The sequence below is a fragment of the Tibeticola sediminis genome (assembly GCF_003843835.1).
Taxonomy (GTDB): domain Bacteria; phylum Pseudomonadota; class Gammaproteobacteria; order Burkholderiales; family Burkholderiaceae_C; genus Tibeticola; species Tibeticola sediminis.
The window spans coordinates 337,391-393,561 of sequence record NZ_RKQL01000002.1 but is presented as its reverse complement, the minus strand read 5'-3'; the positions used below and the strand labels follow the sequence as shown (position 1 = coordinate 393,561).

Sequence of the window (56,171 nt, the reverse complement as noted above, 5' to 3'; positions counted from 1 at the left end):
GCGTATGCCGAGGGCATCAATGCCTACCATGCGCAGCCGGGGGTGCCGCTGCAACCCGAGTTCCGCGTGCTTGGCGTGGCGCCCGGACGCTGGACGCCCGAGGACAGCGTGGGCTGGGCCTTGATGATGGCGCTGGACCTGGGCGGAAACTGGGGCAACGAATTCGCGCGCCTGTCGCTGCTCGAAAGACTGCCCACGCAGCGGCTGTGGGAGCTCATGCCCGCCTACGAGGGCGAAAAGCCTGCCACGGTGGTCGACCTCGCGGCGCTGTACCAGCGGCTCGGGGTCTACCGGAAGTCGCAAGAAACTCCTGAAAAAGTAGCAAAAAAAGGCCATTTCACGCCGGCATCGGCGGGTTTTTCTTCAAAAATGGGCGCAGCCGAGCCCGCAGGGGAGGCTGCGTCGCTCGCCGCCTGGGCGCAGGCCTTTGTGCGCGACGCCGGCACGCTCGAGGGCAAGGGCAGCAACAACTGGGTGGTTGCGGGCAGCCACAGCGCCAGCGGCAAGCCGCTGCTCGCGAACGACCCGCACTTGGGACTCTCGGCGCCAGCCATCTGGTACTTCGCGCATCTGCGCGCCCCCGAAAGCCGCCGCCCCGATGGCTCGGTCATTGCCGGGGTCGATGCGATCGGCGCCACCTTTCCGGGGCTGCCTTTCGTCGTCATTGGGCGCACGGCCGGCGTGGCCTGGGGGGTGACCAACACGGGCCCCGACGTGCAAGACCTCTACCTCGAGCAGATCAACCCCGACAACCCGCATCAATACCGCACGCCCAGCGGCTGGGCCGACTTCACCGAGCGGCGCGAGGTGTTCAAGGTCAAGGGCAAGCCCGATGTCGTCGTGACGCTGCGCGAAACCCGCCACGGCCCGGTGCTGAGCGACGCTCAGGACGCGTATGAGCGCCTGATCGACCGCAGTCGCTACGCGGTGGCGCTGCGCTGGAGCGCGCTCGATGCCGACAACCACACCGTCGTCGCGGGCCTCGCATCCAACCGGGCACGCAACGTGCCCGAACTGCTGCAGGCGTTCTCGAACTGGCATTCGCCGATGCAAAACGCGGTGTTCGCCGACACCGAGGGCCGGATCGGCTACAAGGCCATCGGTCGCGCGCCGCTGCGCCGGCCCGACAACGACATCCGCGGCGTCGCCCCCAGCCCGGGTTGGGAAGCGCGGTACGACTGGTCGGGCTGGATCGGTTTTGCCCAAACGCCCCAGGACAACCCCGCGCAGACCGCCGCGCGCGGCTGGATCGCCACCGCCAACGAGCGCATCACCCCCGAGGGCTATCCCTACTTCATGGGGCAGGACTGGCACGAGCCCTATCGCGCCAAACGCATCGCCGAGTTGCTCTCGGCGCGCCCCAAGCACGACCTCGAAAGCCTGCGCGCGATCCAGGCCGACCAGCACTCGGCCGCAGCGATCAAGATCTTTCCTTGGCTCGAGCGCGCCGCCGCCGCTTCCAAGCACCCCTTGGCCGCAGCCGCGCGCCGCGCCCTTGAAGGCTTTGACGGCGTCATGGCCGCCGATCGCGCCGCGCCAGCCATACACGCGGTGTGGGCCGACGAACTCACCCGCGCGTTGATCGAGCCGCGCATCGGCACCGACAAGCTCGAGGCGCTGTACGGCAAGCGGCATTTCCGCAGCGGCGTGGAGGGGATGCTTGTCCGCAAGGATGCGTATTGGTGTGGTGCCAGCGGCTGCGACGCGGTGGCGCTCGCAGCCTTCGATCGGGCGCTCGAGCGCTTGCGCTCGATGCTCGGCGACGAGGTTGCGCAGTGGCAATGGGGCCGCATCCACGAAGCGCTGAGCGTGCACCGGCCTTTGGGCAACGTGCCGGCGCTGGCGCGCTTCTTCGACGTGCGCGTGCCGACCGGGGGCGATAACTTCACAGTCAACGTGGGTCAATACTGGCCCAACGACGCTCAGAACCCGTTCGCCAACCGGCACGCGGCCTCGCTGCGGCTGCTGCATGACCTTTCCGACCCGGAGCAGTCGCGCTTCATCTATCAGACCGGCCAGAGCGGGCTGGTGTTCTCCGACCGGTACCGCGACATGCGGGAGGAATGGGCTGCCGTGCAATACCGTCCGCTGCAGCGCGACGCCACGCGCAAGGCCCACACGCTGACCCTCGAGCCGTAGGGCACCGCTGAGAGGCTGAGAGGGAATTGGTCATGCCCGCTTTGACGCCCCAAAACACGCCAGAGGGCGTTGCAAATGCGCGCCGTAGCCCGAGCTACGGCTGTGCTTTGCGCCTACTCGGGCGCGTTTTGGGGCGCCCCTTCGGGCACGCCCAATTCCCTCCCAGCCTCTGAGCCAGCCCCGCGAAGCGGCTGCTCGCGCGGGACGAGCAAGCCCCCGCATGAGCAGAGTGTGGCGTGCTCCGCGTACACTGTCAGGTTGCCCTAAAGCCCGCGCCATGAACGCCTACGCCGACGTCTCCTTTTTCCCGCGCGCTGCCAAGCCGCTCACCAGCTACCGCAAATATTGGGCGGCGCGCTTTGGCACGGCGCCGTTTTTGCCCATGAGCCGCGAGGAGATGGACCGTCTGGGCTGGGACAGTTGCGACGTCATCCTGGTCACCGGCGACGCCTATGTGGACCACCCGAGCTTCGGCATGGCCGTGATCGGCCGTGTGCTCGAGGCGCAGGGGTTTCGGGTCGGCATCATCGCCCAGCCCGATTGGACCAGCGCCGAACCCTTCAAGGCGCTGGGCAAGCCTAATCTGTTTTGGGGCGTGACGGCGGGCAACATGGATTCGATGATCAACCGCTACACGGCGGATCGGAAAATCCGCAGCGACGACGCTTATACCCCCGGCGACGTCGGCGGCAAGCGCCCCGACCGCGCGGCCATCGTCTACAGCCAGCGCTGCCGCGAGGCCTATCCCGACGTGCCCATCGTGCTCGGCGGCATCGAGGGCAGTCTGCGGCGTATCGCGCATTACGACTATTGGAGCGACAAGGTGCGCCGCTCCATTGTGGTGGACAGCAAATGCGACATCCTGCTCTATGGCAATGCCGAGCGCGCGTTGGTGGAGGTCGCGCACCGCATTGCCGCGCGCGTGCCGGTGCATGAAATCACCGACGTGCGCGGCACCGCCTTCGTGCGCCGCACGAGCCCCGAGGGCTGGCTCGAAATCGACTCCACCGAGGTCGACACCCCCGGCCCGGTCGACGCCCACCTCAACCCGTACCAAACCACCGCCGAGCAGGCCGCGAGCCAGGGCGCCGGCTGCAGCCGCGACGATGCAAAAACCATAGCAGTCGACTCCCGAAACACGCCGGCAAACGTCGAAAAAAATCCACAAACATCTGGCCAGACCCTGCATTTCGTGCCGCCGAGCCGTGCGTCGGGCCGTGCGCGCATCCCGCGCGAGCGCACCGTCATCCGCCTGCCGAGTTACGAGCAGGTCAAGGCCGACCCCGTGCTCTATGCCCATGCCAACCGCGTGCTGCATCTGGAGACCAACCCCGGCAATGCCCGCGCGCTGGTACAGGCACACGGCGAAGGCACCACCGCGCGCGACGTCTGGATCAACCCGCCGCCGATTCCGCTCACCACTGCCGAGATGGACTGGGTGTTTGGCCTGCCGTATGCGCGCAGCCCTCACCCCGCGTATGCCGACGAGCACGGCCGCCATGACGGCCGTACCAAGATTCCGGCCTGGGAGATGATCCGCTTCTCGGTCAACATCATGCGCGGCTGTTTCGGCGGCTGCACCTTTTGCTCCATCACCGAGCATGAAGGCCGCATCATCCAAAGCCGCAGCGAAGACTCCATCCTGGCCGAAATCGAGGACATCCGCGACAAGGTTCAGGGCTACACCGGCACCATCTCCGACCTCGGCGGCCCCACCGCCAACATGTACCGCCTTGGTTGCAAGAGCCCCGAGATCGAGGCCGCCTGCCGCAAGCCCAGCTGCGTCTACCCCGGCATCTGCCCGAACCTCACCACCGACCACAGCGCGCTCATCCGCCTCTACCGCCGCGCCCGCGCCTTGAAGGGCGTGAAGAAGATCCTCATCGGCTCGGGTCTGCGCTACGACCTGGCGGTGCAAAGCCCCGAGTACGTCAAGGAACTCGTCACCCACCATGTCGGCGGCTACCTCAAGATCGCGCCTGAGCACACCGAGGCCGGGCCGCTGTCGAAGATGATGAAGCCCGGCATCGGCACCTATGACCGCTTCAAGGCGATGTTCGAGAAAGCCAGCGCCGAGGCGGGCAAGAAGCAGTACCTCATCCCGTACTTCATCGCCGCGCACCCCGGCACCCGCGACGAGGACATGATGAACCTCGCGCTCTGGCTCAAGAAAAACGGTTTTCGCGCCGACCAGGTGCAGACCTTCTACCCCAGCCCCATGGCCACCGCCACCGCGATGTACCACACCGGGCGCAACACCTTGCGCAAGATCCACCGCGAGGTCGAACAGCCTGACGAGGCGGTGGACGTGGTCCGCGGCGAGCGCCGCCGCCGGCTACACAAAGCCTTTCTGCGCTACCACGACCCGGCCAACTGGCCGCTGCTGCGCGAAGCGCTCAAAGCCATGGGTCGCGCCGACCTCATCGGCAACGGCAAGCATCACCTCGTGCCGACCTGGCAGCCGCTGGACGTGCCTGGCAAGGCGGGCGCCTCGGGCAAGCGATCGCCAGGCGGTGCGGCCGTCCCGTCGGCTGAGCGCGCCAAAGCCAGCGCTGCCCAACGCCCCCCGCGCGGGCGGCTGCTCACCCAACACACGGGTCTGCCGCCGCGCGAGCACGGTGCAGCGCGCCCGCCGAGCCCCTCCGCACCGCGCCAGGCCCCCCGTGCAACGGCGCGTCGGGGTCGATGAGCATCGAGGCGACCTTTCCGCGGACATCGGGCGTGCCCGCGCCCACCCCGGTCGAACGCGAAACCGCGCCACGGTATGTGGACGTGGCCGTCGTCGGCGCCGGGCCGGCTGGGCTCATGGCCGCCGAGGTGCTCGGTGCGGCGGGCACCGCGGCGCATGTGTTCGATGCAATGCCCTCGGTCGGGCGCAAGTTTTTGCTCGCTGGCAAAGGCGGCCTCAACCTCACCCATGCCGAGCCGATCGAGGCGTTCCTGGGTCGATACGGCACGCGCCGCGCGGCGCTCGAACCGCTGCTGCGCGCATTTGGGCCCGAGGCTTTGCGCGACTGGGCGCGCGGCCTGGGGGTGGAGACCTTCGTTGGCAGTTCACAGCGTGTGTTTCCGGTGGACTTCAAGGCCGCGCCGCTGCTGCGCGCGTGGCTGCATCGGCTGCGGCACCCCGGGCCGGGCGGCGTGCCGGTGCAGTTTCACATGCGACGCCGTTGGCTCGGCGGGCTCACACCCGCGCCGCTCGGGGGCTGGAGGCTCGAATTCGATGGCCCGCAGGGCCTCGAGTCGGTGCGCGCCGCGCAGGTGGTACTGGCGCTCGGCGGGGCAAGCTGGCCGCGCCTGGGCTCGGACGGCGCATGGGTGGCGTGGCTGCAGGCGCACGGCGTGCCCGTGGCGCCGCTGCGCAGCGCCAATTGCGGCTTCGACGCCGCCGGCCGCGACGGCCAGGGCTGGTCAGCCCATCTGCGCGAGCGCTTTGCGGGCGCACCGCTCAAGTCGGTGGCGCTGCGCTTGGCTGCGCCGGACGGCGCGGTGTTCGAGCGCAAGGGCGAGTTCGTGCTGACTGCGCACGGCGTGGAGGGCAGCCTGGTCTACGCAGCGTCCGCCTGGTTGCGCGACACCATCGAAACCCAGGGCCAGGTCACGTTCCACCTGAACCTGCTGCCCGATTGGCCGCCTGAGCGCGTGCGTGCCGAAGTGGCTCACCCGCGCGGCTCGCGCAGCCTCTCCAGCCACCTCAAAAGCCGGCTTGGTCTCGACGGCGTGAAGACCGCTTTGCTCTACGAGCTCTGCACGCCATCGGTCCTACACGACCCGGACGCGCTCGCGCAGGCGATCCAGGCCCTGCCTGTGATTCTCAATGCGCCGCGGCCGATCGAAGAAGCCATCAGCACCGCCGGCGGCGTGCGCTTCGAGGCCCTCGACGACGCTCTGATGCTGCGCAGCCACCCCGGCGTGTTCTGCGCCGGCGAAATGCTCGACTGGGAAGCGCCCACCGGCGGCTACCTGCTCACCGCTTGCTTTGCCACCGGCCGCGCGGCGGGGCAGGGCGTGCGCGCACTGCGCGCGCGAGGCGGCCGCGCCGCGGGCTGAACGACAATTACGCCATGTCCGAGCCGAGTCCTGATTGCGCGCCGTCGGCGCCCCCGCCATCTCTATTCGCTGGCGCCGCATCCTTGGCGGCCGCGCCATACAACCCCTGGCGCCTCAGTGTGGCGCCCATGCTCGACTGGACGGACCGGCACTGCCGCTATTTCCACCGCCTGCTCACCCGCCACACCCGGTTGTACACCGAGATGGTGACCACTGGCGCGCTGATGCATGGGAGCCACCGCCGGCATTTGCGCTTTCACGCCGAGGAACACCCGGTGGCCCTGCAGCTCGGGGGCAGCGAGCCGGCCGAGCTTGCGGCTGCGGCCAAGCTCGGGCAGGACTGGGGCTATGACGAAATCAACCTCAACTGCGGCTGCCCCAGCGAGCGGGTGCAGCGCGGGGCCTTCGGCGCCTGCCTCATGGCCGAGCCGGCGCTCGTGGCCGACGGGGTCAAGGCCATGTGCGATGCCGTGGACATCCCGGTCACGGTGAAGCATCGCATCGGCATCGATCGCATCGAAGACTACGGCTTCGTGCGCGATTTCGTTGGACAGGTCAGTGAGGCCGGCTGCCGCGTGTTCATCGTTCACGCGCGCAACGCCTGGCTGCAGGGTTTGAGCCCCAAGGAAAACCGCGAGGTGCCGCCGCTGCGTTACGAGGCGGTGTACCGGCTCAAGCGCGACTTTCCCGCGCTCACCATCGTGCTCAACGGCGGCGTCACCACCAACGCGCAGATCGCCGCCCACCTCGCGCAGGTGGACGGTGTCATGGTCGGCCGTGAGGCCTACCACAACCCCTGGCTGCTCAGCACCTGGGACGAGGCGTTTTTCGGTGATTCGCCGTTCGCCCTTAGCCGCGAGGACGTGGAAGCGGCCATGGTGGCCTACATGGAGCGCGAAGCGCAGGACGATGCCTGTCCCTGGTACCCGATTGCCCGCCACATCCTGGGTCTGCGCCACGGCCTGCGCGGCGCGCGTCGCTGGCGCCAGATCTGGAGTGACCACCGGCTCAAGCCCGAGCCGCCGCGCGCAGTGTTCGCGCTGGCGCGCAGCGCCTGGGTGGCGGCGGCCGACGTTCCGGCAACAGAATTTGGATGATTCTGCGGCGAACCCAGCGCCAAATGGTGGGCTTCCGCTATCAAAAAAAGGGTGTTCGGTGGCTGCTGTCGCTCACCACAGCTTCCACCAAGGCCCATCTTTGCCCTTGAAGCCCTGACTCGGGTACGCGCTGTTGGGAAAGTTTTTGTCCAGCACGCGCTTGGCATCGTCGCGCAGCTCCGCGAGGCCCAGAGCGTCATAGGCACGCACGAGGATATAGAGGGCTTCCTCGTTGGCCGGGGCATCGCGATAGTCGGCGATTGCCGCCTGCGCGCGGTTGACCGCTGCCACATAGGCGCCGCGCTGCAGGTAGTAGCGCGCGACATGCACTTCATACTGCGCCAGCGAATTGATGATGTAGCGCATCCGCGCTGCAGCGTCCGCGGCGTACTTGGAATTTGGAAAGCGTTGCACCAGCTCACGGAACGCTTCGAAAGACTCCTTGGCCGCTTTTTGGTCGCGCTCCGACAGATCCTGCTGCGTGATGGACGACAAAAACCCGAGGTTGTCGTTGAAGTTCACGAGGCCCTTGAGGTAGAGCGCGTAGTCGACGGCTTCGCTCGTCGGGTGCAGCTTCATGAAGCGGTCGAGCGTGGCAATGGCCTGCGCCTTGTCGCCGTTCTTGTACTGCGCATAAGCCTTCTCGAGCTGTGCCTGCTGCGCCAGCACCGTGCCCGCAGCGCGCCCTTCAAGCTTTTCGAACAAAGCGATCGCCTTGTCGTACGAAGCCGAGTTGGCCTCGTCCCGGGCCTCTTCGTAAATCCGGTTGGGGCTCCAGTTGGCGGTTGGGTCCACCTCTTTGGACGCGCAACCGGCCAAAACAACCGCGATGGCAAGGGCAGCCCCGGCGGGGCGCACCGATAATTTGGCACGAGGCATCAGAGGTAGCTTTCTTGAAACAGGCATCGGAAATTATATCGGTGGGGGTCGATGGCGAGGGCGAGGCCCATGGCGAGGTCGAGGTCCGTTCGTTCACGGTGCCCGCGGCCAGCCACGGCCAGCGGCTCGACCGGGTGCTCGCCGAGCAGGTGCCTGAACTGTCCCGCAGCTACCTGCAGCAACTGATCGAAGCCGGGCATGTGCGCCTGGCGTCTCGGGTCGTGACCAAGGCCGCACAACGGGTACGGGCCGGCGAAGCCGTCTCGGTCGAGCTGCTGCCGACGGCCCAGGCTCAGGCGTTTCGGCCGGAACCGGTGGCGTTTCCCGTGCTCTACGAGGACGACGACATCCTTGTCATCGACAAGCCCGCAGGGCTCGTCGTCCACCCCGCGGCCGGGAACTGGACAGGCACACTGCTCAACGGCTTGCTGGCACGTGATGCGCGCTGCGCGCTGCTGCCGCGGGCCGGCATCGTGCACCGGCTCGACAAAGACACCAGCGGTTTGATGGTCGTTGCGCGCTCCCGAGTTGCCATGGATCGGCTCGTCGAGCGCATCGCCGCGCGCGAAGTCGAGCGTCAGTATCTCGCCATCGCCCACCGCCCTTGGATCGGACCCGAACGGCGCATCGTCGAGGGCTTCATCGGCCGCGACCCACGCAACCGCCTGCGCATGGCGGCCGTCGGCGAGGGCAGCGGCAAGCCGGCCTGGACGGCCATCGACTGCCTGTGGAGTGGTGAGCGGCATTGCGTCGTGCACTGCACGCTGGGCACCGGGCGTACCCACCAAATCCGCGTGCACATGGCCACGCTCGGTCATCCGCTCGTCGGCGATCGGCTGTACGGTGGCACGGCCGATCTGGGTCTGGACCGGCAGGCTTTGCATGCCTATCGGCTCGCGTTTCGGCACCCGATCAGCAACCTAGCCCTGGAGTTTCGCGCCGCCCTGGCGCCCGACTTGGCCGACGCCGCACAGAGGCTGGGCTACAATCCGCCACTCTGAAACTGCGCTGGATCAACGGCCAACCCGTCATACCGCCAAGAGCGGCGCAAAGAGGTCGTTCCGCGTCGTTTCCTGTCCCCGGTTTCGGACCCCGATGGAACCGGCTCTGCCGCAGACCGTGGCCGCTTGAGTCCTCCGGCATGGTTTTCCGTCGCCGCACGGCGCGTCCGACTGCCCGGGTTGCCGCTTTTCGATTGAACGCCCGCACCGGGCACCGTCCCCAAATGGACCAGCCATGAATATGGCGGAAGCCAAGCGTATCCTCGAGGCCGCCTTGATGTGTAGCGCCGAGCCCTTGTCGCTGCAGGACATGCGCCGCCTGTTCGACGAGGCCATCGGCGCCGACACGCTGCGCCGCCTGCTCGACGAGCTGCGGGATGATTGGGCCCATCGGGGCGTCGAACTCACCCGGCTGGCCAGCGGCTGGCGCTTTCAGAGTCGGCCCGAAATGCGTCCCTATCTGGATCGGCTGCATCCGGAAAAGCCGCCGCGTTACAGCCGGGCGACGCTCGAGACGCTTGCCATCATTGCGTATCGGCAGCCGGTCACCCGTGGCGATATCGAAGACATTCGTGGCGTGACGATCAATTCCGCAATCATCAAACAGCTCGAAGACCGCGGCTGGATCGAAGTCATCGGGCACAAGGAGGCGCCAGGCCGACCGGCCTTGTTTGCGACCACGTCCAAGTTTCTCGATGACCTCGGCTTGAGCTCGCTCGACGAATTGCCCGCCATCGGCACGGCTGCCGACCCAGCGAGCCGCCAGGCGCTCGAAGCGCTCGAGGCCCTGGATGCGATGACTCCGGCCAACGATCCGCTCGCCATGACCACCCATCCTGAAGCGTCGGCCTCCCTGCATACCGACCTCGCTGAGACCGACTCCGTCGACACTGAGCTCGACCCTCTTTCCACCGATCGCCCTGAGACTGCCTCATGAATCCGACCAATGAAGAAGCCCTGCCTGGCGCGATGAAGCTCGCGACCGAAGAAGCCCACCCGTCTGCGCTGGCGTCCGTCGACAGCCGTGAACGCCCGGAGGGCGCGGGGCCGGTGGCGGACTCCGCTGAGGCTCCGGCTGGATCGGCAGCGGCTGCAGCGCGTGGGACAGAGGGGCGCCCAGCGAAGCCGCGTGCCCCACGCTCGGGCCGCAAGGACAAGCGTCCCAACGATCGGCCGGCGCGTGGAGGCCGGCCTGCTGAGCCCACGCCGGAACTCGCACCGTTGCGCTTCGAGGACGTCATCTCGGGCGAATACGACAGCGTCGCCGAAGGCCCGGCCGAAGTGCCTGCCAAACGGGTGCTGCAGCCGCAGATCGAATTCCCCAAACTGCACAAGGTGCTCGCCCAGGCGGGGCTCGGCTCCCGACTCGAGATGGAACAGCTCATCACCGAGGGCCGGATCACGGTCAACAACCAGCCGGCACACATCGGCCAGCGCATTCAGTTTGGCGATCAGGTCAAGGTCAACGGCAAACCGGTGCGCGTGCGCATCGAACCGCCGCCGCCGCGGGTGTTGGCCTATCACAAGCCCGCGGGCGAAGTCGTCACCCACGACGACCCGCAGAATCGTCCCACCGTCTTCCGGCGTTTGCCCCGGCTGCAGCAGGGCAAGTGGCAATCGGTCGGGCGGCTCGATCTCAACACCGAGGGCTTGCTGTTGTTCACCAATTCGGGGGAACTGGCCAACCGCCTCATGCATCCGCGCTTTGGCCTCGAGCGCGAATACGCTGTTCGGGTCTTGGGCGCCCTGAGCAACGAAGAAAAGCAAAAGCTGCTCGAAGGGGTGCAGCTCGACGATGGCATGGCGCAGTTCCGCTCGATCGAGGACGGGGGCGGGGAGGGGGCCAACTGCTGGTATCGCGTCACGATCGCCGAAGGCCGAAACCGGGAGGTCCGCCGCATGTTCGAAGCGGTCGGCCATGCGGTCAGTCGCCTGATCCGCATCCGCTATGGTGCCATGGTCTTGCCGCGCGGCCTCAAGCGCGGGGCCTGGGTCGAACTCGACGAGCGCGACGTTGCGGCCTTGACCGAAGCCGCAGGCGGCACCCAGGGCGCCGCGGGTCGCGGTGCACCGCGCTCGAGCGCCAAGCCTTCGACCGGTCGAAAGCCGGGGCGTGCAGTAGCCGCGCCGGCTCGACGCTCCGGTGCCAACAACGCGGCGGCGCCGCGCGGCAACGCGCAGCCCGATCCCCTCAAAACGTCACTGGGCTACATCGGCGCCGACAGCCTGGGGCGACAGCGACGCGAGGCCGTTCCGGGCCGCGGGCGGCGTCGACGCTGAACGCCTCGGCGCCGGTTGGGCAAAGCGCTACCGCTTTTGCGAGGGCGCGCACCCGGTGTCGGCTGCACGGCACGCGGGGGAAGGGGTCGGCCTTGTCCTAGAATGTGGGGTTTTCGCTTTCGGGCGAACGACCCCATTTTTTAACGCTAAAACCTGGAAATCCAACCATGGCTATCGAACGCACGCTTTCCATCATCAAACCCGACGCGGTGGCAAAAAACGTCATCGGACAAATTTACGCTCGTTTCGAGGCCGCCGGCCTCAAGATCGTGGCTGCCCGTATGGCCCACCTGTCGCGTCGCGAGGCTGAGGCCTTTTATGCGGTGCACAAAGAGCGCCCGTTCTTCAAAGACTTGGTCGATTTCATGGTTTCCGGCCCGGTGATGATCCAGGTTCTCGAAGGCGAGGGTGCCATTCTCAAGAACCGGGACCTGATGGGCGCGACCGATCCCAAGAAGGCCGCTCCCGGCACGATACGCGCAGACTTTGCCGACAGCATCGACGCCAACGCCGTGCACGGTTCCGACGGTCCGGAGACGGCGGCCGCGGAGATCGCCTTCTTCTTTGCCGGCATGAACGTCTACAGCCGCTGAAGCGGCCCGACGCCCCTGCTGCGATGGCCGATAACCTGCTCGACTTCGATCTGCCGGGCCTTGCCGCTTGGTGTGAGGCCCGCGGGGAGAAGCGCTTTCGCGCCACGCAGCTGTTTCGCTGGATCCATCAGCGGGGCGAGAGCGACTTCGACCAGATGTCGGATCTCGCCCGTCCCTTTCGCGAAAAGCTCAAACGAGACGCGGTCGTCGAGGGCTTGCCCGTGCTCTCCCGCCACGATTCGGCGGACGGCACGATCAAGTGGCTGTTCGACGTGGGAAACGGCGAAGCCGTCGAGACGGTCTTCATTCCCGAGGATGACCGTGGCACGCTGTGCGTGTCGTCCCAGGCAGGCTGCGCGGTCGGCTGTCGGTTTTGCTCGACCGGGCACCAGGGTTTCAGTCGCAATCTCGCCACCCACGAGATCGTCGCCCAGCTCTGGTATGCCGAGCGCTTCCTGCGCGCGCACCTCGGCCGTAGCGACCGGGTCATCACGAACGTCGTGATGATGGGCATGGGCGAGCCGCTGCAGAACTACGGCGCGCTGGTGCCGGCGATGCGGATCATGCTGGATGACCATGGCTACGGGCTGTCTCGACGGCGGTTGACCGTCTCGACATCCGGGGTCGTTCCCATGATGGACCGGCTCGCCACCGACTGCCCCGTGGCCTTGGCGGTTTCGCTCCATGCCCCCGACGATGCCTTGCGCGACGAACTCGTTCCGCTCAACCGCAAGTACCCGCTGGCCGAGTTGTTGGATGCCTGCAACCGCTACCTGCCCCATGCGCCGCGCGACTTCATCACCTTTGAGTACTGCCTGCTCGACGGTGTCAACGATCAGCCCGTGCACGCCCAGCGCCTGATCGAACTCGTCCGGCAACATCGGCGGGGCGGCGGTGTTTGGTGCAAGTTCAACCTGATTCCTTTCAACCCGTTTGTGGGCTCGGGTCTGCGGCGGTCGACTCCGGAAGCGGTCAGCGCCTTTGCACGTGCGCTCAACGACGCCGGCATCGTGACCACGGTTCGCAAGACCCGTGGCGATGACATCGACGCAGCCTGCGGGCAACTGGCCGGGGATGTCCGGGACCGCACCCGCGTTCACGAGCGCCTGTCGAAGCGCCGTGTGATTCCGCTGGTTTCGGCAGATCTTCCAACATCGGGCAACCCAACATCGGGAGGCACGCCTTATGCGACCCGTTGACGCGGCCTATGTCAGGAGGCTCTTGGTGCTGTGCGCGCTGTTCTCCGCGTTCGCGCAGTTGCAGGGCTGTGCCGCGTCGGGTGCGAACGCGGGAGCCTCAGCGAGTGGCCCCGACATCGTGACCGAGTCCGACGAGCCTGAAGCGCGGCGGCGCGCACGTTTGCGCCTGGCCTTGGCGGTCGGCTATTTCGAGCAAGGTCAAACCACCGTCGCCCTCGACGAGGTCAAGCAGGTTCTGGCGATCGATCCCTCGTTTGCCGATGCCTACAACCTGCGCGGGCTCATTTACATGAAGCTCAACAACCCGGGACTGGCCGAGGAAAGCTTCAAACGGGCCTTGTCCATTAATCCCCGGGATGGGGGATCGCTGCACAACTATGCTTGGTTCTTGTGCCAGCAGCAGCGCTACCCCGAATCGTTCGAAGTGTTCGAGCGTGCCTTGGCCAACCCAATTTATCTCGACAAGGCCAAGACCTATTTGGGTTACGGCCTGTGCCAGGCGCGGGCCGGCAAGCTGGCCGAGGCCGAGCGCAACCTCGCGCATGCCTATGAACTCGATGCAGCCAACCCCGTCACTGGGTACAACCTGGCGCTGCTGTTGTATCAACGCGGTGAATTCGAGCGTGCGCAGTTCTATATCCGTCGCATCAACAATTCGGAATATGCGAACGCGGAATCGCTTTGGCTGGGGATCAAAGTGGAGCGCCGTTTGAACAATCGCGACGCGATGCGTCAGCTGGCCGAGCAGCTTCGTCGGCGCTACCCGCAATCGAAGGAGCTGGCCGCCTACGAACGGGGAGCTTTTGATGAATGAGCCGATGAGCCCTGTGCAAGCGGAGACGCCGTTCACCCCGGTCTCGGCGGGTGCGATGCTGCGCTCGGCACGGGAGCGCGCGGGCATCTCGATTTCGGTACTCGCCGCGTCGCTCAAGGTCCCTGAGCGCCGGCTGGAAGCGCTCGAAGCGGAGCAATGGGAGGCGTTCCCGGACATCGTTTTCGTTCGTGCGCTGGCTTCGAGCGTATGCCGTCAGTTGGGCATCGATCGCTCGCCGATTCTGGCGGCTTTGCCCGTGCCCGAGGCCGTTGAACTGCAGCCCGACGACAGTCGGCTTGGGGCCTTCCACGAAAGTGGACATGGGTTTCGCCGCTCGGCCTCGGGTCTATCGCTGCCACAGCGAAGTCGACCGCTGTTGGTGGCTGCGGCACTCCTGCTGTTGGCGGGCGTCGTTCTGTGGTTTTGGCCCTACTGGGTGAAGGCCCCGCAGCTCAACGCTGAGCGCCAGGCGGTGAGCGCGGGCAGCGCGTCCTCGACGCTCGCTGCGTCGGTTGCGCCTGCCGCCGCAGCCCCCCCGATGCGGTCCTCAACCGTCCCGGCTTCGGTTCCCGCGCCGGTAGCCCCCAGCAGCAGCGGGCCGGGGCTTGCGCCGCCTCCGGTCGCCGTTTCGAGCCAACCGCAAGCTGCAGTTCCCCAGGTGGCTGAGTCCGGTTGGCTGCGGTTTGCCGCCAGCGGCGAGAGTTGGGTGGAGGTCAGCGATGCGAGCGGCACCGTCGTTTTTCGCAAGCTGCTGCAGGCCGGTGAATCGGTGGCGCTCGATGCGCCGGGTCCTTTGAACGTGCTGATCGGCCGCGCGGATGCGACGCAGGTGTCGGTGCGCGGCAAGCCCATGGACCTCGCGCCCATCGCCCGCAACAACGTCGCCCGCTTCGAGGTGCGGTGAAATGAGTGAGGACACGATGATGGAGGCGGGGCCTACTTTCTCTACCCCTCGGCGTCATCCAACCGGACAGGCGCAGATCCGGTGGGGCAGCCGGGTCGTTGCGGTGGGGGGCGACGCTCCGGTGCGCATTCAGTCGATGACCAACACCGATACGGTCGACGTCATCGGCACCGCCATTCAGATCCGGGAACTCGCCGAAGCAGGTTCGGAACTGGTTCGAATCACGGTGAACACGCCCGAGGCGGCCGAAGCCGTCCCGGCCATCCGCGACCAGTTGGATCGCATGGGGGTCGATGTTCCGCTGATCGGCGATTTCCACTACAACGGCCACCGGCTGTTGACGGACTTCCCGAGTTGCGCGCAAGCGCTCTCGAAATACCGCATCAACCCCGGCAACGTGGGTAAGGGCGACAAGAAAGACCTGCAGTTCGGGCAGATGATCGACGCGGCGCTGCGCTGGGACAAGCCGGTGCGCATCGGCGTGAACTGGGGCAGTCTCGACCAGGAACTGCTGGCGCATATGATGGATGAGAACAGCCGGCGCCCGGTGCCCCTCGACGGTCGGCTGGTCATGTACGAGGCGCTCATTTCATCGGCACTCAGCTCTGCGGAGCGGGCCGTGGAACTCGGGATGGCTCCGAACCAGATCTTGCTCTCCTGCAAGGTCAGTGGGGTGCAGGATTTGATTGCCGTCTATCGGGAACTGGCACGCCGATGCACCTATCCGCTCCATCTCGGATTGACCGAGGCTGGTATGGGGGTGCGGGGTATCGTCGCGTCGACGGCGGCCTTGTCGGTGCTCTTGCAGGAAGGGATCGGCGACACGATCCGGGTCTCGCTCACGCCTTTGCCGGGCGAAGCGCGCACGCAGGAGGTGCTGGTCGCCCAGGAACTGCTGCAGGCTTTGGGCTTGCGGCGATTCGTTCCGTCGGTCACGGCCTGCCCCGGCTGCGGCCGCACGACGAGCACCACCTTCCAAGAGCTCGCCAAGCAGATCGACGATTTTCTCCGCGCCCAGATGCCGGTTTGGCGCGAGCGTTATCCCGGTGCCGAACGGCTCAAGGTGGCGGTGATGGGCTGCATCGTCAATGGTCCCGGCGAAAGCAAACATGCCGACATCGGTATCAGTCTGCCCGGAACCGGCGAGGCTCCGGCAGCCCCCGTCTTCATCGATGGCGAGAAGCGCTTGACTCTGCGGGGTGAGCGCATCGCCGAGGAATTCCAGGAAATCGTCACCCGATACGTGGAAGCCCGCTTCGGCCAATCCGTGATCGCCTCTTCGTCCTAAGCATGCAAGAACAGAACGACGCGCCCCAGCGCGCGCCCAGGGCCCCGACCCGGCTGGTTGCCGTCAAGGGCATGAATGACATCCTGCCGCCCGAATCCGCGCAGTGGGAGTGGTTGGAGGAGACGGTGCGGCGCCTGATGGCGCGCTACGCCTACCGTAACATCCGCACGCCCATCGTCGAGCCCACGCCGCTGTTCGTTCGCAGCCTCGGTGAAGTGACCGACATCGTCGAGAAGGAAATGTATTCCTTCGTCGATCACCTCAACGGCGAGGCCTTGACGCTGCGCCCCGAGGCGACCGCAGGGGTCGTCCGGGCGGCGGTCGAACATTCCTTGCTGTATGAGGGGGGGCGCCGTCTCTATTACATGGGCCCGATGTTTCGGCATGAACGGCCCCAGCGCGGACGCTACCGTCAGTTTCATCAGATCGGCGCCGAGGTGCTGGGGTTTTCAGGGCCCGAGATCGACGCCGAAGTGATTCTGCTCGCGACGGCGCTGTGGCGGGAACTGGGCTTGGAGGGCATACGCCTGGAAATCAACACGCTCGGGCAGCCGGCCGAGCGCGTCGCCCACCGCAAAGCCTTGATCGAGTATTTCGAGGCCCATCAGGATCTGCTGGACGCCGATGCGCGCCGTCGTCTGCACAGCAATCCGCTGCGCATACTCGACACCAAAAATCCCGACATGCAGGCCCTGGTCGAGAACGCCCCCAAACTGACCGACTTTCTGGGCGACGCCTCGCAACGGTATTTCGAAACGCTGCAACAGCTGTTGGACTCGGTTGGGGTGAGCTATCGTCTCAATCCCCGGCTCGTGCGCGGCATGGACTACTACAACCTGACGGTGTTCGAATTCGTGACCGACCGCCTTGGTGCGCAGGGAACGGTCTGTGGCGGGGGGCGTTATGACGGCTTGATCGAGCAAATCGGTGGCAAGCCTGCACCCGCAGTGGGCTGGGCGCTGGGTGTCGAACGCATCTTGGAACTGCTCCGTGAATGCGACCGCACGCCGCCGCCACCGTCACCCGACGCCTACGCGATCATTCCCGATGGGGACGACATTCCCATGGGGCCTGTTCTGGGCTTCCTCGAGGGTTTGCGGGGTTCTGGAGTCGCCGTCCAAATGCATGCCGCATCCGGCGCGCAACGCGGCAGCATGAAATCGCAATTCCGCCGCGCCGACGCGAGCGGCGCGCTGTACGCCCTCATTTTTGGGCCCGAGGAATTGGCGCGAGGTGAGGTGAGTGTCAAGACGCTGCGCGGCGAAGGAGCCGGCAGCCAGTTTTTGCTCCCACTCAGTGACGTCGCCAGTGCAGCCGTGCGCCTAAAATCGCGGACCCTTTCTGAGTAAAACCCATGGCCCGACATCTCGATCTCGAAGAACAGGAACAACTAGCCGAGCTGCGGCATTTCTGGAAGACCTACGGCGACCTCATCACCTGGGTGCTGATCGTCGCACTGGGTGGCTACGCCGCGTGGAACGGGTACCAATACTGGCAACGCCGCCAAGCCGTCCAGGCCGCCGCGCTGTTCGATGCCTTCGACCGGGCTGCGCGCTCCGGGGATGTCGAACGGGCTTCGACGGCATGGAGCGACTTGAAGCAGCAATTCGGGTCCAGCGTGTTTGCCAAGCAGGCCGGGCTGATGGCGGCAAAGCTCTATCACGAAAGTGGCAAAGCGGCCGAAGCGAAAGAGGCCTTGCGCTGGGTTGCGACGGACGCGGGTGACGGGGCTTATGCGCCGGTGGCGCGACTGCGACTTGCGGGCCTACTCGCTGGAGAAAAGGCTTACGGCGAGGCACTCCAGGTCTTGGCCGAGGCCATGCCGAAGGACTATGAAGCGCTCGTCGCCGACCGCAAGGGCGACATCCTGAGCCTGCAAGGGCGCGCCCCAGAGGCTGCCACCGAGTACCGTAAGGCGCTCGATGGCCTGCCCGAATCGGTGACGTATCGACGCTTCGTGGACGTCAAACTCGCTTCGCTTGGGGTCGAGGACGGTTCGGCGCCTGCGGCGGGTTCTTCGAAGCCGGCCGCGTCGGGAGCGCGTCCATGATGGCTCGAAAGACGATGGCGCGGATCGCGCGCCGCTCGTGCTTGTTCGTCTGTATCGGTGCGACCGTGCTCTTTGCGGCTTGCGCCAGCTCGGATCGTCCGAAGCCCGCTGAGTTGCCGGCCAACCCGGGATTGATCGGAGTCGCGACGGCGTGGACGGCACGACAGGGTCCGGTAAGTTTCCCGCTCCAGCTCGCGGTGGCTGGCGAGACGCTCGTGACGGCCTCCGACGATGGTACGGTGCGCGCGATCGAGGCCACCAACGGGCGCGAGCGCTGGCTTGGATCGGTGGGAGAGTCCATCGCCGCCGGTGTCGGCAGTGACGGCCAGTTCGCTGCCGTGGTCACACGCAGCCATCAACTCGTCGTGCTGCGCGAGGGCCGTGAGCTCTGGCGTCAGCGCCTTCAAACCGGTGTGTGGACGGCTCCGCTCGTGGCGGGTGCCCGTGTGTTCGTGCTGGGTGCAGATCGGTCGGTTTTGGCGTTCGATGCGGCGAGTGGGCGGCGACTGTGGGCCCGCCCGCGGGCCAGTGAGGCTTTGGTGCTCAAGCAGGCGGGGGTGCTCTTGCCGGTGGGGGATACGCTGCTTGCTGGAATCTCCAGTCGATTGACGGCCATCAATCCGACAAATGGCAGTGAGCGCTGGCTGGTCGCGCTCGCAAGCCCCCGGGGCACGAACGAAGTGGAGCGGCTGGCGGATCTGGTTGCAGGCGTCGCACGCGATGGGACGACCGTCTGTCTGCGAGCCTACCAATCGGCCGTGGGCTGTGTCGATACGGTGCGTGGCACGCTGTTGTGGACCCAGCCGGCCAACGGGCATCAGGGCGTGAGCGGTGATGGTCGCAAAGTCTATGGCGTCGAATCCGACGACGTCGTGGTGGCATGGGATGCAGCCACCGGCGAGCGCCGGTGGAGCTCGGAGCGTTTGAAATACCGCGCGCTCAGCACGCCGCGGGTGGCGGGGCGATCGGTGGTCCTGGGCGACAGTTTCGGCTTCGTGCATTTTCTCTCCACCGAGGACGGGGCGGTCGTCGATCGCGTCGCGACCGATGGCTCACCCATCGTGGCCCAGCCGACGCTCGTCGGGAAGACGCTGGTGGTCGCCACTCGGCAAGGGGGGCTGTATGCGTACCGGCCTCGCTGAGGGTTCGCGACGAGAGGTGGTGCGATGAAGCCGGTCGTCGCATTGGTCGGGCGACCGAACGTCGGTAAATCGACGCTGTTCAACCGTCTGACCAAGTCCCGCGATGCGATCGTTGCGGACTACGCGGGTCTGACGCGCGATCGGCACTACGGGCAAGGACGCCTGGGTCGGCGCGAATTCATCGTCGTGGACACCGGCGGTTTCGAGCCGACGGCCGAGACCGGGATCTACCACGAGATGGCCAAGCAGACGCGGCAGGCGGTCGCCGAAGCGGATGTCGTCTTGTTCGTCGTGGATGCGCGCGCGGGCATTTCCGCGCAGGACCACGAAATCGCGAGTTACCTGCGGCGCTTGGGCAAGCCCTGCCTGCTGGTGGCCAACAAGGCTGAGGGCATGCACGACGGCTTGCAGCTTGCTGATTTTTACGAGTTGGGCCTGGGAGAGGTCCATGCGGTGTCGGCCGCGCATGGCCAGGGGGTTCGAAGCGTGATCGAAGCCGCTTTGGACCAAATCCCCGGTGCGGACGTCGAGCCCGACGACGAAGAGGCCGGGGAAGTCGAAGCCAACGCGCCGATACGCCTGGCGGTGGCGGGGCGACCCAATGTGGGCAAGTCGACATTGATCAACGCCTGGCTCGGTGAAGAGCGGCTCGTCGCCTTCGACCTTCCCGGCACGACCCGAGATGCGATTTCGGTGCCGCTGGAGCGCGAAGGGCGCCGTTTCGAGCTCATCGACACGGCTGGACTGCGGCGCAAGGGCCGGGTTTTCGAAGCGATCGAAAAATTCTCCGTCGTCAAGACACTGCAGGCGATCGAGTCGGCCAACGTCGTCTTGTTGCTGCTCGACGCGACCCAGGGCATCACCGACCAAGATGCCCACATCGCGGGGTTCATTTTGGAGAGCGGTCGCTCGGTCGTCATTGCGGTCAATAAATGGGATGCGGTTGACGAGTATCAGCGCGAACTGGTCAAGCGCGCGGTCGAGCTTCGGCTGGCGTTTCTGAAATTTGCACCGATCCACTTCATCTCGGCGCGGACCCGTCAAGGCCTCGCGCCGGTGTGGCGATCGATCATCGAGGCCTATGAATCCGCACATCGCAAGATGCCGACCCCGCAGTTGACACGGGTTTTGCTGGAGTCCGTCCAACTCCAGCCGCCGCAACGCTCGGGCATGTACCGGCCCAAACCGCGGTATGCCCACCAAGGGGGGATGAATCCGCCCGTGATCGTCATTCACGGGAATTCGCTCGAGCATGTCACGCCTGCCTATAAACGCTATCTCGAAGGTCGTTTTCGCAAGGCTTTTGCGTTGGTGGGGACGCCGCTGCGGATCGAATTCAAAACCGCGGACAACCCTTACGCCAACCGCGAGCGGCGGGCGAACTAAGGCAACGCTGAATGAGTTTCCGCGATGGCGCGCGAGCGGCCGCGGGATGGGATGCGAGGCGCAAACCGCAGCCATAGCCGCAGCTATGGCGAGGATTTGCAACGACGCAGACCGCCCGCAGCCGGGATGCGCGACGCGCGAGGGACTTGTTCAGCGTTGCCCTAAAGGATTGCCCGTGCGGGCGGGCGGACTTTCGGGCTTTGAGCCCGGCTGGGTGTAGGGCTATGGTAAGGTTCAAGCCCATTCAAACTTCCGAACACGGAGCATATCGTGACCAATAAAGGCCAAGTCTTGCAAGATCCATTTCTCAACACGCTGCGTCGGGAACACGTCCCCGTCTCGATTTATCTGGTCAACGGCATCAAGCTGCAGGGACAGATCGAGTCGTTCGACCAGTATGTCGTCCTGCTGCGCAACACGGTGACGCAGATGGTCTACAAACACGCCATCTCCACCATCGTCCCGGGCCGCGCCGTGCATTTTTCGCTGAACGCGGAAGAGCAGGCTCCGTCCGCATGAGCTCCACTTCGCGCGCTTTCCAAGCCAGTTCATCTGGCCATGCGCGACGCGCAGCCCCCCTCCCGCGCGCGCGCGTCTATCCCGCGGTCTCAGAGCGGCTGGTCCGTTGAGCGCATCTTCGTCTGCAAGCCCATACACGCCAGCTCCGGTCATCCTGGTCGGGGTCGATTTCGGGCGTGGATTTTTCGACCCCCGACTCGAAGAGCTTGGGCTCCTGGCGCAAACCGCCGGGTTTGAGCCCGTCGGGCGCGTCGCATGCAAGCGCAGCGTGCCCGATGCTGCGCTCTTCATCGGGCGGGGAAAAGCCGACGAGATCAAGGCGCTTGCGGCCGAACTGGGGGCCCAGGAAGTCCTGTTCGACTCGTCGTTGAGCCCAGCCCAGCAGCGCAATCTGGAGCGGCATCTGGGCCTGCCGGTCAACGACCGCACCTTGCTGATTCTGGAAATTTTTGCGCAGCGTGCGCGCAGCCATGAAGGCAAGCTGCAAGTCGAACTGGCGCGGCTACAGTACCTCAGCACGAGGCTCGTCCGCCGATGGACCCACCTCGAGCGGCAGCGCGGCGGGATCGGCGCGCGCGGCGGCCCGGGGGAAACCCAAATCGAACTCGACCGCCGCATGATCGGCGAGGCGATCAAGCGCACGCGGGAGCGGCTCGAGCGGGTGAAGCGGCAGCGCAAGACCCAGCGGCGTCAGCGTCAGCGGCGCGACACGTTCTCGGTTTCGCTCGTTGGCTATACGAACGCCGGCAAGTCGACGCTCTTCAACGCGCTCGTCAAGGCCAACACTTATGCGGCCGATCAGTTGTTTGCGACGCTGGATACGACCACGCGCCAGCTCTACCTGGGGGAAATCGGCCGCAAGGTATCGTTGTCTGACACGGTCGGATTCATTCGTGATCTTCCCCACGGTCTCATCGACGCCTTCGAGGCCACGCTGGAGGAGGCCGCGGATGCGGATTTGCTGCTGCATGTGGTGGATGCCTCGAGCCCTGAGGCGGTCGAGCAGATGGAGCAGGTGCAAAAGGTCCTCGCTGAGATCGGCGCGGAACAGGTGCCGCAAATCGTCGTGTTCAACAAGATCGACCGCCTGGAGGAGACGAAGCGTCCGCTGAAGGTCGTCGATACGATGGAAGTCGCAGGCGTGCAGACCCCTCGAGTGTTTCTGAGCGCTCAGACTGGCAGTGGCTTGACCCAATTGCGTGAACAGATCGCCCTCAAGGCCGCCTCGGCACTGAGGACGAACGACGACCGTTCCACCGCGGGGGAATTGCCCGACGGCAACCCGGATCGGGTGTGAGGATTGGGCACAATCGCCCCAGAGAACAACAGGACCACGGGAATGAACTTGAGAACTGGGCTGCTGCGCAGCCGTTTGGCTCCGGCGCGTTGGAACGAAATTTTCAACCTCAATGATCCGCGCTGGGGGCGAGGGCCCAACGGCTCGCCCCCCGAAGGCGACGGGTCTGGGCCGAAGGGGCCGAATGAACCACGCGAACCGAAGCGGGGGGCTGGGCCCTCAGAGGGTCCGCCGGACCTCGATGAACTGTGGCGTGACTTCAACCGCAAACTCAGCGGCCTGTTTGGCGGCGGTGGTGGACGCAAAGGCGGGGGAGCGGGTCTACCGCCGCCGGATATGAAGGGTGCCGGGATCGGCATTGGCCTGTTGCTCGGCGTCGCCTTGCTGCTCTGGCTCGGGACGGGTTTTTTCATCGTCCAGGAAGGGCAGCAGGCGGTCATCACCCAATTTGGGCGCTACAAAACCACGGTGGGCGCCGGTTTCAACTGGCGTCTGCCGTACCCGATCCAGCGCCATGAAGTGGTGTTCGTCACCCAAATCCGCTCGGTCGACGTGGGCCGAGACAATGTGATTCGTGCCACGGGGCTGCGCGATTCCGCGATGCTGACCGAGGACGAGAACATCGTCGAAATCAAGTTTGCGGTTCAGTATCGTCTCAACGATGCGCGCGCCTTTCTATTCGAGAGCAAGAACCCGACCGAGGCCGTGGTTCAGGCGGCCGAGACCGCGGTCCGTGAGGTCGTCGGGAAGATGAAAATGGATTCCGCCCTGGCCGAAGAGCGCGACCAGATCGCGCCGCGGGTTCGGTCGCTGATGCAGTCCATCCTCGACCGCTACAAGGTGGGCATCGAGGTGGTCGGGGTCAACTTGCAGCAGGGCGGCGTTCGCCCGCCCGAACAGGTTCAGGCTGCGTTCGACGACGTGCTCAAGGCCGGCCAGGAGCGTGAGCGTGCGAAAAATGAGGCGGAGGCCTATGCCAACGACGTCGTGCCGCGCGCCGTGGGTGCGGCTTCGCGCCTGAAAGAGGAGGCGGATGCCTACCGCGCACGCATCGTGGCCCAGGCGCAAGGCGATGCCCAGCGGTTCCGCTCGGTGCTGACCGAGTACCAGAAGGCGCCACAAGTCACACGCGACCGGATGTATGTCGACACCATGCAGCAGATCTACAGCAATGTGACCAAGGTTTTGGTCGACTCGCGTCAGGGATCGAACCTGCTGTATTTGCCGCTCGACAAGATCATGCAACAGGTCGCCGCCGAGGCGCAGTCGGCCGCAGGCTCCGCAACGCCGGTGACGGGCGCTGCCGCGACATCGGGGTCGACCGGCGCGCCGCAGAGCGCCGCCGGTACCCCGTCGTCCAACGATGCCCGCACCCGGGATGCCGGCCGTACCCGCGACCGCGACAGCCGCTGAGGAGTTTTCAGAATGAATATCAACCGTATCGGGATGGTCGCTTCGTCCATCTTGGTTTTGCTGGCGCTTTTGAGTTCCACGATGTTCGTGGTCGATCAGCGGCAATTCGGCGTGGTTTATGCGCTGGGGCAGATTCGGGAAGTCATCACCGAGCCGGGCCTCAATTTCAAGCTGCCGCCGCCGTTCCAGAACGTGTCGTATCTGGACAAGCGACTGCTCAATCTCGAGAGCACCGAATCCGAGCCCTTGCTGACGGCGGAAAAACAGCGCATGGTGGTCGACTGGTATGTGCGCTGGCGCATCAGTGACCCGCAGGCCTACATTCGCAACGTCGGGCTCGATGAGAACGCCGGAGCGGTGCAACTCAACCGGGTCGTGCGCAATGCATTGCAGGAAGAGGTGAACCGCGCCACCGTCAAGGAGATTCTCTCGACCAAGCGCGATGCCTTGATGGCCAACGTCAAGCGCGAGGTGCTCAAGGTCGTCAAGGGTGAGAAACCGTGGGGTGTGGACATTGTCGATGTGCGCATCACGCGCGCCGACTATGTCGAAGCGATCACCGAGTCGGTCTATCGCCGTATGGAAGCCGAGCGCAAGCGCGTGGCCAATGAACTGCGCTCGACTGGCGCGGCCGAAGGCGAGAAGATCCGCGCCGATGCGGACCGCCAACGTGAAGTGACGCTCGCCAACGCGTACCGCGAGGCCCAGAAGGTCAAGGGCGAAGGCGACGCCGAGGCGGCGCGAATTTACGCCGAGGCGTTTGGGAAGGATCCGCAGTTTGCGCAGTTCTACCGCAGCCTCGAAGCCTACAAGTCCACGTTTGCCAAGAAAAGCGATGTCCTGGTGTTGGATCCGGCCTCGTCGGAATTCTTCAAGGTGATGCGAGGGGGCAATTCTGGGGCAGCGGCTGCGGCTCCGAAAAAGTGACGCGCCACTGAGCAGCCGATGTCGTTTTGGGCGGTTTTGGCTTGGGTGTTGATCGTCGAGGGCGCTTTGCCTCTGATCGCACCCTCTTTTTGGCGACAGGTCGTGGACCAGATTCGACAGCTGCGCGACGGCCAGTTGCGTTTTTACGGGCTGTGCTCGGTGGCCGCCGGGGGCTTGCTGCTGCTTTTGCTGGCCTGATGCAGCGTTGCACGCGCGGGGTGCTTCGCCCCTGGGGCTGAGAGGCTGAGAGGGAATGGGTCATGCCCGCTTTGACGCCCCAAAACACGCCAGAGGGCGTTGCAAATGCGCGCCGTAGCTGGAGCTACGGCTGTGCTTTGCGCCTACTCGGGCGCGTTTTGGGGCGCCCCTTCGGGCACGCCCAATTCCCTCTCAGCCCCTGATCGCAGCCCGGTAAAATCGCGCGTTTCACACTCTGACGCATTTTCATGACTGCTTGGGTCCTTCCGGATCACATTGCCGATGTGCTGCCTGCCGAGGCGCGCCACATCGAAGACCTGCGTCGACGCATGCTCGATACGGCCAACGCCTATGGCTATGAATTGGTCATACCGCCGCTCATCGAACACCTCGAATCGTTGCTGACGGGTACGGGCGAAGCCCTGGACCTGCAGACGTTCAAGCTCGTCGACCAATTGTCCGGGCGCATGCTCGGGGTACGTGCCGACACGACGCCGCAGGTGGCGCGGATCGATGCGCACCTGCTCAATCGTGCGGGGGTTACCCGGCTCTGCTACTGCGGGCCGGTGTTGCGCACCCGTCCCGACCGCCCACATGCCAGCCGTGAACCGCTGCAGTTCGGCGCCGAACTCTATGGGCACGCGGGGCTCGAGGCCGACCTCGAGGTCGTCTCGCTCGCGCTCGACGGGCTGACCCAGGCTCGGGTCGGCTCGCTGACCTTGGACTTGGGTGACGCGCGGATCCTGCGCTCGATTCTGGCGGGATCTGCGCTCGACCCGATCGAACAGACTGCCCTCAATGCCGCCCTAGCCGCCAAAGACGGGCAAGAGGTGGCCGGCCTCGCGCGGGGCCTCGGAGTGGAGGTGCAGCAGGCGCTGCGCGCCTTGGTGGATCTGTACGGGGACGCCTCGGTGCTCGAAGAGGCGCAGCGATGCCTCGCAGGCTTCCCCGGCGTGGCCGCGGCGCTCGATGCGCTGCGCTGGATGGCGCAGCATGTCGACGGGGCCACGGTGACCTTCGATCTGGCCGACGCGAGCGGCTACGCCTACTACAGCGGCGTGCGCTTCACGGTCTATGCGGAACCGGCGGGCGAGGCGCTGGTTCGGGGCGGTCGCTACGATGGGGTGGGTGCTGTGTTTGCCCGGCGAGCCACGGCTGCGGTGCGTCCCGCCGTGGGTTTCAGCCTGGATTTGAAAGCGGTCGTGGCGGCGGCGCAGCAGCGGGGACCCAAGCCCGCCATCCGTGCGCCTTGGGGGCAGGGAGAGCATCTGCGCGCAGCGATCGCCTCGTTGCGCGGTCGGGGTGAGACCGTGGTTTGCATGTTGCCCGGCCACGAGAGCGAAATCGATGAATTTTTCTGCGACCGGGAACTGGTGGAAGTCGCGGGCCACTGGATCGTTCGCGCCATTTGACCATCGGACCTGAATGAACATGACCAAAGGAAGAAACGTCGTCGTCGTCGGCACCCAGTGGGGCGACGAGGGCAAGGGCAAACTCGTCGACTGGCTGACCGAAAGCGCGCAGGGTGTCGTGCGCTTTCAAGGCGGCCACAACGCGGGCCACACGCTCGTCATCAACGGCGTGAAGACCGCTTTGCACCTGATTCCGAGCGGCATCATGCGCGAGGGCGTCAAGTGCTACATCGGCAACGGCGTGGTGCTGTCGGTCGGCAAACTGCTCGAGGAAATCGAGGGGCTCGAACGCGCGGGGGTGGAGGTGCGTTCGCGCTTGCGCGTGAGCGAGGCCTGCCCGCTGATTCTGCCTTTCCATGTCGCGCTCGACGTGGCTCGGGAGGCTGCGCGCGAGCAGGGCGGCTCGGAAAAAATCGGCACCACGGGACGCGGCATCGGGCCAGCGTATGAGGACAAGATCGCGCGGCGTGCGCTGCGGGTGCAGGACCTGCGCCACCCCGAGCGCTTCGCGGCGCGTCTGCGCGAGCTGCTGCGCTTGCACAATCATGTGCTGACCACCTTTCTGGGCTCACGCTCCTTTTCGTTTGGCGAAGCGTTGGCACCGTATATGGCCGATGGCGAGGTGCAGTTCGAGCCGGTCTATGAGGAGGCAATGCGCCAGGCGCAGGCGCTCGCGCCCATGATTGCCGACGTTTCGCGCGAGCTCAACGACGCGCACCTGCAGGGCGCAAACCTGCTGTTCGAAGGCGCTCAGGGCACCTTGCTCGACGTCGACCACGGCACCTACCCGTATGTCACTTCGAGCAATTGCGTGGCGGGCAACGCCGCGGCGGGCGCAGGGGTCGGGCCCGGCATGCTGCACTACGTGCTCGGCATCACCAAGGCCTATTGCACCCGCGTGGGCGGCGGGCCGTTCCCGACCGAACTCGACTGGCAAACCCCGGGCACACCGGGCTACCACATGGCGACTGTCGGTGCCGAAAAGGGCACGACGACCGGACGCAGCCGCCGCTGCGGCTGGTTCGATGCGGCTTTGCTCAAACGCAGCGCGCAGGTCAACGGGCTCTCGGGCCTATGCATCACCAAGCTCGACGTGCTCGACGGCTTGAGCGAGCTGAAACTGTGCGTGGGCTACGAGCTCGACGGCCAGACGACCGACATCCTGCCGCTCGGCGCCGACGAAATCGCCCGCTGCACCCCGATATACGAGACGCTCGACGGCTGGAGCGAGTCCACCGTGGGCGTGACCCGGCTCGAGGACCTGCCCGTGAACGCGCGGCTGTATTTGCAGCGCATCGCGCATGCGACGGGTGTGCCGATCCACATCGTCTCGACCAGCCCGGACCGCGACCACACGATCATGGTCCGCCACCCCTTCCTGCCGGACTGATTTTCAAGCAAAAACCCCGGTAGCCCGGCATAAAACGGTCAATGGGCGCTACAGATTCAGGAGTAAATACGATGTTGACGGAAGACGGCAAGCACCTCTATGTGAGCTACGACGAGTACCACAACCTCATCGAAAAGCTCGCGATCAAGATTCACCAATCGGGCTGGCCGTTCGACACCATTCTGTGCCTGGCGCGGGGCGGTATGCGGCCCGGCGACATCCTCTCAAGGATCTTCGACAAGCCGCTGGCCATCATGTCGACCAGTTCCTACCGTGCCGAGGCCGGGACGGTGCAGGGGCATCTCGACATTGCGCGCTACATCACCACGCCCAAAGGCGAAATCGCCGGACGGGTGTTGCTGGTCGACGACCTCGCTGACTCGGGCCATACGCTCAAGGCCGTGGTCGATATGCTGCGCACCAACTACAAGCCCATCACCGAGTTGCGCACGGCGGTGATCTGGACCAAAGGCGTCTCGTCTTTTGCGCCCGATTATTCCGTCGAGTTCCTCCCGACCAACCCCTGGATCCATCAGCCCTTCGAGTACTACGACTCGATGACGCCGGAGAAGCTGCTCGAAAAGTGGAAGGTCTGAGAGGCTGAGAGGGAATCGGTCATGCCCGCTTTGACGTCCCAAAACACGCCCGAGGGCGTTGCAAATGCGCGCCGTAGCCCGAGCTACGGCTGTGCTTTGCGCCTACTCGGACGCGCTTTATGGCGCCTCTTCGGGCACGCCCAATTCCCTCTCAGCCTCTGAGGCCTTGGCGCGGGAGCTGCGGGCATGGTCGATCCACGCGATGAACGGACGGGTTCCGCGCCGCCGGACCGGGGCTGGTCGCTCGCGACGGCGTTGATCCACCATCCCTACCGTCCTCCGGCCGGGTTCGATGCGCCGCAGCCGGGGGTATTCAAAGCCTCCACGGTGTTCTTTCCGTCGGTGGCCGCGATGCGCGCGCGGCACTGGAGCGACCGGCGTGGCTACACCTACGGCCTGCACGGCACGCCGACCAGCTTCACGCTGCAGGAGCGACTGGCGACCCTCGAAGGGGGGAGCCATTGCACGCTGGCGCCCAGCGGTCTCGCGGCCATTGCACTGGTGGATTTGAGCCTTTTGGCAGCGGGGGACGAGGTGTTGCTGCCCCAGAATGCCTACGGCCCCGGGCTTGCTTTGGCACGCGACGAGTTGGCCCGCTATGGCATCGGGCACCGGCTGTACGACCCCTTGCGGCCCGAGTCCTTGAGCGAATCCTGGGGGCCGCGCGTGCGACTGGTTTGGGTCGAGGCCGCGGGCTCGGTGACGATGGAGTTTCCCGATCTGGTCGCACTCGTCGAGCGCAGCCATCGATCCGGCGCGCTCGTCGCCCTCGACAACACCTGGGGCTCGGGCCTCGCTTTTCGGCCGTTTGACCTCGTGCCGGGGCGTTCGGCGGGCCAGGAGCTGGGGGTCGACCTCAGTGTCCATGCCCTTACGAAATACCCCAGCGGCGGCGGAGACGTGCTCATGGGCAGCGTCGTGACGCGCGATGCCGTCTTGCACCGGCGCATCGAGCAAACCCATATGCGGCTGGGCCTCGGCGTCGGGGCCAACGATGTCGAAGCCGTGCTGCGCGCCCTGCCCAGTTTGGAACTGCGCTATGACGCGCAAGACGCCGCAGCGCGCACGCTGGCTCGCTGGTGCGCCCGCCGCAGCGATGTGTTTGCGCAGGTCTTGCATCCGGCGCTCGAGGGCTCACCCGGCCATGCGCATTGGCGGGTCTCGTGCTGCACCGCCCAGCGGCCCGGGGGACGCGCCGCTGGCCTGTTCAGCGTGATTTTCGATGCGCGCTACAGCCAGGCTCAGGTCGATGCGTTTTGTGACGCGCTGCGCTGCTTTCGCCTGGGCTACAGCTGGGGTGGGCCGGTCAGTTTGGTGATGCCCTACGACATTCAAAGTTTGCGCGCGCCCTGGCCGGCGCATCTGGCCCGAGGCTCGCTCGTGCGTTTCTCGGTCGGGCTCGAAGCGGTCGAGGATTTGCAGCGGGATCTCGAGCAGGGCTTGCGAGCGCTCGAACGCCACGCTGACTCCGGGCAAGGCTGACGCCATTCCTGCCGCAGCTGGCATCGGCCATGGGTTTATCGGGTCGGTGTTTTCTCTAGTGTCGATCCGGCATGAATCAGCGTACGCTGATGTTTGATTTTTATCAAACGCATTGGCGCTCGACATGTCTCATACGCTCACTTCGACCCAAACCGATACCGCCGCGTCGGGCCAAGCCACCGGCGCCGCACCATACGAGGCGAGTCCGGCGCACGCGGAGCCGGTGCCTTATTTCCCGCCGCCGCCCGTGGGGCCGCGCGCGGTGTTCCGGCCGCTTGGGTTTTCCTCGCCACTGCAATGGTTGACCCGAGGGTGGGCCGACTTTCGCGCGCATCCGGGCATCGGGCTGTTCTACGGGCTGTGTTTTTGGGCCATGGCGGTGGTCTTGGCCGCTGTCTTCCAAACCAAGCCCGAATACACCATGTCGATCGCCTCGGGCTGCTTGCTCGTCGGGCCGTTCCTGGCGCTGGGTCTTTATGAGGTGAGCCGCCGGCGCGAGCGCGGCGAGCCGGTGCGCCTGGTGGACTCACTCCTCGCTTGGCGTGGTCACGTCAAGAGCATGGGGATGCTGGTGCTGGTCTTCATGGTGCTCGAACTGCTCTGGGGCCGGGCTTCGCTCGTGGTCTTTGCGGTCTTTTTCAACACCGGCCTGCCGTCGACGGCGGGCGTGATCGAGGCCGTCTTCAACCCGGAGAACCTGGAGTTCGTCCTGGTTTATCTGGCGGTGGGGTCGGTGTTTGCGCTGCTCGTGTTTGCGACGTCTGTCGTTTCCATCCCGATGATTCTCGATCGGGACACGGATGCGATCACGGCCGCCATCCAGAGCATCCGGGTCTTTTACGAGCACCCGGGGGTGCTGCTGTTTTGGGGGGCGCTCATCGCCGTGTTGGTCTTCGTGTCGCTGTTGCCGCTGGGGGCGGGCCTGGTGTTGAGCGGCCCGCTGCTCGGCCATGCGACCTGGCACGCGTACCGGGATGTCATCGAGTGGCAGGAAGCGGAAGAGGGCGCGGCCCGCTGAACTGCTACAGTGCAGAGCCAAACCACCCTGCCGCGCCACCGATCGAGCCCCATCGAGTCGCTCCTCAGCGCCGGCCCAACCGAGAACTGCACATTGGCAACCCCGAACTACGGCTACGAGAAACGTCAGAAAGAGCTGGCGAAGAAGCGCAAGAAAGAGGAAAAGCTCAAGGCCAAGGCCGAGCGCAAGCACGGCGGCCCCGAAGACGCCGGGGCCGAGTCGGCCTTGTCGAACGACGCGTCCGCCGCGACCCCCGGGGCCGAAGCCTCTGACCGTGGGATCTCCGGCACCAGCGTGGCATAGGGCGGGGCGGAATCAGGGCCGGTGAGGGCGCTTGCTCGCCGCCGAATGTACCGAGCACCTGGGGCAGGGCTGGCCTTGCCCAGAAACTGCGTCTTCACCCCTGCAGCAACTGCGCAGCGGCTTCGTCGAAGCTGCGTGCCGTCGGGTCGGGCAGGGCCAGCGTTGGCGCGGTTGCGAAGGCGGCAAAGTTGTGGGCGGTCGATCGCTCGTAACCCGGGTCGTAGTGCAAGGCGAGCAAGCTGCGAACCAGCGTCTCGAATGCCCCGCTCCGGGCGGCGGCTTGCCACTGTTCGACCTGTTCGCGGCCCCGCAGCACGGTCAAGGCTTCGAGCCTTCGGCAGAGGTAATCGACGTCCTGGGTGAGTTGAGGGTAATCCTCGAGCAGCAGCGCCACGCGACCCGAAAGAGGCATTTCCAGGCGCACGCAGGGGCTGCGGCGCATGGACTGAATCAAGGGCTCGGGCACGAACACGTTGCCGACCTTCTTGCTTTCGGCCTCGACGTAGACCGGCTCCTCGGGCCGGAAGTGCCGCAACGCGTCCCAGAGCAGACTCTCGAAGCGTTTCTGGCTGGGCTGCGGCTGCCCCGGCACGGCACCCAGCACGGAGCTGCGATGGCAGGCGAGCGCCTCGAGATCGAGCACCTGCGCGCCGGCGCGGCCGAGGGCATGCAACAAGCGGGTCTTGCCCGTACCCGTGGGGCCGCAAATGACGCGAAAGCTCAAGCACTCGGCGCGTGCGGCGAGGTCTTCGAGCATGGCTTTGCGAAAGGCCTTGTACCCCCCCTCGATCACGCCAACCCGAAAGCCGATCTGGCCCAGCACCAGGGCCAGCGCGTTGCTGCGTTTGCCGCCGCGCCAGCAGTAGATGAGCGGGCGCCAGTCGCGCGGTTTGTCGAGCACTTCCCGCTCGATGTGCGCAGCGATGTTGCGCGCGACGAGCGCGGCGCCGATTTTCTGCGCTTCGAAGGCGCTGACCTGTTTGTAGAGGGTGCCCACGCGGACGCGCTCCTCGTCGCGCAAAGACGGCCAGTTTTGGGCGCCGGGCAGGTGGTCGTGCGCCCACTCGGACTCGCTGCGCGCATCGATGATGGTGTGGTAGCTGCCTAGGCTTTGCACGGCCTCGGCGGCGGGGATCAGGTGCACACTCATCGCAGCAGCTTTCGTAGTTGGGGCCAGACGTTGTCGAGCATGATGGCTTGGGCTTTTTCGTTGGGGTGGATCTGGTCGGCTTGAAACAGCGCCGCTGCTTCGGGCACGTCCGCCACGTTTTTGAGGAAGAAGGGCACGAGCGCCGCGCGCCGCTCGCGAGCGACTTCACGAAACACCTCGGCAAAGCGGCGCGCGTAGTCGGCGCCGTAATTGGGTGGCACCTGCATGCCCAGCAGCAGGACGCGCGCGCCGGACGCCTGAGCGAGGCTGGTCATGGCGAGCAGATGCTCGCGTGTCTGCGCGAGGTCGAGGCCGCGCATGGCATCGTTGCCGCCGAGTTCGATGATGACCACGTCGGGCTTGTGCTGCTCGAGCAGCGGGGCCAGCCGCGCGCGGCCGCCCGCCGTCGTGTCGCCGCTGATGCTGGCGTTGATCACCCGGGCCGGCACGCCTTCGGCGCGCAGCCGCGCATCGAGCAGCGCGACCCAGCCGCGTCCGCGCGGCAGACCGTACTCGGCGCTCAGCGAGTCCCCCACCACGAGGATGACCTTCGCCGTCGCCGCCAAACTCGGGCGCAGCGCAAATCCCGCGGCAGCGAGGGCTCCTCCCGAGACGATAAAGTGTCGACGTATCAATTTCGTTCCTTGTTCCATGATCCCTTCCCAGACCGCGATGATTTCGGTCGAGCACCTCACCAAAGCCGTCCAGGATTCCACCGGGACGCTCACGATTTTGCGCGATGTCGATTTCCAGGTCGCAGCGGGCGAAACGGTCGCCATCGTCGGGGCGTCGGGCTCGGGCAAAAGTACGCTGCTGTCCCTGATCGCGGGGCTCGACACGCCGACTTCAGGCACGGTTCGGATCGACGGGCTCGATCTCTACGCGCGATCGGAAGACGACCGGGCGGCGGTGCGCGCGCAGCGCATGGGGTTCGTTTTTCAAAGCTTTCAGTTGCTGGGCAGCCTCAGCGCGCTCGAAAACGTCATGCTGCCGCTGGAACTGGCCGGCCGGCGCGACGCACGGCGGCGGGCAGCGGCCATGCTCGAGCGCGTGGGGCTGGGGCAGCGACTCAACCATTACCCCAAGGTGCTGTCGGGCGGGGAGCAGCAACGGGTGGCGCTTGCGCGCGCCTTCGTCACCGAGCCCACGGTGTTGCTGGCCGACGAACCCACGGGCAGCCTCGACTTCGCTACCGGCGAGACCATCATGGAGTTGATGTTCGAGCTCAACCGCGCGCAGAAAACGACGCTGCTGCTCGTGACCCACGACCGGGCCATCGCCGAGCGCTGCCAACGGCGGCTGACGATCGAGGCGGGTCGGCTCGCCTCGGACAGTGCGGCGGTAGAGTCATTGGGCGACCTGCCGGCGTAAAGGCAACGCTGAACAAGTCCCTCGCGCGCCGCGCATCCCGGCTGCGCGCGGTCTGCGTCGTTGCAAATCCTCGCCATGGCTGCGGCTATGGCTGCGGCTTGCGCCTCGCATCCCATCCCGCGGCCGGGCGCGCGCCATCGCGGGAACTTATTCAGCGTTGCCTAAATCGGCGCTTCTTTGCTTCTCTTTCAGGAGCGCGATAATGGCCGCCATGACCCAGAAAAAAGTGCTGTTTGGCTTTCACGCCGTAGGCGTCCGCTTGAAAGTGGCCCCCGAGTCCGTGGTCGAGGTGTTTTTCGACGCCTCGCGCCGCGATGCGCGCATGCGCCACTTCCTCGAGCGCGCCCGGGAAGCCGGGGTACGCCTGACCGAGTCCGACGGCTTGCGGCTCTCCAAACTCAGCGGTGGGCACGGCCACCAAGGCATCGTGGCCCATGTGCAGCCGCTGCCGCAGACCAGCTCGCTCGACGAACTGCTCGAGCAGGTCGAGGCCCGGGGCGAAGCGCCGCTGCTGTTGGTGCTCGATGGCATCACCGATCCGCACAACCTCGGTGCCTGCCTGCGCGTGGCCGACGGGGCGGGCGCGCACGCCGTGATCGCGCCGAAGGACCATGCCGCCGGCATCAACGCCACCGTCGCCAAGGTCGCCAGCGGCGCGGCTGAGACCGTGCCGTATTTCATGGTGACCAACCTTGCGCGCACCCTCAACGAGCTCAAGGAGCGCGCTATCTGGATCATCGGCACGAGCGACGACGCCCCGCAAACGCTCTTTCAGGCCGACCTGCGCGGCCCCGTGGCGCTGGTGCTCGGTGCCGAAGGCGAGGGTATGCGTCAGCTCACCCGCAAGACCTGCGACGCGCTGGTGTCCATCCCCATGTGCGGGGCGGTCGAAAGCCTCAACGTCTCGGTGGCCAGTGGCGTGTGCCTGTATGAGGCCGTGAGACAACGCACATCACGATGAAAATGAAAGCACTCATGCACCGTCTGGCGCTGGGGTTCGGGGTGTTTTTGCTCGCATCCTGCACGCAGGAGCAGCAGAACAAGATCAGCCGCGACATCCAGAACTGGACCGGCACCAACGGCGTGGTCGAGGTCTACGCCGGCGACAAGCTGGTGCGCCGCTTCCTCAAGGTCGACAAACTCAGCACCGCCATGGGCACCGACGACGGCAAGCCGCGCGCCTACCGTTTCGGCTACGGCGTGCTCGACGAAAACCTCAACTTCGTCGCCGACCCCGGCGAGAAGAAGGTCTACTTCGAAGTCAGCGACTACGCCACCTACGTCCTGTTCGAAAACCCGCGCTGAGCCGCACGCTGCCATCTTCAGCTTCTGTTCAGGTCCGACGTGCAGACTCTTGTGCAGTCGCGTGACCGATGTCGGATGCGCGAAGTTCTCGGCGAACGTGGGCCGCCGGTTTCAAGTGCCCGTGCGCGTGAGGGAGTAACCCATGACCATCAAAGTTCGCTGGCTCGGCATTCTCGTCGGCTGCGTCGGCTGCGTCAGCTTTGGGCCGGTTTGGGCGGGTTCAGCCGCGGAAGATGTGGTCTGTACCCAAGCCCCCCGTTCCGCCTGGATCAGCGAAGCACAGGCCCGCGCCAAGTTCGGCGCTGAGAAGTTCACCCTCGTCAAGTTCAAGATCTCGCGCGGCAACTGCTACGAGTTCTACGCCATCGCCAAGGACGGCACCGCGGTCGAAGCCTATTACGACCCCGTGAGCGGTGAGCCCGTCATCTACAACCGGGTCGCGCTCGACCGCACGGGCGATACCCGCTACGAGAGCCAGCGCGCGCGGCGCTGAAGCTCACCCTGGTGGCCCCACGCACGGCCACGGAGGCGCGGCCCAAGTCCCTCAGGCTCGCGCCGACACCGCTGCAGCGACCGCCAGAAAGCCAAGCGTCATGTTCACCAGGACGAGCACGCGGATGCGGTTGAGCACCGCCGCTGCGGCGGGCCACTGACGGGCATCGACGGCGCGGCAGAGCGCCCGGTAGAGGCCACCGTAGATGAAGCTGAAGATCACCGCCATCAGCAGGCCGATGGCGAGCATCAGATGCCAGCCCATAGGAGCCTGCCCCATGCCGACCTGCAGGAGCAACCACACGCCGCTGGCCACCAGCGCTACCACCGCCACGGCCACCATACGGAAAAATCGGCCCAACGCCTGCGCCATCAGTGGCAGACGTTGCGGCGGCTCCAGCACCTGCGTCGCCGCAGGCCGCAGCGCAAAGTGCGCGAACACCATGCCGCCCAGCCAGACGATGGCGCCGGCCAGATGCGTGAACACCAGCAGGAAATCAATCAGGGAAGACATGGCCGAAGGTCCTCAAGAATCTCTAAAACGATAGCAGATACCGCCCATTTCACGCTGGCAATCCGCTTGGGGCAATACGGAACTGGGTTCCGAGATGGTGTGCCCCGCATCCCGGATGCGCCACGCGCGATCGACGGGTTCACCGTTGCGCTAAACCCAGCCCAAGGCCCCCAGCAGGCCGCCGGCGGCAAGCAACCACAACAGGTGGATGCGGGTGCGCCAGACCAGCAGCAGGGCCGCCAGCGTCAGCAGCGACAGTCGCCACTGCTGCTGCAGCGCCGGGGCGCCGCCGGCGAGCACCCAGGCGCTCGCCAGCAGCAAGGCCACCACGATCGGCGCCAGCCCCGCCTTGAAGGCGCGCACCGCGCGCAGCTCGCGGTTGCGGTGCGCCCACTGTGTGGCGTTGTAGCTCAGAACCGACGAAGGCAGCAAGATACCACCCATGCTCGCGGCCACCCCGAGCAGGCCCTTGAGCACCGCCGCCGCCCCTGCGGCGAGCCCGCCGGCCGCATTGAGGCCCACATTCCACCCCATGAGCGCCACGAACAGCACGTTCGGGCCGGGCGCGGCCTGCGCCAGCGCGAGACAGGCCGCGAATTGCGCTTCGCTTAGCCAAGCCCGTTCAAGGACCAGGTAGCGGTGCATGTCGGGCACGGCGCTGATGGCGCCGCCCACACTCAGCAGAGAAAGCGTCACGAAGTGCGTGAAGAGATCGAACCAATCGGCCACGCCGAGGGACAGAACAGGCGGGCTCGTCATGGCTGCCGCTCCGAAGCAGCGTCGGCGCGCTTGCCGCCCGCGCGGGCCAGTTGCCGCCAAGCCCAGGCGAAGCCGGTGAGGCCCAGCCCCGGCAGCACCCAGGGCAACGGCCAGCGCAGCAACGCTACCCCAACGAAGGTGGCTGCGGCCAAGGCTGCACAGACGTGCCAACCCATCACGTTGTGCCGCAAGGCTGGGAGCAGCTTCAGGCCCGTTGCAGCGATCAGCCCCGCGACCACCGCGCCCATGCCGCGCAGTGCGCCTTGTGCCTGCGGCGAGTCGGCCACGCCGGTGAACAGCACTGCCACCAGGATCGCAATCGCCATGGGCACCACCAGCATGCCCGCAAGCGCGGCCAAGGCTCCGCCCAAGCCGAAGGCGCGCCCACCAATCATCATGGCAAGGTTGACCACGTTCGGGCCGGGCATGATCTGCGCGACCGCCCAGTCCTCGGCGAATTGCTCGGGCGTGAGCCAGCGCTTTCTCTCCACCAGTTCGCGCTGCACCACCGCCACCACGCCGCCAAAGCCTTGCAGCGCCATCGCCGTGAAAGAGAGGAACAGGTCCGTCTTCGAGCGCGGCTGGGGCAGTGGTGCCGCCGGATCGCTGGGGGTCGAGTGCACCGGGGTCACACCGTCATTCCGCCCGAAACCTCGATCACCGCGCCGTTGATGTAGCTTGCTTCGTCGCTCGCCAAGAAGGCGTAGACGTTGGCGATCTCCTCAGGCTGGCCCAAGCGCCGCAGCGGCACGCGGTGCTCCATCTCGGCGATGACCTTGTCGGGGATGGTGCCGAGGATCGGCGTCTGCACGAAGCCGGGGGCCACCGCGTTCACCCGCACGCCCTTGGGGCCAAGTTCGCGGCTCCAGGTCTTGGTGAAGCCGATGACGCCGAACTTGCTGGCGGCGTAATTCGTCTGACCGAAGTTGCCGTAGATGCCGACCACCGAACTGGCGTTGAGGATGGCACCCGAACCCTGGTTGACCATGGTGTCGGCGACGGCTTGTGCGCAGTGAAACACGCCGCGCAGGTTCACGTCGATCACGCGGTCGAACTGCTCGATCGTCATCTTTTGCAGCCGCGCATCCTGCGTGATGCCCGCGTTGTTGACGAGCACGTCGATGCGGCCCATGCGTTCGAGGACCTGCGTCACCACGGCATCGACCATCGCGCGCTGCGTCACATCCATGACGAAGCCAAGCGCCTCGGCGCCGGTCGCCTGGCACTGCGCCACCGCGGCGTCGACCGCGTCCTGGCGCACGTCGCAGACGACCACGCGCGCGCCTTCCTGGGCAAACTTGAGCGCCGTGGCGAGGCCTATGCCCTGCGCGGCACCGGTGATGATCGAGACTTTGTTTTCGAGGCGTTTCATGGTCGTCGGGGAAGCGTCGGATGGAAAAGAAAAAGCGACGGCAAAACCGTCGCGTCGGTCGCAGCCGAGAATTATCGCCAAGCCAGCCGCGCGCTGTTGCGCTGCAGCAAGCGTCTTGCGCACGCCGTCGGCGCTTACCAACGCGGCTCGCGCGCCCGGAGGGTGGCGCGCACCTCGGGGCTGAGGGCAAAGCCCGGGCCGTGGGCGCGCGCGAGCGCGTCGGCGCGTTCGAAGAAGCGGTCGACACCCATGCCATAGATGAACTGCAAGGCGCCACCGGTCCAGGCCGGAAAGCCGATGCCGAAAATCGAGCCGATGTTGGCTTCGGCAACCGAGTTCAGCACGCCTTCGGCCAGACAACGGGCCGTCTCGATGGACTGGCGCCAGAGCAGCCGGTCTTTGACCTCCTGTACGTCCCAGGCGCGCTCGGGCCGCTCGAACAAGGTCTTGAGTTCGGGCCACAGGCGCTTCTTTTGTCCGGGGGGATAGTCGTAGAAGCCGCCTCCGGCCGCGCGACCCAGGCGGTGGAACTCTTTGACCATGCGCTCGACCAACTGCTCGCCCGGGGTGGGCTCGTAGGTTTTCCCCTCAGCCGCAAAGTCGGCTCGGGTCTGGTCGAGCACATGGACGGAAAGTGCGAGCGAAGTCTCATCGAGCACCGCCAGCGGCCCGACCGGCATGCCCGCCTGCACGGCGGCGTTCTCGATCACCGGCGCCGGGATGCCCTCGCCCAGCATCGCGGCACCTTCCATCACATAGGTGCCGAAGGTGCGGCTGGTGTAAAAGCCGCGCGCATCGTTGACCAGGATCGGCAGCTTGCCGAGCGCGCGCACGTAGTCGAAGGCGCGCGCGACGGTTTCGTCGTCGGTCTGGCGGCCGCGGATGATCTCCACGAGCTGCATCTTGTCCACCGGGCTGAAGAAATGAATGCCGATGAATTTCTGCGGCTGCGCCGAGGCTTGCGCCAGGCTGCTGATCGGCAGCGTCGAGGTGTTGCTGGCGAAGAAGCCCCCCGGTGCCAGCATGGGCTCGGCCTCTTGCGTCACCTCGGCCTTGAGCCCGCGGTTTTCGAACACCGCCTCGATGATGAGCTCGCAGCCGCGCAGATCGTCGACCCGCTCGGTCGCCTCGATGCGCGCGAGCAGCGCGGCCTGCTCGTGCTCGGTCATGCGGCCCTTGGCCACGCGCGCGGCGCTCGAATCCACGCTGTAGGCTTTGCCGTGCTCGGCTTTGGCCTGTGTGACGTCTTTGAGGATGGTGTGGATGCCCCGGCTCGCCTGCGCCCAGGCGATGCCCGCGCCCATCATGCCGGCACCCAGAATGCCCACGCGCCGCGGCGTGAAGCGCGGCACCTCGCGCGGGCGGCTCTGCGCGGCCTTGACCGCGTTGAGGTCGAAGAAGAAAGTATTGATCATGTTGCGCGCGACCGGCGTGACCATCACGCGCGCCAGATAGCGGCTCTCGATGCGCATCGCGGTATCGAAGTCCACCAAAGCACCTTCGACCATGGCAGCGAGGATGGCTTCGGGTGCGGGGTACAGGCCGCGGGTCTTCTTCTTCAGCATCGCGGGCGCGACCACGAGCCCCTGGGCGATCTTGGGGTTCGTGGGCGTCCCCCCGGGCAGCCGATAGTCCTTGCGGTCCCAGGGCTGCTGGGCGGCGCTGGGCTGGCCCTGCACACCGCCGATCCAACGGAGCGCTTGCGCCTGCAGCGCCTCGGGCGTGTCGACGAGTTCGTGCACCAGGCCGAGCTCGAGCGCTTCGGCCGGCCCGAAGAGCCTGCCTTCGATCAGATAGGGCTGTGCTCCCATGAGTCCGAGCAGCCGGGTCATCTTCGTGATGCCACCGCCGCCCGGAATCAGGCCGAGCGTGACTTCGGGCAGGCCAAACTGAATCTTGGCGTCCTTCAAGGCCACGCGGTGGTGGCCGACCAGGGCAACCTCCCACCCGCCGCCGAGCGCGCTGCCGTTGAGCGCACTCACCACCGGCACGCCCAGCGTCTCGAGGGTGCGGAACTGCCGCTTCATGCGCTCGATCTGGGCAAACGCGGCTGGACCGTCCTCGGGCTTCATGCGCATGACGCTCTTGAGGTCGGCGCCGGCGAAGAAGCTCGACTTGGCCGAGGCCAGAATCAAGCCACGCAGCGACGCCCGCTCAGCGGCCAGGTGTTGGGTGACGGTTTCGAGGTCGTCCTGCCACTGCAGGCTCATGGTGTTGACCGGTGCGCCTTGCGCATCGAAGGTCAACACCGCCACGCGGCCATAGGGCAGTTCCAGGGTATCCAGACGCAGGGTTTGCAGAATCATGGTGCGCAGGCTCCGGCTTCAGACACGTTCGACGATGGTGGCAATGCCCATGCCGCCGCCCACACACAAAGTCGCCAGGCCGTAGCGCAACTGGCGGCGGTGCAGTTCGTCGATCAGGGTGCCGAGAATCATGGCGCCGGTGGCGCCGAGCGGATGGCCCATCGCGATGGCGCCACCGTTGACGTTGAGCCTTTCGGCCGGCACGCCCATGTCTTTCATGAATTTCATCGGCACGGCGGCGAACGCTTCGTTCACCTCGAACAGGTCGATCTGGTCGATGCGCAGACCCGCCTTGGCCAAGGCCTTGCGGGTGGCTGGCATGGGCCCGGTGAGCATGATGGTCGGGTCGGCACCCGAGACGGCGGCGGCCACGATGCGCGCGCGCGGCGTCAGGCCCAGGCTGTTGCCGGCTTCCTCCGAACCGATGAGCACTGCCGCGGCACCATCGACGATGCCCGAGGAATTGCCCGCATGGTGCACATGCTCGATGCGTTCGACCTGCGGATAGCGCTGCAGCGCGACGGCGTCGAAGCCCATGGCGCCGAGCTGCTCGAACGAGGGCTTGAGCTGGGCCAAGCCTTCGAGCGTGGTGTGGGGTTTGATGAACTCATCGCGCGCGAGGATGACCTGGCCCAGCGCATCGCGCACCGGCACGATCGATCGGTCGAAATAGCCCGCGTCGCGCGAGCGGGCGGCGCGCTGCTGGCTCTCGAGGGCGAATTCATCGACGTCACCGCGCGTAAAGCCCTCAAGCGTGGCGATCAGGTCGGCGCCGATGCCCTGCGGCACGAACAGCGTCTGGCTGTTGGTCTCGGGGTCCATCGCCCAGGCGCCGCCGTCGCTGCCGATGGGCACGCGGCTCATGCTCTCCACGCCGCCCGCGACCACCAGCGACTCCCAGCCGCTCTTCACCTTCATCGCTGCCAGGTTGACCGCCTCGAGGCCCGAGGCGCAAAAACGGTTGAGCTGCACGCCCGCGGCCTGCCAGTCCCATCCCGCTTTGAGCGCGGCGATCTTGGGCAGCACCGAGCCCTGTTCGCCCACGGGTGAGACGATGCCCATGACCACATCGTCGACCCGGGCGGTGTCGAGATCGTTGCGCTGCTGCAGCTCGCGCAGCAGGCCGGCCAGCAGGTCAATGGGTTTGACTTCATAGAGGCTGCCGTCCTTCTTCCCCTTGCCGCGGGGGGTTCGGATGGCGTCAAAGACGAACGCTTCGGTCATGGGGGGCTCCGGGGTGAGGCATGGGCGACCCTGGTCCGGTCGCAGGGCGCAGTATAGTTTTACCGAGCGCTTGCTTTGTGAAATTTGTTTGTGCATCCGTCCAACAGGTGACACCCATGATCGAACGCCGCCTTTTCAGCCCCGAACACGAGGCCTTCCGCGAGAGTTTTCGCCGCTTCATCGAGCGCGAAATCACCCCCCACCACGAAGCTTGGGAAGATCAAGGCTTCGTGGACCGCGAGGTCTGGCGCAAGGCCGGCGCCCACGGCTTTCTGTGCATGACCCTGCCCGAGGCCTATGGAGGTGCCGGGGCAGACAAGCTGTATTCGGTCGCGCAAATGGAGGAACTGGCCCGCGCGGGCACGACCGGCATCGGCTTTGGCCTGCACAGCGAAATCGTCGCGCCCTACATCCTGCATTACGGCACCGAAGACCAAAAAGCCCGGTATTTGCCGCGACTCGCCAGTGGCGAGATGGTCGGCGCGATTGCCATGAGCGAGCCTGCCGCGGGCAGCGACCTGCAAGGCATCCGCACCACCGCGCTGCGCCAGCCCGACGGCAGCTATGTGCTCAACGGCAGCAAGACCTTCATCACCAACGGTTGGCATGCCGACCTGGTGATCGTCGTCGCCAAGACCGACCCCGCAGCCGGCGCCAAGGGCACCAGCCTGTTCCTGGTCGAGCGCGGCATGGCGGGCTTCGAGCGTGGGCGGCGGTTGAAGAAGCTCGGGCTCAAGGCGCAGGACACCTCGGAGCTGTTCTTCCATGACGTGTCGTTGCCCGCAGAAAACCTGCTCGGCGGCGCGGCCTACGAGAACCGCGGCTTCGTCTGCCTGATGGAACAACTGCCCTGGGAGCGCCTGCAGATCGCCATCGGGGCGGTCGCCGCAGCCGAAGCAGCCATCGAATGGACGCTGGCCTACGTCAAAGAGCGCAAGGCCTTCGGCCAGCCGATCGGCGCATTCCAGAACACCCGCTTCAAGCTCGCCGAGCTGGCCACCGAGGTGCAGGTCGCGCGCGTGTTCGTCGACCGCTGCTGCGAATTGATCCTGAACGACCAGCTCGACACCGCCACCGCCAGCATGGCGAAATACTGGTGCAGCGACCTGCAATGCAAGGTGATGGACGAGTGCGTGCAGCTCTTCGGCGGCTATGGCTACATGTGGGAATACCCGATCACCCGCGCGTATGCCGATGCGCGGGTGCAGCGCATCTACGGCGGCACGAACGAAATCATGAAAGAGTTGATCGCACGTCAGCTTGGGCTCAGTGGTCGCTGAACCCGATCCCGGTGCGCCGCGCGCGCCCTCGCGGGACCGCGCTCAGCGCTGACCCAGCCGGCGCACGGCCCCTTCGAGTGCCGCCGCATTGAGCGGGCCGAAATGGGCTTCGAGCATCCGACCGTCGGCATCGATGAAGATGGTCGTCGGGAGCCCGCGGCTACCGAGCGCAGCGCCCAAGCGCCGTTCAGGGTCCAGCAGCACCTGGGCGAGCGGCGGCTGCAGCGTTTGGCGATACCGCGCCACCGTCGCCGCCGGCTCGCCCTGGTTCACGAAGATGAAAGCGACCTCGGGATGGCGCTCCTGCGCCTGGGCAAAGGTCGGCATCTCGGCGCGGCAGGGGCCGCACCAGCTGGCCCAGAGATTGACAACCGCCGATCGGCCCGCCGCCGCCTCCCGAAGCGAAACCGTCGCGCCCAACCCGCCACCCGCGTCGAGCGCGGCCAAGCGCAGCTCCTGCAGGGCGGGCAAGCTGCTATCTGCCGTCGGCAGCAACAAGGCCCGGGCAAGCAGGTACACCCCGATGCCCACTGAGGCCGCGGCCCCTAGGGGCATCCGCAAGGCCGCATCGCCGCGCGCCCGAACCGCGATCCACACCAGCCCGGCGGCGATGCCGGCCAGCAGCATCCAACCTCCGTCGCGCAGGTCGAGCACCGCCCAGGGCAGGGCGGCATAGGCCGAAGCGTTCAGTCCGACATGGGCCAGCCGCGCGGCCAACAGGCCCACCGCCAGCGCTTGCGTGAGAAGCCGCCCAGCGTGTTCGGCATGGGAGGCGGATGCTTCGAGGGTTTCCCCCCGTCGCAGGGCCAGGCGCTGCGCCAGCGTGCGCGCCAAAAGGCCCGCGAGCCACGCGGCGGCGACCAGCAGCACGGGTGCGAGCGGCAGCGCGATCGGCCCAAGGGGTATGGACAGCATCGAGACTCCGGGGGAACCGCGCGCCGGTCAGGCGAGCGTGTAGTCGGCCCAGTTCGGGCGACGCACGGCGCGCACGTATTCGGCGGTGAAGCCCGGGAAAAGCGCGACGATACGGCCGTTTTCCATGCGGTACCAGCTCCGGCACAGGCTCCAGACCGAGCCCGCCAGCCGGGACTGCAAGCGCTCGTTCCAGCGCCGTTGCGCCTCGGCACGCACCTCGATCGCGCGGTGCTCGCCCGCGCGCACGGCGCTCATGCAGGCGAGCACATGCTCGACCTCGGGTTCGATGTAGAGCAGTGTGGACGTGTGGCCGGTAGCGGTATTCGGGCCGAGCAGCAAGAAAAAGTTCGGGAAACCCGCGACGCTCACGCCCAGATAGGCCTCGGGGCCCTTGGCCCAGGCATCGCTGAGCCGCAGGCCCTCTCGACCACGCACCTCGACCGAAGAGAGCAGGTGCACGGTATCGAAACCGGTGGCGCAGATCAGTACGTCGAGCGCGCGCTCCTGGCCGTCTGCGGTCACGATGCCGCGCTCGGTGATGCGCACGATCGGCTCGGTGACGAGTTCGACATGGGGCTGCGCGAGTGCCGGGTAATACTCGTTCGAGTAAATGATGCGCTTACAGCCCAAGGGGTAGGGCGGCGTGAGCCGTTCGCGCAGGGTGGGGTCGGCAATCTGGCGTTCTCGTAGCGCGCGTGCGGCGCGCAACATGCCGCGCCGCGCAAGCGTGCCCTCGTCAAAGCCTTTGCGACCCCATTCGAGCACCGCGATCCAAAATGTGCGAACGGCACGTGCATAGGGAGGAAACTGCGCGAGCACGCGGTCGAGGGCGCCATAACGGCGGTCGAGCCGCGGCAGCACCCAGTTGGCCGTGCGCTGAAAAACATGCAGTCGCGCAGCCTGCGCGGCCATCGGCGGGATGAGTTGCGAAGCGGTCGATCCGGTGCCGATGACGCCCACCCGGCGGCCCGCAACCGCGACCGAGTCATCCCAGCGGGCAGAGTGCAAGCGCTCGCCCGCGTAGCGCTCGAGCCCCTCGATTTCGGGCCAGCGCGGCTGATTCAAGGGGCCGGTGCTGCAGACGAAGAAGCGCGCACGCAAGGTCTGGCCCGCTTCGGTTTCGAGGATCCAGCGCCCGCTGTCCGCGTCGAACTGCGCCCGCACCAGCCGCGTGCGCAAGCGCAGGTGGGGCAGCAAACCCAGGCGTTCGGCCAGCGCCTGCATGTAGCGCTGAATCTCGGGGGCCGAAGCGAACCGGCGTGACCAACGCGGATTGGGCGCGAAGCTGAACGAATACACCGGGGCCGGCACGTCCACATGGGCGCCCGGATAGCGGTTGTCCCACCAGGTCCCTCCGAGGCCGGGCTGCTTTTCGAGGATGACAAAGTCGCGCCGGCCCTCGCGCAGCAGACCCGCCGCCATGCACAAGCCCGACATGCCCGCGCCGAGAATCACCACTTCCCGATCTTCCGGCTCCTCGGCCGATCCCCCCGGAGGGTGCTGCGCATCGATCTGTTCGAGCAGGAAGCGGGCGGCGCGGTCGACCGCCTGGTCGGCACTGGGTAGGGCATGCACGTGCATCTGGAACACATGCCAGCGGTGCCGGGTGACCTCGCAGCGCACGCTTGGGTTGCCCGCCTGCAACAGTGCGTCATGCAAGGCCAGTGCCATCGGGTGCAGCAGCTCGTCGGTGCCGCACTGGATCAGCACGGGCGGCAGACGGCCGAGGTCGCCGCGCATCGGGGAGACGAGCGGGTCGAGCACGCGCACGGCGAATTCGGCCTCGAGCTCGGGCTGCGGCCGCTCGCCAGACAGCGCCGAAGCGCCGAACAGATAGAGCCGCGCACAGACCTGGGCCCAGGCGACGCTCAACATGGCTTCGCCCGGAGGCTCGGGCGGCGGCGGGTCGGGAACGACCAGGTCGGCCCAGGGGGAGAGCAGCCAGAGTCCCGCGGGCGGCGGGTCGCCCGCGTCGCGCAGCGCCAAGGCCAGTGCCAGGGTCAGGCCACCACCGGCCGAGTCGCCGGCGACGACCACGGGCCCCTGCGCGCGCAGCGCCCGGTAGGCCGCCAGGGCATCCTCCAGGCCCGCGGGGAATGGATGCTCGGGCGCTAACCGGTAGTCGGCCGAAAACACCGGCAAGCCGGTGGCCCAGGCGATGCGGGCCGTCAGCGCCCGGTGCGTCGCCGTTGAGCCCACGCAATACGCGCCGCCATGCAGGTAGAGCAGGGTGCCGGCCCGCAAAGCCGGGCCGTCGCGTCGAAACCACTCGCCGCGCACGCCGGCGACCTCGCCTGCCTCGCGCCGCACGCCGCGCTGCTGGATCGCAATGCGCGAAAGCGCCTCGAGCCAGCGGCGTTGGAAAGCCACCGAAAAACGGGGTGAAAATACCGGCTTGAGGAGCAGTCGCAGCGTCCAGCGCAAAATGAAGGCCACGACGCGTTCGCGCCAACCGTCGGGGGTGTACTCAGCCAGCATCGAGCCTCCTACGCAAGCAACGCCTCAGTGTACGTCGCTCGATGGCCACGCGCCTGGACGGTCGCGCCGCCTGCGTAGGGGCTGATGTCGAGGGTTTCCATGAGTATCTCCAGGTGGCAGGGGTTGAGGGCCAAGGCAAGGCTGAATCCGTTCATGCGAAAGCGCGCGAGCGGCGGCGCGATGGGGTGCGAGGCGCAAACCGCAGCCCCAGCCGGAGCGATGGCAAAGATTTGCAACGACGCAGACCGCCCGCAGCCGGGTTGCGCGCTACCCAGCTCCCACCCGAGCCGCTGGCGGCTGCTCGTCATGGGTTCCGTGCTGGCCGCGCTGGTCGCTTGCGCTTCGGCGCCGCGGGCGACGAGCCCGGGCGGATCCATCGACGCAGTCCGCCCCACGGGCTCGGCTACGCCCGACAATCCCGCCTATCTGTGGACCTTCAGTACCCGACTCGTCGGCAACAACGTCGTGTCACCGGTGCGCAGCCAGGGCTACGGGCAGCTCGATGCGCTGCTGGATGCGCGAACCGGATTGCTGCGCTGGAAACTGAGTTTTGCGCGTTTGTCGGGCCCGGTGACCCAGGCGGCCTTTCACGGACCCGCGGCGGTCGGCCAGAACGCGCCGGTGCAGCAGGCGATGCCCTTGCCGATCCGCAGCCCTGCCGAGGGCCGCGCAACGCTGACGGCAGCGCAAATGGCGGACCTGCGCGCCGGGCGCTGGTATGTGAGCCTTGCGACCGCCCGCTATCCCCAGGGCGAACTGCGCGGGCAGCTCATCGAGCGGCGTTGACTTCGGTGTGACGCTGCGCACGCAGAAGGGCGGCGAGCCGTTGCGGCACGGGCCAGGGCTCGCCCGCGATTCGCGCGGCGATCAACTCGCCGCAGAGCACCGAGAGCGTGAGGCCGCGCGCCCCCATGGCCGTGCAGACCCAAGGGGCCTCGAACGGATCGGCGCCCGCTCGGCTCAAGGGGCCGACCAACGGCACGCGGTCCGGGGTCGTGCAGCGCACGCCGGCCCAGGCCCGGGTCTGCCCGGCGGCGAACTGCGGTGCCAGCTGCCGTGCCGCTGCGGGGCTGAGGACCGAGAGCTTGGCGAGGTTTTGCTGCACGTCGCCTGCGCGGATCACCGCCTCGGCGCAGTCACGCTCGAAGGTCGAACCAAAGATCCAGCCCGGCCGCGCGTCGATCGACACATTCGCAATCAGACTGCCCCAGCCGTTGACCGGCACCCGCGGCAAGGCCTCGGCCTCGGCGGGCATGGGCCCCATCGCCACCTGGCCGCGCAGCGCGTGCAGCGGCAGCGGGGTTGCGGTCCAAGCGCGCAGCAAGGCCAGGCTGTCGAAGCCCGACGCGACGACCACGAAGTCGGCCTCGGCCAGCACGGCGCCCCGTGCATCGAGCGCTCGCCAGCGTGCGCCTTGCCGTTTCAGACCCGCGACCGCGCAGCCACCGACGAAGCGGATGCCGGGCTGAGCGAGTTGCGCACGCACCAGCGCTGCGGGCCGCAGCCAGGCCGCGCGCCCATGCCACAGCGCTGCACCGTGCGTGGCGTCCTCGGGCGCCAAGCCAGCCTTGGCCCCGTCGTCGGCGTCGGCAAGCCGGGACCAGACGGTTCCGGGATGGCCCGGCTGGAGCCAATCGGGCGGCAGGCTGCGGCCGCGGCGCCCGCGCGTGGGGTGGTCGGCGTTGGCGTCGGGGTCGGCGGCGTGGGCGGCCGCCGGGGCCAGGCAGCGCTCGAGCACGCCGCTGGGCGCCCAGTCTTCCCCTACGCGGAGCAGCCGGTGCGCCCGGGTCAGCGTGGCCTGCACCCCTGCGCGCGTGAGTTGCGACAGCGCCCGGTCGTCGGGACTGACACGCGGCGCGACCAGCCCGACCGGCAAGCCCGAAGCCCCAGAGGCTGGTGCCTCGGCCCGGTCGAGTACCGTCACCGACCAGCCCCGCAGCGCGAGGCTATAGCCAACGGATGACCCTGCGAGTCCGGCGCCAATGACGAGCGCCATCCCCGGTTGCGCCGCCGGCCAGACTGGCGCATACGGCGCGTGGCGCGGCGTCCAGGCCGGTGCCCAGCGGGCACGCAGGCAGTCGCGCTTGGGTGGCAGGCCCGGCGCTTTTTCAACGACGAAGCCAGCTTGGGTCAGATGCTCGCGCACGGCGCGCGCGACGGTCCAGGTCGCCGCACGGGTGCCGGGCCGGCATAGCCGCGCCACGGCTTTGAGCGTGTGCACATCCCACATCTCGGGGTTTTGCGCCGGGTCGAAACCGTCGAGGAACACGCTGTCGGCGGCAAAGGCGAGTTCGCGCAAGGCCGCGCGCACCTCGCCCACGCACAGCGTGAGCCGCAAGCGCCCACCTTCAAATTCGAAGCGGTGCCAGCCCGGCAAGAGGCCGTGCCAGACCGCCGCGAGGCGTTCGGCGAGCGGCTGCAGCATGGGCAGGTGGGCCACGCTGCGCAGCAGGTCGGCAGCGTCGGGCGGCCAGGCTTCGACGCCGACGTAGTGCAGGCGCTCGGGCCGCGCCGGGTCCTCGAGCCAGGCCTGCCAGGTGGCGAGAAAATTCAGGCCGAGCCCAAAGCCGGTTTCGAGGACGCGCCAGTCGGAAACGCCGGCCCAGGCCGCAGGCGAGCCGTCCTGCGCCAGTAGGGCGCAGCCGCCGAGGAAAACATGACGCGCCTGCGCCAGGCCGCTCAAGTCCGCGCCGCCGCGGCTGCGGTAAATGTCCTGAAAGCGCTCGCTCCAAGGCGTGCCGTCGGCTTCCCAACGGACGGGACTGGACATGGGTGGATTGGCGGTACGGTGTCAGCGTATGCGCGACGCCCGCGCAATGGTTTTAGGCTTAGGCGCTGGGCGGCACGTAGCCGGCGGCCTGGTCGGCGCCTTCGCCAAAGAAATGTTTCTCCATCTGACGCGCGAGGTATTGGCGCGCCCGCGCGTCGGCGAGGTTCAAGCGGTTTTCGTTGACCAACATGGTTTGGTGCTTGAGCCAATCGGCCCAGGCCTGCTTGCTGACGTTTTCCCAAATGCGCTTGCCCAGCTCGCCGGGGTAGGGCGGGAAATCGAGGCCTTCGGCTTCGCGGCCGAGCTTGATGCAATGAACCATCCGTGCCATGGGTGCAATCCTTCCTGGGGTGAATGCTCGCGGGGCGCCGCTGGAAGCCAGCCGGACGCCGATCCGTGTGTCTTGCTTGCGATTTTCGCGCCAAAACCGCCCGGCTCGCGCGTTCGAGGCACAATTCCCCGAGCATTTCCCCCTGAGAATGGACGAACGATGAATTTCCCGGATTGGCGCGAACCCGCACGGCACAGCCGTCGGGCGCTGGCCGCGGTCGCTGCGGCGGCCGTGGCGATGCTTGCCTTTGGTTTGTATCTGCAAGAAGCCGTGGGCCTGGTGCCGTGCCCGATGTGCATCGTGCAGCGCTATGCGCTGATCGCGGTGGCGCTGGCCGCGGCGGTGGGCGCTGCGAGCCGCCGCATCGCCCCCCAGCGCTACGCGACCGCAGCGGTGGCGCTGTTTGCGGGCTTTGGGGCGTTTACGGCCGCCCGGCAGAGCTGGCTGCAGTGGTATCCGCCGCCCGTCGTGAGCTGCGGGCGCGACTTTTACGGAATGATCGAGAGCTTCCCGCTGAGTCGTGCGATTCCGCTGATTTTCAAAGGCAGCGGCGACTGCTCGAAGGTGGATTGGACCTTCCTGGGCGGCTCGATCGCGAACTGGTCTTTCCTCGTCTTCACGGCCATGGGCGCCGGCGCGATCTGGCTCTGGGTGAAGCTCAGAGGCTGAGAGGGAATTGGGCGTGCCCGAAGAGGCGCCACAAAGCGCGTCCGAGTAGGCGCAAAGCACAGCCGTAGCTCGGGCTACGGCGCGCATTTGCAACGCCCTCGGGCGTGTTTTGGGACGTCAAAGCGGGTATGACCGATTCCCTCTCAGCCTCTCAGGTCAGCCGCTTGACCAGCACCTTGGATCGGCGGTCCCAGTTGTATTTGCGTTTGCGGGCTTCGGGCAGCCAATCAGGGTCGACCGGCTGGAAGCCCCGCTTGATGAACCAATGCATGGTCCGGGTGGTGAGCACGAAAATGCTCTCCAGACCCAAGGCCCGCGCGCGCTGCTCGATGCGTTTGAGCAGTTTTTCGCCATCGCCCTGGCCTTGGCTTTGCGGTGAGACCGTCAGTGCGGCCATCTCGCCGGTCTTGGCCTCAGGATAGGGATACAGCGCAGCACAGCCAAAGATGACACCGTCGTGCTCGATGATGGTGTAGTTGGCGATGTCGCGCTCGATCTCGGTGCGGCTGCGCTTGACGAGCGTGCCATCTTTCTCGAACGGCTCGATCAGTTGCAGGATGCCGCCGACATCGTCGGGCGTGGCCTCGCGCAGCTCTTCGAGTTTTTCATCGACGATCATGGTGCCGATGCCGTCGTGCACGTAGATTTCGAGCAAGAGAGACCCGTCCACCGCGAACGGAATGATGTGGCTGCGCTCGACGCCGGACTTGCAGGCGCGCACGCAATGCTGGAGGTAAAAGCCCGTGTCGGTGGGTTTCTCGGGCGGCGGCAGACGCTGCAGCAAGGCTTCGGCATCGGCCAGCGGCAGTTCGGTGTCGATCGGGTTGTCGTCGCCGGGCGGGTCCTCGGGCCGCACACGAATGCCCGGTATTTCGGTGACGAAGATCAGCTTGTCGGCCTGCATGGCGCTGGCCACCGAGGTGGCAACCTCCTCCATCGCGAGGTTGAAGGCTTCGCCGGTCGGCGAGAAGCCAAAGGGCGAAAGCAGCACCATCGCCCCCATGTCGAGCGTGCGCGAAATACCCGCCACGTCGACCTTGCGCACCACGCCCGAGTGCTGAAAGTCCACCCCGTCGACGATGCCCACGGGTCGCGCGGTGATGAAGTTGCCGGAAATCACGCGCACCGTGGCGCCGGCCATGGGCGTATTGGGCAGGCCCTGGCTGAACGCCGCTTCGATTTCGTAACGCAACTGACCGGCGGCCTCTTGCGCGCAGTCGAGCGCGACTTCGTCGGTGATGCGCATCCCGTGCGAATACTTTTCCTCGTGGCCCTTGAGGCGCAGCTGTTCGCTGACCTGCGGACGGAAGCCGTGCACCAGCACGATTTTCACGCCCATGCTTTGGATGAGGGCGAGGTCCTGCGCCAGATTGGGCAGCTTGCCCGCGGCAATGGCCTCACCGCAGACACCCACCACGAAAGTCTGGTTGCGGAACTTATGGATGTACGGTGCCACCGACCGGAACCAGGGCACGAAGGTGAAGTTGAAGACGGTGGACATGGGGCGCGCAAGGATAATTCGCGATTCTCCATCAAAGACTGCCCGTGTCCGTGCCCGTAGCGCCCCCGCTGAACCTCGAGTTTCCCGAATCCCTCCCGGTTTCCGCCCGGCGGGAGGAAATCATGGCGGCCATGGCCGCGCATCAGGTGATCATCGTCTGCGGCGAAACCGGCTCGGGCAAGACGACGCAACTGCCCAAGATGGCGCTGGCGCTCGGTCGCGGGCGCATGAACGCGCGGCCCGGCGAGCGGCCCCGACTGATCGGCCACACCCAGCCGCGGCGCATCGCCGCCACCAGCGTGGCCAAGCGCATCGCCGAGGAACTGCACACGCCGCTGGGCGAGGTGGTCGGATTCAAAGTGCGCTTTCACGACCGGCTGGCCAAGGACGCCTCGGTCAAGCTCATGACCGACGGCATTCTGCTCGCCGAGACGCAAAGCGATCCGCTGCTGCAGGCCTACGACACGCTGATCATCGACGAGGCGCATGAGCGCAGCCTCAACATCGACTTCCTGCTCGGCTATCTCCGGCGCATCCTGCCGCAGCGGCCGGACTTGAAGCTGATCGTCACCTCGGCCACCATCGACGCCGAACGCTTCGCGCGGCACTTTGCGTCTGCGGCGGGTGACGCGCCCATCATTCAGGTCTCGGGCCGCACGTATCCGGTGGAGTTGCGCTGGCGTCCGTTCGAGGAATCGCGCGACTTCGGGCTCAACGAGGCCATCGCCGAAGCCGTCGACGAGCTCTGGCGCGAGCCCGCGCAGCAGGGCGACATCCTCGTGTTCTTGCCCGGCGAGCGCGAAATCCGCGAAGCCGCCGACCATTTGCGCGGACATTTGGCCCATTCGCCGCTGACGCGCGGGGCCGAGGTGCTGCCGCTGTTCGCTCGGCTCTCGCAGGCCGAGCAGGACCGCATTTTTGAGCCCCATACCGGCCGGCGTATCGTGCTGGCCACCAACGTCGCCGAAACCTCGCTGACGGTGCCGGGCATCCGCTATGTGATCGACAGCGGCACGGCCCGCGTCAAGCGCTACAGCCTGCGGCAAAAGGTCGAGCAGTTGCTCATCGAGCCCATCAGCCAGGCGGCGGCCAACCAGCGCGCTGGCCGCTGCGGTCGGGTGGCCAACGGCATCTGCATCCGGCTCTACGACGAGGCGGATTTCCAGGCGCGACCGCGCTTTACCGACCCCGAAATCCTGCGTTCGTCGCTCGCGGGGGTGATTTTGCGCATGAAGTCGCTGCACCTGGGCGCGGTGGAGGACTTTCCCTTCATCGACGCGCCGTCCGCCCGCGCCATCACCGACGGCTATCAGTTGTTGCAGGAGCTCGGCGCGGCCGACGAGGCGCGCGAACTCACGCCCCTGGGTCATGAACTCGCGCGGCTGCCGCTCGACCCGCGCGTGGGTCGCATGATTCTGGAAGCGCGCATGCGCGGCGCTTTGTCCGAGGTGCTGGTCATCGCCTCGGCGCTGTCGGTGCAGGACGTGCGCGACCGGCCGATCGGGGCGCAGGCTCAGGCCGACGCCGCGCATGCCAAGTTTGACGACGACCGCAGCGAATTTTCGGCCACGCTGCGGCTGTGGCAGTGGATCGATGCGGCGCGCGGCGGCCACGGCAGCACGCACAAGCTTTCGAACCGCCAGTACGAGCAGCTCTTGCGGCAAAACTTCATCAATCTGCGACGCCTGCGTGAGTGGCGCGACATTCACACGCAATTGCTCACCGTGGTGACCGAACACCGATGGCGGCTCAACACCGAGCCCGCCAGCTACGAGCAGATTCATGGCGCGATGCTCGCGGGCCTGCTGGGCAACGTGGGCTGCAAGCTCGAGGACGAAGAGGTCTACCTCGGCGCGCGCGGCATCAAGTTCTACCGCCACCCTGGTGCGCATTTGCGGAAGAAACCGGGGCGCTGGGTGGTCTGTGCGGAGCTCGTCGAAACCGCGCGGCTCTACGGGCGTGGCATGGCCAACATCGAGCACGGGTGGATCGAGCAGATCGGAGCGCATCTGCTCAAAAAGCAGGTGCTCGACCCGCACTGGGAGAAAAAGGCCGGCGAGGTGGTGGCTTTCGAGCGCGCGACGCTCTATGGCCTGGTCATTTACAGCGGTCGGCGCGTGTCCTATGCGCGGGTCGATCCAGTCGCGGCGCGGGAGATTTTCATCCGCGAGGCGCTGGTCGCTGGCGAGTGGGACAGCAAACTGCCCTTCTTGGCCGCCAACCGCAAGCTCATCGCGCAGGTGCAGCAACTCGAGCACAAGGCGCGGCGCCAAGATGTGCTGGTCGATGATGCGCTGATTTATGCCTTCTACGACCAGCAAATTCCGCCCGAAATCTGCACCGCGCGCCAACTCGAGGACTGGTGGCGCGTAGCGTCCCGGAGCCAGCCGCGCTTGCTGTTTCTGAGCCGTGATGAACTCATGCGGCATGAGGCCGCAGGCATCACCACCGGCGCTTTCCCGCCCGTGGTGCGCCTCGGCGGGGTGGACTGCAGCGCCAGCTACCTGCACGAGCCCGGCAACCCCCGCGACGGGCTGACCGTCACGGTGCCGCTGTTCGTGCTCAACCAGGTCAGCGAGGCTCGGTGCGAATGGCTGGTGCCCGGCATGCTGAAGGAAAAAATCCAGGCGCTGCTCAAAAGCCTGCCGCAAAAGCCGCGCAGCCGCTTCGTGCCGCTGCCTGAGAGCGCGGCACGCTTGGCTGAGGAACTGGGCGCGGAAGGCGTGTTCGGTCACGGCAGCCTCACCGATGCGCTGCTCGAGCGCGTGCGCCGCGACAGCGGGCTCGACGTCAAGCGCAGCGACTTCAAGCTCGACATGCTGAGCCCACACCTGTTCATGAACCTGCGCGTGGTCGACGAACACGGACGCCAGCTCGGCGAGGGCCGCAGCCTCGCGGCGCTCAAGGCCGAACTCGGCGGCAAAGCGCGCGGCGCGTTCCAGGCCCTGGCGGCGCTGCAAAAGGCCCCAGCGGCCGAAAGCAGCACCCAGATCCAAAATTCTGAAGAAAAACCCGGGAACGCCAGCGCGAAACGGTCCGATCATGCTCTCAAAACAGAAGCGCCAGCGACTGCCAACGCCGAGGCGCGCTACACCACCTGGAGCTTCGGCACGCTGCCCGAGCTGATGGAAATCCGCCGCGGTGCGCAAACCCTCGTCGGCTTCCCTGCGCTGATCGACCAGGGCGACGCCGTGACCATCGAGGTGTTCGACGAACCGGAGGTCGCGGCAGCGCGTCACCGCGCCGGGCTGCGGCGGCTGTTTGCACTGCAGATCCGCGACGCCCTCAAATACCTCGAAAAAAACATCCCCGATCTGCAAAAAATGGCCGTGGCCTACCTCGGGCTGGGGACTTTGGAAGACCTGCGCGCGCAGATCATCGACCTCGCGCTCGACCGCGCCTTTCTGCTCGAGCCTCTGCCAACCGACGCCACGAGCTTCGAGCGGCGCGTCGGCGAGGGCCGCTCGCGCCTCACGCTGATCGCCAACGAGATCGCGCGCTTGGCCAGTCAAATCCTCGCGGAATACGCGGCCGCCACGCGCAAGCTCAAAGACTGCCGACCGAGTGCCGAGGTTCAGGCCGACATCCAGCAGCAACTCCAGCGGCTCATGCCCCGCCGCTTCCTACTCGAGACACCTTGGGCGGCGTTGCAGCACCTGCCGCGCTACCTCAAGGCCATCGTGATGCGCCTCGAAAAATGGCGCACCGACCCCACGCGCGACGCGCAGCGCATGGCGGACGTGCGGGCCATGGAGCAACGCTACTGGCGTCTGGTCGCCGAGCGCAAAGGCCAGACCGATGCGCGCATGAACGAATACCGCTGGCTGCTCGAAGAACTGCGCGTGAGCCTCTACGCCCAAGAACTGCGCACGCCCCAGCCCGTGAGCACCAAGCGGCTCGACAAGCTCTGGGCGCAGTTGCTGCACTGAGAGGCTGAGAGGGAATGGGTCATGCCCGCTTTGACGCCCCAAAACACGCCAGAGGGCGTTGCAAATGCGCGCCGTAGCCAGAGCTACGGCTGTGCTTTGCGCCTACTCGGGCGCGTTTTGGGGCGCCCCTTCGGGCACGCCAAATTCCCTCTCAGCCTCTGAGCGGCTGCGATCTGCATCGGGTCGACGGCACGCAAGCCGGCAGGCTAGGGCGCCGGCGCACGACGCTGCGGCAGCAACCCCAATTGCATGCGGGCCTTGGCGTTGGCGTACTTGCGCGGCTCAGGCTCACCGGTCACGATGCACAACCACGCCAACGGTGGCGCTTTGGCGCTGCGCCCGCTTGTCGTCCCGGTACTTTCTGAAATGGAGGAGATCCCCATGAATCACCCGCAGATGTTCCTCGATGCCAACGCCCATGCGTTTGA

51 protein-coding genes (2 of these 51 running past the window's edge) are annotated in these 56,171 nt (G+C 66.5%); 36 read left to right on the top strand and 15 right to left on the bottom strand.

Annotation, left to right across the window (positions count from 1 at the left end):
- The 4 genes from EDC62_RS06765 to dusA form a co-directional block, all read left to right on the top strand.
- Positions 1 to 2,139, top strand: partial view of a penicillin acylase family protein gene (locus EDC62_RS06765; protein WP_425469955.1) — the 3' portion only. It extends 408 nt beyond the left edge of the window; 2,139 of the gene's 2,547 nt are visible here — the last part of the coding sequence; its start codon lies off the left edge, out of view; it ends in the stop codon at positions 2,137 to 2,139.
- Between the two features lie 277 nt (positions 2,140 to 2,416).
- Positions 2,417 to 4,828, top strand: a complete 2,412-nt coding sequence (locus tag EDC62_RS06760; RefSeq protein ID WP_124221890.1) for a YgiQ family radical SAM protein — start codon at positions 2,417 to 2,419, stop codon at positions 4,826 to 4,828.
- Positions 4,825 to 6,189, top strand: a complete 1,365-nt coding sequence (locus EDC62_RS06755) for a TIGR03862 family flavoprotein (RefSeq protein WP_124221887.1) — start codon at positions 4,825 to 4,827, stop codon at positions 6,187 to 6,189. The genes EDC62_RS06760 and EDC62_RS06755 overlap by 4 nt, the downstream gene beginning before the upstream one ends.
- Positions 6,190 to 6,203: 14 nt before the next feature.
- The gene (gene dusA / locus EDC62_RS06750; protein WP_124221884.1) at positions 6,204 to 7,286 is read left to right on the top strand and encodes a tRNA dihydrouridine(20/20a) synthase DusA; all 1,083 of its coding nucleotides are present in this window, start codon (positions 6,204 to 6,206) and stop codon (positions 7,284 to 7,286) included.
- 72 nt (positions 7,287 to 7,358) lie between these two features.
- Here the strand turns inward: dusA and EDC62_RS06745 are convergent, their stop codons facing one another.
- Positions 7,359 to 8,165 (bottom strand): outer membrane protein assembly factor BamD, encoded by an 807-nt coding sequence (locus EDC62_RS06745; RefSeq protein ID WP_124221882.1) that lies wholly within the window; start codon positions 8,163 to 8,165, stop codon positions 7,359 to 7,361.
- Between the two features lie 41 nt (positions 8,166 to 8,206).
- Between EDC62_RS06745 and EDC62_RS06740 the strand changes: the two genes are divergently transcribed.
- From EDC62_RS06740 to EDC62_RS06630, 23 genes are all read left to right on the top strand, one after another.
- Positions 8,207 to 9,166, top strand: coding sequence for an RluA family pseudouridine synthase (locus EDC62_RS06740; RefSeq protein WP_211330945.1), 960 nt, complete (start codon positions 8,207 to 8,209; stop codon positions 9,164 to 9,166).
- A gap of 235 nt (positions 9,167 to 9,401) precedes the next feature.
- Positions 9,402 to 10,103 (top strand): SMC-Scp complex subunit ScpB, encoded by a 702-nt coding sequence (gene scpB, locus EDC62_RS06735; RefSeq protein WP_124221879.1) that lies wholly within the window; start codon positions 9,402 to 9,404, stop codon positions 10,101 to 10,103.
- On the top strand, positions 10,100 to 11,446 hold the full coding sequence (gene rluB, locus EDC62_RS06730) for a 23S rRNA pseudouridine(2605) synthase RluB (RefSeq protein ID WP_124221877.1): 1,347 nt from the start codon (positions 10,100 to 10,102) through the stop codon (positions 11,444 to 11,446). Before scpB ends, rluB begins: the two co-directional genes overlap by 4 nt.
- Before the next feature lie 167 nt (positions 11,447 to 11,613).
- Positions 11,614 to 12,039 (top strand): nucleoside-diphosphate kinase, encoded by a 426-nt coding sequence (ndk, locus tag EDC62_RS06725; protein ID WP_124221875.1) that lies wholly within the window; start codon positions 11,614 to 11,616, stop codon positions 12,037 to 12,039.
- Positions 12,040 to 12,062: 23 nt separating this feature from the next.
- Complete coding sequence (rlmN, locus tag EDC62_RS06720; protein WP_124221873.1) at positions 12,063 to 13,238, top strand: dual-specificity RNA methyltransferase RlmN; 1,176 nt, start codon at positions 12,063 to 12,065, stop codon at positions 13,236 to 13,238.
- Positions 13,225 to 14,052, top strand: coding sequence for a type IV pilus biogenesis/stability protein PilW (gene pilW, locus EDC62_RS06715; protein WP_124221871.1), 828 nt, complete (start codon positions 13,225 to 13,227; stop codon positions 14,050 to 14,052). The genes rlmN and pilW overlap by 14 nt, the downstream gene beginning before the upstream one ends.
- 4 nt (positions 14,053 to 14,056) lie before the next feature.
- The gene (locus EDC62_RS06710; RefSeq protein WP_170159033.1) at positions 14,057 to 14,956 is read left to right on the top strand and encodes a helix-turn-helix domain-containing protein; all 900 of its coding nucleotides are present in this window, start codon (positions 14,057 to 14,059) and stop codon (positions 14,954 to 14,956) included.
- Positions 14,957 to 14,975: 19 nt separating this feature from the next.
- The gene (gene ispG, locus EDC62_RS06705; protein WP_425469965.1) at positions 14,976 to 16,244 is read left to right on the top strand and encodes a flavodoxin-dependent (E)-4-hydroxy-3-methylbut-2-enyl-diphosphate synthase; all 1,269 of its coding nucleotides are present in this window, start codon (positions 14,976 to 14,978) and stop codon (positions 16,242 to 16,244) included.
- A gap of 2 nt (positions 16,245 to 16,246) precedes the next feature.
- On the top strand, positions 16,247 to 17,593 hold the full coding sequence (gene hisS / locus EDC62_RS06700; RefSeq protein WP_124221864.1) for a histidine--tRNA ligase: 1,347 nt from the start codon (positions 16,247 to 16,249) through the stop codon (positions 17,591 to 17,593).
- A gap of 5 nt (positions 17,594 to 17,598) precedes the next feature.
- Entirely contained in the window at positions 17,599 to 18,294 is a 696-nt protein-coding gene (locus EDC62_RS06695; RefSeq protein WP_124221862.1) for a YfgM family protein, read from the top strand.
- On the top strand, positions 18,291 to 19,436 hold the full coding sequence (gene bamB, locus EDC62_RS06690) for an outer membrane protein assembly factor BamB (RefSeq protein ID WP_245968782.1): 1,146 nt from the start codon (positions 18,291 to 18,293) through the stop codon (positions 19,434 to 19,436). The genes EDC62_RS06695 and bamB overlap by 4 nt, the downstream gene beginning before the upstream one ends.
- 24 nt (positions 19,437 to 19,460) lie before the next feature.
- Complete coding sequence (der, locus tag EDC62_RS06685) at positions 19,461 to 20,822, top strand: ribosome biogenesis GTPase Der (RefSeq protein WP_124221860.1); 1,362 nt, start codon at positions 19,461 to 19,463, stop codon at positions 20,820 to 20,822.
- A gap of 270 nt (positions 20,823 to 21,092) precedes the next feature.
- Positions 21,093 to 21,341: an RNA chaperone Hfq gene (hfq, locus tag EDC62_RS06680; protein ID WP_425469954.1), complete on the top strand. Its 249-nt coding sequence runs from the start codon at positions 21,093 to 21,095 to the stop codon at positions 21,339 to 21,341.
- 106 nt (positions 21,342 to 21,447) lie between these two features.
- A complete protein-coding gene (hflX, locus tag EDC62_RS06675; RefSeq protein ID WP_124221855.1) occupies positions 21,448 to 22,638 on the top strand; it encodes a GTPase HflX in 1,191 nt (396 codons plus the stop codon).
- A 42-nt stretch (positions 22,639 to 22,680) separates the two neighbouring features.
- Positions 22,681 to 24,051, top strand: a complete 1,371-nt coding sequence (gene hflK, locus EDC62_RS06670; RefSeq protein WP_124221852.1) for an FtsH protease activity modulator HflK — start codon at positions 22,681 to 22,683, stop codon at positions 24,049 to 24,051.
- Positions 24,052 to 24,069: 18 nt separating this feature from the next.
- Positions 24,070 to 24,978, top strand: coding sequence for a protease modulator HflC (gene hflC, locus EDC62_RS06665; RefSeq protein WP_124222034.1), 909 nt, complete (start codon positions 24,070 to 24,072; stop codon positions 24,976 to 24,978).
- 18 nt (positions 24,979 to 24,996) lie between these two features.
- A complete protein-coding gene (locus tag EDC62_RS06660) occupies positions 24,997 to 25,176 on the top strand; it encodes a DUF2065 domain-containing protein (RefSeq protein WP_124221849.1) in 180 nt (59 codons plus the stop codon).
- A 248-nt stretch (positions 25,177 to 25,424) separates the two neighbouring features.
- Positions 25,425 to 26,588: an ATP phosphoribosyltransferase regulatory subunit gene (locus tag EDC62_RS06655; RefSeq protein ID WP_124221847.1), complete on the top strand. Its 1,164-nt coding sequence runs from the start codon at positions 25,425 to 25,427 to the stop codon at positions 26,586 to 26,588.
- Positions 26,589 to 26,601: 13 nt separating this feature from the next.
- Positions 26,602 to 27,978, top strand: coding sequence for an adenylosuccinate synthase (locus tag EDC62_RS06650; protein WP_124221845.1), 1,377 nt, complete (start codon positions 26,602 to 26,604; stop codon positions 27,976 to 27,978).
- 71 nt (positions 27,979 to 28,049) lie between these two features.
- A complete protein-coding gene (locus tag EDC62_RS06645) occupies positions 28,050 to 28,574 on the top strand; it encodes a phosphoribosyltransferase (protein WP_124221843.1) in 525 nt (174 codons plus the stop codon).
- Positions 28,575 to 28,760: 186 nt separating this feature from the next.
- A complete protein-coding gene (locus EDC62_RS06640) occupies positions 28,761 to 30,056 on the top strand; it encodes a PLP-dependent transferase (protein ID WP_124221840.1) in 1,296 nt (431 codons plus the stop codon).
- Positions 30,057 to 30,180: 124 nt separating this feature from the next.
- A complete protein-coding gene (locus EDC62_RS06635) occupies positions 30,181 to 31,074 on the top strand; it encodes a DUF2189 domain-containing protein (protein WP_124221837.1) in 894 nt (297 codons plus the stop codon).
- 93 nt (positions 31,075 to 31,167) lie between these two features.
- The gene (locus tag EDC62_RS06630) at positions 31,168 to 31,377 is read left to right on the top strand and encodes a hypothetical protein (RefSeq protein ID WP_124221834.1); all 210 of its coding nucleotides are present in this window, start codon (positions 31,168 to 31,170) and stop codon (positions 31,375 to 31,377) included.
- A gap of 94 nt (positions 31,378 to 31,471) precedes the next feature.
- On the opposite strand, the gene mnmH is transcribed toward EDC62_RS06630, so the two are convergent.
- The gene (gene mnmH / locus EDC62_RS06625) at positions 31,472 to 32,527 is read right to left on the bottom strand and encodes a tRNA 2-selenouridine(34) synthase MnmH (protein ID WP_124221831.1); all 1,056 of its coding nucleotides are present in this window, start codon (positions 32,525 to 32,527) and stop codon (positions 31,472 to 31,474) included.
- Positions 32,524 to 33,180 carry an arylesterase gene (locus EDC62_RS06620; RefSeq protein ID WP_124221828.1) on the bottom strand — a complete coding sequence of 219 codons (657 nt, stop codon included), beginning with the start codon at positions 33,178 to 33,180 and terminating at the stop codon, positions 32,524 to 32,526. Before EDC62_RS06620 ends, mnmH begins: the two co-directional genes overlap by 4 nt.
- Between EDC62_RS06620 and EDC62_RS06615 the strand changes: the two genes are divergently transcribed.
- The 4 genes from EDC62_RS06615 to EDC62_RS06600 all read left to right on the top strand — a co-directional run bounded on the left by EDC62_RS06615 (position 33,179) and on the right by EDC62_RS06600 (position 35,696).
- Complete coding sequence (locus tag EDC62_RS06615) at positions 33,179 to 33,898, top strand: ABC transporter ATP-binding protein (protein WP_124221825.1); 720 nt, start codon at positions 33,179 to 33,181, stop codon at positions 33,896 to 33,898. The genes EDC62_RS06620 and EDC62_RS06615 overlap by 2 nt on opposite strands.
- 211 nt (positions 33,899 to 34,109) lie before the next feature.
- Entirely contained in the window at positions 34,110 to 34,859 is a 750-nt protein-coding gene (gene rlmB / locus EDC62_RS06610) for a 23S rRNA (guanosine(2251)-2'-O)-methyltransferase RlmB (protein ID WP_124221823.1), read from the top strand.
- Entirely contained in the window at positions 34,856 to 35,203 is a 348-nt protein-coding gene (locus tag EDC62_RS06605; protein WP_124221821.1) for a hypothetical protein, read from the top strand. The genes rlmB and EDC62_RS06605 overlap by 4 nt, the downstream gene beginning before the upstream one ends.
- A 142-nt stretch (positions 35,204 to 35,345) precedes the next feature.
- Positions 35,346 to 35,696, top strand: coding sequence for a PepSY domain-containing protein (locus EDC62_RS06600; protein ID WP_124221818.1), 351 nt, complete (start codon positions 35,346 to 35,348; stop codon positions 35,694 to 35,696).
- Positions 35,697 to 35,747: 51 nt separating this feature from the next.
- Here the strand turns inward: EDC62_RS06600 and EDC62_RS06595 are convergent, their stop codons facing one another.
- The 6 genes from EDC62_RS06595 to EDC62_RS06570 all read right to left on the bottom strand — a co-directional run bounded on the left by EDC62_RS06595 (position 35,748) and on the right by EDC62_RS06570 (position 41,870).
- On the bottom strand, positions 35,748 to 36,209 hold the full coding sequence (locus EDC62_RS06595) for a DUF4149 domain-containing protein (protein WP_211330938.1): 462 nt from the start codon (positions 36,207 to 36,209) through the stop codon (positions 35,748 to 35,750).
- Positions 36,210 to 36,359: 150 nt separating this feature from the next.
- Complete coding sequence (locus tag EDC62_RS06590; protein ID WP_124221815.1) at positions 36,360 to 36,968, bottom strand: chromate transporter; 609 nt, start codon at positions 36,966 to 36,968, stop codon at positions 36,360 to 36,362.
- On the bottom strand, positions 36,965 to 37,591 hold the full coding sequence (locus tag EDC62_RS06585) for a chromate transporter (RefSeq protein ID WP_124222029.1): 627 nt from the start codon (positions 37,589 to 37,591) through the stop codon (positions 36,965 to 36,967). Before EDC62_RS06585 ends, EDC62_RS06590 begins: the two co-directional genes overlap by 4 nt.
- 5 nt (positions 37,592 to 37,596) lie before the next feature.
- Positions 37,597 to 38,340, bottom strand: coding sequence for a 3-oxoacyl-ACP reductase FabG (gene fabG, locus EDC62_RS06580; RefSeq protein WP_124221812.1), 744 nt, complete (start codon positions 38,338 to 38,340; stop codon positions 37,597 to 37,599).
- Between the two features lie 134 nt (positions 38,341 to 38,474).
- Positions 38,475 to 40,646 carry a 3-hydroxyacyl-CoA dehydrogenase NAD-binding domain-containing protein gene (locus EDC62_RS06575; RefSeq protein ID WP_245968781.1) on the bottom strand — a complete coding sequence of 724 codons (2,172 nt, stop codon included), beginning with the start codon at positions 40,644 to 40,646 and terminating at the stop codon, positions 38,475 to 38,477.
- 18 nt (positions 40,647 to 40,664) lie between these two features.
- Positions 40,665 to 41,870: an acetyl-CoA C-acetyltransferase gene (locus EDC62_RS06570; RefSeq protein ID WP_124221810.1), complete on the bottom strand. Its 1,206-nt coding sequence runs from the start codon at positions 41,868 to 41,870 to the stop codon at positions 40,665 to 40,667.
- A 116-nt stretch (positions 41,871 to 41,986) separates the two neighbouring features.
- Between EDC62_RS06570 and EDC62_RS06565 the strand changes: the two genes are divergently transcribed.
- Positions 41,987 to 43,150 carry an acyl-CoA dehydrogenase family protein gene (locus EDC62_RS06565; RefSeq protein WP_124221807.1) on the top strand — a complete coding sequence of 388 codons (1,164 nt, stop codon included), beginning with the start codon at positions 41,987 to 41,989 and terminating at the stop codon, positions 43,148 to 43,150.
- Between the two features lie 42 nt (positions 43,151 to 43,192).
- On the opposite strand, the gene EDC62_RS06560 is transcribed toward EDC62_RS06565, so the two are convergent.
- Genes EDC62_RS06560 through EDC62_RS12990 form a run of 3 tightly spaced genes read right to left on the bottom strand, consistent with a single transcriptional unit; the run spans position 43,193 to position 46,851 of the window.
- Positions 43,193 to 44,065, bottom strand: a complete 873-nt coding sequence (locus tag EDC62_RS06560; RefSeq protein WP_124221805.1) for a TlpA disulfide reductase family protein — start codon at positions 44,063 to 44,065, stop codon at positions 43,193 to 43,195.
- Positions 44,066 to 44,092: 27 nt separating this feature from the next.
- Positions 44,093 to 46,543 (bottom strand): alpha/beta hydrolase fold domain-containing protein, encoded by a 2,451-nt coding sequence (locus EDC62_RS06555; RefSeq protein ID WP_124221803.1) that lies wholly within the window; start codon positions 46,541 to 46,543, stop codon positions 44,093 to 44,095.
- 8 nt (positions 46,544 to 46,551) lie between these two features.
- Positions 46,552 to 46,851 carry a hypothetical protein gene (locus EDC62_RS12990; protein WP_170159030.1) on the bottom strand — a complete coding sequence of 100 codons (300 nt, stop codon included), beginning with the start codon at positions 46,849 to 46,851 and terminating at the stop codon, positions 46,552 to 46,554.
- On the opposite strand from EDC62_RS12990, the gene EDC62_RS06550 reads away from it, so the two are divergent.
- On the top strand, positions 46,850 to 47,329 hold the full coding sequence (locus tag EDC62_RS06550) for a CHRD domain-containing protein (protein ID WP_170159029.1): 480 nt from the start codon (positions 46,850 to 46,852) through the stop codon (positions 47,327 to 47,329). The genes EDC62_RS12990 and EDC62_RS06550 overlap by 2 nt on opposite strands.
- On the opposite strand, the gene mnmC is transcribed toward EDC62_RS06550, so the two are convergent.
- Positions 47,313 to 49,313 carry a bifunctional tRNA (5-methylaminomethyl-2-thiouridine)(34)-methyltransferase MnmC2/FAD-dependent 5-carboxymethylaminomethyl-2-thiouridine(34) oxidoreductase MnmC1 gene (mnmC, locus tag EDC62_RS06545; RefSeq protein ID WP_124221798.1) on the bottom strand — a complete coding sequence of 667 codons (2,001 nt, stop codon included), beginning with the start codon at positions 49,311 to 49,313 and terminating at the stop codon, positions 47,313 to 47,315. The genes EDC62_RS06550 and mnmC overlap by 17 nt on opposite strands.
- 58 nt (positions 49,314 to 49,371) lie before the next feature.
- Positions 49,372 to 49,644 carry an oxidative damage protection protein gene (locus tag EDC62_RS06540; RefSeq protein WP_124221796.1) on the bottom strand — a complete coding sequence of 91 codons (273 nt, stop codon included), beginning with the start codon at positions 49,642 to 49,644 and terminating at the stop codon, positions 49,372 to 49,374.
- A gap of 159 nt (positions 49,645 to 49,803) precedes the next feature.
- On the opposite strand from EDC62_RS06540, the gene EDC62_RS06535 reads away from it, so the two are divergent.
- Positions 49,804 to 50,313 (top strand): disulfide bond formation protein B, encoded by a 510-nt coding sequence (locus tag EDC62_RS06535; protein ID WP_124221794.1) that lies wholly within the window; start codon positions 49,804 to 49,806, stop codon positions 50,311 to 50,313.
- Between the two features lie 151 nt (positions 50,314 to 50,464).
- Here the strand turns inward: EDC62_RS06535 and argA are convergent, their stop codons facing one another.
- Positions 50,465 to 51,814 carry an amino-acid N-acetyltransferase gene (gene argA, locus EDC62_RS06530; RefSeq protein WP_124221791.1) on the bottom strand — a complete coding sequence of 450 codons (1,350 nt, stop codon included), beginning with the start codon at positions 51,812 to 51,814 and terminating at the stop codon, positions 50,465 to 50,467.
- Positions 51,815 to 51,936: 122 nt separating this feature from the next.
- On the opposite strand from argA, the gene hrpA reads away from it, so the two are divergent.
- Together hrpA and EDC62_RS06520 are read left to right on the top strand one after the other, a co-directional pair.
- A complete protein-coding gene (hrpA, locus tag EDC62_RS06525) occupies positions 51,937 to 55,743 on the top strand; it encodes an ATP-dependent RNA helicase HrpA (RefSeq protein WP_245968792.1) in 3,807 nt (1,268 codons plus the stop codon).
- Positions 55,744 to 56,124: 381 nt separating this feature from the next.
- Positions 56,125 to 56,171 carry the beginning of a superoxide dismutase gene (locus EDC62_RS06520; protein WP_245968780.1) on the top strand. The gene runs 682 nt beyond the window's last position, so 47 of the gene's 729 nt are visible here — the first part of the coding sequence; the start codon lies at positions 56,125 to 56,127; its stop codon lies beyond the right edge, outside the window.

What these genes read in the sequence shown, in the direction of transcription:
- EDC62_RS06555 (WP_124221803.1), bottom strand. Translation starts at nt 46,543, where the DNA reads ATGCTGGCTGAGTACACCCCCGACGGTTGGCGCGAACGCGTCGTGGCC.
- EDC62_RS06650 (WP_124221845.1), top strand. Translation starts at nt 26,602, where the DNA reads ATGAACATGACCAAAGGAAGAAACGTCGTCGTCGTCGGCACCCAGTGG.
- EDC62_RS06595 (WP_211330938.1), bottom strand. Translation starts at nt 36,209, where the DNA reads ATGTCTTCCCTGATTGATTTCCTGCTGGTGTTCACGCATCTGGCCGGC.
- EDC62_RS06635 (WP_124221837.1), top strand. Translation starts at nt 30,181, where the DNA reads ATGTCTCATACGCTCACTTCGACCCAAACCGATACCGCCGCGTCGGGC.
- EDC62_RS06645 (WP_124221843.1), top strand. Translation starts at nt 28,050, where the DNA reads ATGTTGACGGAAGACGGCAAGCACCTCTATGTGAGCTACGACGAGTAC.
- EDC62_RS06570 (WP_124221810.1), bottom strand. Translation starts at nt 41,870, where the DNA reads ATGACCGAAGCGTTCGTCTTTGACGCCATCCGAACCCCCCGCGGCAAG.
- ispG (WP_425469965.1), top strand. Translation starts at nt 14,976, where the DNA reads ATGGAGGCGGGGCCTACTTTCTCTACCCCTCGGCGTCATCCAACCGGA.
- hisS (WP_124221864.1), top strand. Translation starts at nt 16,247, where the DNA reads ATGCAAGAACAGAACGACGCGCCCCAGCGCGCGCCCAGGGCCCCGACC.
- EDC62_RS06710 (WP_170159033.1), top strand. Translation starts at nt 14,057, where the DNA reads ATGAGCCCTGTGCAAGCGGAGACGCCGTTCACCCCGGTCTCGGCGGGT.
- mnmC (WP_124221798.1), bottom strand. Translation starts at nt 49,313, where the DNA reads ATGTCCAGTCCCGTCCGTTGGGAAGCCGACGGCACGCCTTGGAGCGAG.
- bamB (WP_245968782.1), top strand. Translation starts at nt 18,291, where the DNA reads ATGATGGCTCGAAAGACGATGGCGCGGATCGCGCGCCGCTCGTGCTTG.
- EDC62_RS06615 (WP_124221825.1), top strand. Translation starts at nt 33,179, where the DNA reads ATGATCCCTTCCCAGACCGCGATGATTTCGGTCGAGCACCTCACCAAA.
- EDC62_RS06575 (WP_245968781.1), bottom strand. Translation starts at nt 40,646, where the DNA reads ATGATTCTGCAAACCCTGCGTCTGGATACCCTGGAACTGCCCTATGGC.
- EDC62_RS06620 (WP_124221828.1), bottom strand. Translation starts at nt 33,180, where the DNA reads ATGGAACAAGGAACGAAATTGATACGTCGACACTTTATCGTCTCGGGA.
- EDC62_RS06745 (WP_124221882.1), bottom strand. Translation starts at nt 8,165, where the DNA reads ATGCCTCGTGCCAAATTATCGGTGCGCCCCGCCGGGGCTGCCCTTGCC.
- EDC62_RS06535 (WP_124221794.1), top strand. Translation starts at nt 49,804, where the DNA reads ATGAATTTCCCGGATTGGCGCGAACCCGCACGGCACAGCCGTCGGGCG.
- EDC62_RS06640 (WP_124221840.1), top strand. Translation starts at nt 28,761, where the DNA reads ATGGTCGATCCACGCGATGAACGGACGGGTTCCGCGCCGCCGGACCGG.
- rlmN (WP_124221873.1), top strand. Translation starts at nt 12,063, where the DNA reads ATGGCCGATAACCTGCTCGACTTCGATCTGCCGGGCCTTGCCGCTTGG.
- EDC62_RS06605 (WP_124221821.1), top strand. Translation starts at nt 34,856, where the DNA reads ATGAAAATGAAAGCACTCATGCACCGTCTGGCGCTGGGGTTCGGGGTG.
- hrpA (WP_245968792.1), top strand. Translation starts at nt 51,937, where the DNA reads ATGGCGGCCATGGCCGCGCATCAGGTGATCATCGTCTGCGGCGAAACC.
- EDC62_RS06760 (WP_124221890.1), top strand. Translation starts at nt 2,417, where the DNA reads ATGAACGCCTACGCCGACGTCTCCTTTTTCCCGCGCGCTGCCAAGCCG.
- EDC62_RS06660 (WP_124221849.1), top strand. Translation starts at nt 24,997, where the DNA reads ATGTCGTTTTGGGCGGTTTTGGCTTGGGTGTTGATCGTCGAGGGCGCT.
- EDC62_RS06655 (WP_124221847.1), top strand. Translation starts at nt 25,425, where the DNA reads ATGACTGCTTGGGTCCTTCCGGATCACATTGCCGATGTGCTGCCTGCC.
- EDC62_RS06565 (WP_124221807.1), top strand. Translation starts at nt 41,987, where the DNA reads ATGATCGAACGCCGCCTTTTCAGCCCCGAACACGAGGCCTTCCGCGAG.
- EDC62_RS06550 (WP_170159029.1), top strand. Translation starts at nt 46,850, where the DNA reads ATGGGTTCCGTGCTGGCCGCGCTGGTCGCTTGCGCTTCGGCGCCGCGG.
- hflK (WP_124221852.1), top strand. Translation starts at nt 22,681, where the DNA reads ATGAACTTGAGAACTGGGCTGCTGCGCAGCCGTTTGGCTCCGGCGCGT.
- EDC62_RS06590 (WP_124221815.1), bottom strand. Translation starts at nt 36,968, where the DNA reads ATGACGAGCCCGCCTGTTCTGTCCCTCGGCGTGGCCGATTGGTTCGAT.
- argA (WP_124221791.1), bottom strand. Translation starts at nt 51,814, where the DNA reads ATGTCCACCGTCTTCAACTTCACCTTCGTGCCCTGGTTCCGGTCGGTG.
- rluB (WP_124221877.1), top strand. Translation starts at nt 10,100, where the DNA reads ATGAATCCGACCAATGAAGAAGCCCTGCCTGGCGCGATGAAGCTCGCG.
- pilW (WP_124221871.1), top strand. Translation starts at nt 13,225, where the DNA reads ATGCGACCCGTTGACGCGGCCTATGTCAGGAGGCTCTTGGTGCTGTGC.
- EDC62_RS06560 (WP_124221805.1), bottom strand. Translation starts at nt 44,065, where the DNA reads ATGCTGTCCATACCCCTTGGGCCGATCGCGCTGCCGCTCGCACCCGTG.
- mnmH (WP_124221831.1), bottom strand. Translation starts at nt 32,527, where the DNA reads ATGAGTGTGCACCTGATCCCCGCCGCCGAGGCCGTGCAAAGCCTAGGC.
- ndk (WP_124221875.1), top strand. Translation starts at nt 11,614, where the DNA reads ATGGCTATCGAACGCACGCTTTCCATCATCAAACCCGACGCGGTGGCA.
- EDC62_RS06755 (WP_124221887.1), top strand. Translation starts at nt 4,825, where the DNA reads ATGAGCATCGAGGCGACCTTTCCGCGGACATCGGGCGTGCCCGCGCCC.
- dusA (WP_124221884.1), top strand. Translation starts at nt 6,204, where the DNA reads ATGTCCGAGCCGAGTCCTGATTGCGCGCCGTCGGCGCCCCCGCCATCT.
- der (WP_124221860.1), top strand. Translation starts at nt 19,461, where the DNA reads ATGAAGCCGGTCGTCGCATTGGTCGGGCGACCGAACGTCGGTAAATCG.
- EDC62_RS12990 (WP_170159030.1), bottom strand. Translation starts at nt 46,851, where the DNA reads ATGACGAGCAGCCGCCAGCGGCTCGGGTGGGAGCTGGGTAGCGCGCAA.
- EDC62_RS06600 (WP_124221818.1), top strand. Translation starts at nt 35,346, where the DNA reads ATGACCATCAAAGTTCGCTGGCTCGGCATTCTCGTCGGCTGCGTCGGC.
- rlmB (WP_124221823.1), top strand. Translation starts at nt 34,110, where the DNA reads ATGACCCAGAAAAAAGTGCTGTTTGGCTTTCACGCCGTAGGCGTCCGC.
- scpB (WP_124221879.1), top strand. Translation starts at nt 9,402, where the DNA reads ATGAATATGGCGGAAGCCAAGCGTATCCTCGAGGCCGCCTTGATGTGT.
- fabG (WP_124221812.1), bottom strand. Translation starts at nt 38,340, where the DNA reads ATGAAACGCCTCGAAAACAAAGTCTCGATCATCACCGGTGCCGCGCAG.
- EDC62_RS06695 (WP_124221862.1), top strand. Translation starts at nt 17,599, where the DNA reads ATGGCCCGACATCTCGATCTCGAAGAACAGGAACAACTAGCCGAGCTG.
- EDC62_RS06540 (WP_124221796.1), bottom strand. Translation starts at nt 49,644, where the DNA reads ATGGCACGGATGGTTCATTGCATCAAGCTCGGCCGCGAAGCCGAAGGC.